The sequence below is a fragment of the Mycolicibacterium iranicum genome (assembly GCF_014190915.1).
Lineage (GTDB): Bacteria > Actinomycetota > Actinomycetes > Mycobacteriales > Mycobacteriaceae > Mycobacterium > Mycobacterium iranicum_B.
Map to the genome: position 1 here is coordinate 1 of NZ_JACHVU010000014.1, position 52,762 is coordinate 52,762.

Here is a 52,762-nt window from a genome sequence, read left to right on the forward strand (position 1 = left end):
TGGTGAGCGTTCCTAGACAGCTCGCACTCCACTCGGAGGTCTTCGTCTTGTCACCTCACCACGCCGTCACCAACGTCCGTGGTCAGTACAGCTAGGAATCGACGAGACCGCCCTGCCGCAGGTGCAGGACGCGGTTGACCCCGATCGACTCGACGAACGACGCGTCATGACTGACGACGAGAAACGCACCCCGGTACGCCAGCAGCGCGCTTTCCAGTTGCTCAACGCTGACCAGGTCGAGGTTGTTGGTCGGTTCGTCGAGAAGCAGAAGCTGCGGCGGTGGTTCGGCGAACAGCACGCACGCCAGCGTGGCGCGCAACCTCTCCCCACCGGACAGCGCCCGCACCGGGCGGTCCACCGCGTCACCGTGGAACAGGAACTGCGCGAGCAGATGCCGGCGCCGGGTCGTGGTCATGGCGGGGGTGAACGCCGCGAGGTTGTCGGCGACGCTCCGGTCGTCGTCGAGGAGGTCGAGACGCTGGGACAGGTACGCCACCCGCCCCTGGGCGACCTCGACGGTGCCCGCATCCGGCTCGAGCTCACCGAGCACGGCCCGCAGCAGCGTGGTCTTCCCGGCTCCGTTCGCACCCGTCACCGCGATGCGTTCGGGTCCGCGGACCGTCAGGTCGACACCGTCGAGCACGGGTCGACCGGAGCGCTGCAGCCGTAAACCCTTGACCTGCAGCACCGTTCGCCCCGGGGGGACGTCGGTGTCGGGTAGGTCGAGGACCACGTGGTCGTCGTCGCGGAGGGCACGCTCGGCGTCCGCCAGCCGCGACCTCGCCTGGTCGATCCGCTTGGCGTGCACATCGTCGGTGCGGCCGGCGGTCTCCTGCGCCCTGCGTTTCATCGCACCGGAGACGATCTTCGGCAGGCCGGCGTCTTTGAGGGTGCGCTGTGCGTTGCCGGATCGGCGGTCGGTCCGCTCCCGCGCCTGCTGGCGTTGCCGTTTCTCGCGTTTGAGCGTCTGCTCGGCGGCGCGCACCGCATCTTCGGCGGCCCGTCGTGACTCGTCGACGGCGTCCTGGTAATCACTGAAATTGCCGCCGTAGAAGGACATCTCGCCGCGGTGGAGTTCGGCGATGCGATCCATCCGGTCCAGCAGGACGCGGTCGTGGCTCACCAGCAGCAGGCACCCGCCGAAGTCGTCGAGGGCGTCGTAGAGCCGGTGTCTGGCGTCGGCGTCGAGGTTGTTGGTGGGTTCGTCGAGCAGCAGGATATCGGGGCGGCGCAGCAACTCTCGGGCCAGACCGAGGGTCACCACCTCGCCGCCGGACAGCGAGGTCAGCGGACGGTCGACGGCGAGATGCCCGAGACCGAGGCGGTCGAGCTGGGCCCGGGTCCGCTCTTCGACGTCCCAGTCGTCACCGATGGCCGCGAAGACCGCGTCGCTGGAATCGCCTGCAGCCAAGGCGTTCAGCGCGTCGATCACGGGCGCCACACCGAGCACCTCGGCGACGCTGCGGTCATCGAGCAGCGGCAGCGTCTGGGGTAGGTAGCCGACGAGCCCGTCGACGGTCACCGTGCCGGACGACGGTGACAGCTCGCCGGCGAGCAGGCGCAGCAGCGTGCTCTTGCCGGCCCCGTTGGGGGCGACGAGGCCGGTGCGGCCGGGCCCCACCGTGAACGACAGATCGGTGAACAGCGGGGTGTCGTCGGTTCCGGTGTCGAAGGAGAAGGTCAGCTGGGTGCAGGTGAGTGACGGCATGCAGAAGCTCTCGAAGTCGTGCGGACAGAGACCGGAGGTCGTCAGCGCGAGAGCATGCGTTCAGGTTATCGGCGTGGTCAACCGATTAAATAGTGGCGCAGCACGTCGGTGACCGCGGTGATCTGCTCGACCTCGACGTGCTCGTCGACACGATGGGCGAGGTTCGGGTCGCCGGGGCCGTAGTTGACCGCCGGAATGCCCAGCGCGGCGAAGCGGGAGACATCGGTCCATCCGTACTTCGCCCGGACCTGTCCTCCGGCGGCGTCGACGAGCGCCGCCGCCGCGGGCCGGGTCAGCCCGGGCAGTGCGCCCGCCGCAGAATCGGTGAGCTCGATGTCCACGTCGAGCCCGTCGAACACGTCCACCACATGGGCATGGGCCTGCTCGACGGTGCGGTCCGGCGCGAAGCGGAAGTTGACGGTCACGCGGGCGGCGTCGGGGATCACGTTGCCTGCGATGCCGCCCTCGACGCGCACCGCCGACAGGCCCTCGCGGTAGACGCAGCCGTCGATGTCGACGCTGCGGGCCCGGTAGGACGTAAGCCGGGCCAGGACATCGCCGAGTTTGTGAATGGCGTTGTCCCCCAACCACGATCGGGCCGAATGCGCCCGGGTGCCCGCGGCGCTGACGACCACCCGCAGTGTGCCCTGGCAGCCGGCCTCGATGAATCCGCCGGACGGCTCCCCGAGGATCGCGACGTCGGCGGTGAGCCACTCCGGCAGCTCGCGTTCGATGCGGCCCAGACCGTTCGCCGACGCCTCGATCTCCTCGCAGTCGTACATCACGAGCGTGAGGTCGTGGGCAGCCTCGGTGACCGTCGCGGCCAGATGCAGGAAGACCGCGTCGCCCGATTTCATGTCCGAGGTGCCGCAGCCGTGCAGCACGCCGTCGGCCAGCCTGCTGGGCAGGTTGTCGGCGGCGGGGACCGTGTCGGTGTGGCCGGCCAGCAGCACACGCGACGGCTTGCCGAAGTTCGTGCGCGCCAGCACCGCATCGCCGTTGCGGATGACCTCGAAACCGGTCGTCTGCTCGCGCAGCGCGGTCTCGATCTCGTCGGCGATGCGGGTCTCGTGGCGTGATTCGCTCGGAATGTCCACCAGGGCGGCGGTCAGCGCGGTCGGATCACCGTGTAGGTCCAGCACACGACCACGGTAACCCGCTGGCACCGACCGCCTCCGGCGACCTCAGTACCGGATGGCCTCGATGAGCGGGCCGGGCTCGTCCATCAGCGCCCAGAACCGGTCACGGATCGCGACGGTCACCGGCCCGGGTTCACCTGCGCCGATCGGCTCTCCGTCGAGAGAGTTGATCGGTGTCACGCCACCGGCGGTGGTGACGGCCATGAGCTCGTCGGCGTCGTAGAGTTCGTGGCTGGTGACATCGCGCAGCGTGGCCTCGATCCCCATCGCGTCGGCGAGCTCGAACACCGTCTTGCGGGTGATGCCGGGCAACGCATTTCGTGACGGCGACGCCAGCTTGCCGTCCTTGACGATGCACACGTTGAAGCCGGGCCCCTCGGCCACGCAGTTGTCGGAGTCGAGCAGGATGGCGGTGCGGGCACCCCGGTCCTTGGCCTCGAAACTCGCCGCGGTGAGGTCGCCCCACTGGTAGTTCTTGATGGTGGGGTCGACGGTGTTGCGTCCGGCGCGGCGCACGTGTCGGGGTACCACGGCGGTGGTGCCGAAGATCTGCTCGGCCGGCGGGAACGCCCACAGATACGGGATCGCGTAGATGTAGACCTGGTGGGTGAGCTTGGACAGGTCCTTCTCCCCCTTGCGTTTTCCGTAACCGCGCGTGACCGTCAAGTTGACGAACGACTCCCGCAGCTGGGACATCGAGACACAGCGCTTGGTGATCTCGGCCAGCTCCTCCTTGCTGTAACCCGGGTCGAGCCGCAGCTTGCGGGCGCCGTCGAGCAACCGGTCGAGGTGATCGCCGAGCCGGAAGATGTTGCCGTGCCAGACGTGGGCGACGGTGTAGGTCAGGTCGGAATGCCCGAAGCCGGTGTCGAAGATCGAGATCTTGGCGTCCTCGGCGGGAATGAACTCGTCCTCGATCCAGGCGACGCCGCCGGCGAACGGGCTGGAGTAGTCGATCTCGTAGTCGCTGTACTGGATCACCGAACCCGCGGGTGTGTCCTCCCGGATTGCTCCGGGCTCGACGGCGACGAGGTTCGAGGTGCCTTGCTGGATGGTGTGGTGGATGGTGTTGTGGTCGGTGACGGTCATGTGCTTACAGTCCTTTTCGTTGCGAGGTTCGAGAGAACGGGGCGGGGCGACCCGGTTCACACACCGTGGGTCCTGGCATAGTCGGCACCCGCGTCACCGCGGCGCAGCCGCGCCTTCAGCCCGGTCGCCCACCAGATGCCGGCGAGCACGACGATGCCGAGGAACACCCATTTATTGCTGGTGAACTGGGGCAGGAACAGCAGCGCCACAGCCACGCCCAGGAACACCACCAGAGCGGTCACGTACAGCGGCAACCTCCAGCGTCCCAGGTCGAAGGTCCCCGGTTCGGCGACCGGGATGGTGCCGTTGCGATATCCGACGAGCAACCCGACGGTCTGCAGGATGTAGACGAAGAAGAACAGCAGCGACGCGATGCCGATGATGTAGTTGAACGCCTTCTCGTTGACCAACGCCGACAACAGCAGAAGCGTTGAGAGGCAACCCAGCCCGATCACCGCGAACGTCGGGGCCTTGCTCTTGGGCGAGACGTGACGCCACACGTGGGAGAAGGGCAGCATGTTGTCGCGGGCCATCGAGTAGGCGAGCCGGGTGGCGACCAGGATGTTGGCCAGCAGGCACGCCAGGATGTTGGTCAGGGCAATGGCCACGATGACCTTGGTGACGACGGGACCGGCCTGCTGGGTGATGATCTCCTCGATCGGTGCCGCCGAATAGGCCTCCACCGCAGCGGGATCCTTGATGGCGAGCACGTACACCACGTACATCAGGAACTCGATGACGATCGAGGTGATGAGCGCGTAGAACATCGTCCTGGGGACCACGCGGCGGGCGTTCTTGGTCTCCTCGGCGACGTCGGCGCCGGATTCGACACCGATGAGCCCGAAGAACGGCCCGAGCGCGGCGGCCAGCCAGGCCAGCATGTAGGAGTCCTTGTCGCCGGACTCGCCGCCGGTGAACAGGGTCGAGATGGGCTGGTGGTTCTCGGGCGCGGAGAACGCGATGACGGCGATCAGTGCAGTGGCACCGACGGTGATGACGAGCTCGAGGCTGACACCGATGTTGTTGACCATGGTCGCGAAGCGGACACCGTAGATGTTGATCAGCACGCAGACGAACACCACGGCGATCGCGAGCAGGATCTGGGTGGTCTGCGTCATGCCCCAGCCCAGGAGGCCGCCGAGGTAGCCGGACAGGATGAAGCCGACCCCGGTCATGCCGCAGACCCAGCCCATCAGCGCGATGAAGCCGGTGAACCACGCCAGGTTGGGCCCGTTGATGCGGCTGATCCACTGGTAGGAGTAGCCGGCCAGTGGGAGCTTCGCAGTCAGGTCCGCGGCGATGAACGTCCACAGCGCGAACACTGCGCCGGCCAGTAGCAGCGTCCAGACGAACGGTGCGCCGGCGGTGAAATAGCCCGCGCCGAATCCGGTGAACACGGCAGTGGTGGCGCTGATGGTGGCGAAGCCGATCGCGAACGAGGCCAGCGTTCCGACGGAGCGGTCGAGTCTCTGGGTGTAGCCCAGTTCGGCGAGCTTCGCGTCCTCGGCGCCCAGCGCGGGGACGCGCTGTTCTGAATGAGTCGGTGGGGTCATTGCTTCGGTCATGGTCACTCCAGGTCAAACCAGTGAGAAGAACACGTGCTGACAGAAAACCGCCATCGGCCCGACACCGGAAGTTTCTTGTTCTGATCGACTTATAAACTGCGGTTATCAGTGGCGTTCGTGCCCTGCGTCAGCCGGGGGCGTCACCGAAGCTCCACTGCGACTGCACATGCCTGACCAGTGCGTCTGCCTGTGGTGTGAGGTCGGTCGGGTTCCATGCCAGCGCGGTGTGGCTGGGCGGCCGGTCGCTGATCGGGACGTAGACGATCCCCGGGCGGTCGTAGAAGCGGGCCACCGACGACGTCGTGAAGCTGATGCCCAGGCCGCGGGCGATGGCGGTGGTCTCGGCCTCGTAGGTCGCGGCGACGGCGGCGATGGTGGGTGGCCGGTTGCCGCGCACGTCCATCGCCAGCCAGTAGTCGCGCCACGTCCCCGCCGTCAGCGGCGCGCACACGATGGGATCGTCGAGAAGCTCGGCGATCTCGACCTCGGTGCGCTGGGCCAGCGGGTGGTCGCGGGGCAGGCAGGCGACCCACGACTCGGAGTCCAGGATCAGCATCCGGTGCTCGGGCAGGTCCACCGGGGGCCGGATGATCGCGACGTCGGTGGTTCCGTCGGCGAGCCCGGCGGTCGGGTCCGCGAAGTCGAACTCCAGCGGTTCGACGGTGACGTCCGGGTAGGCCGCCTCGAAATGGCGCACCAGGCGGAACAGCAGATCCGCGCCGGTGCCGATGAGGTAGCCGACCCGCAGCACGCCGCGTCTGGTGCCGGACAGCATGATCAGGTTGTCGACGATCGCGGTGACGCCCGAGAGCGCCTGCTGCACCTGGGGCAGCCAGGCCGCACCGAGGTCGGTCAGCGCGACCTCGCGGGTGTTGCGGTGGAACAGCACGACGCCGAACTGGTGCTCGAGCTGCTTGATCGCCGTCGACAGCGCCGGCTGGGTGATGAACAGCTTCTCCGCGGCGCGGCGGTAGTTCAGTTCCTCGCCGAGCATGGCGAAGTAGCGAAGCTGACGCAAGGTCACATCCACGGTGGTGGCGCGCCTCCTGGCCTGATCGGGACCCCGTGAAGCGATGCTAGGCCCACCGGTAGCCTGAAGCACCGTGACTTCTGGAGCATCAGGCATCGGCGTGGCGACGATCGCGGCCGACGGAACGGTTCTTGACGCGTGGTTCCCGGCCCCGGAGCTTTCCGACGAGGCCGAGGCCGAGGCGGGGACGGTGCGGATGTCGGTGGCCGAGGTGCCCGCCGAGCTCGCCGAACTGGCCACGCGCGACGAGGACCGCGGCGTCGACGTCGTCGTGATCCGTACCGCGATCGCCTCGCTGGACGACAAGGCCGTCGACGCCTACGACGCCTATCTGCGGCTGCATCTGCTGTCGCACCGCCTGGTGGCGCCGCACGGACTGAACGCCGACGGCTTCTTCGGTGTGCTGACCAACGTGGTCTGGACGAATCACGGCCCCTGCGCGGTCGAGGGTTTCGAGACCGTGCGGGCACGCCTGCGCCGGCGCGGGCAGGTCAACGTCTACGGGGTGGACAAGTTCCCGCGCATGGTCGACTACGTGCTGCCCGCGGGCGTGCGCATCGCCGACGCGGACCGGGTGCGGCTCGGCGCGCACCTGGCGGCGGGCACCACCGTGATGCACGAGGGATTCGTGAACTACAACGCGGGCACGCTGGGCAGCTCGATGGTCGAGGGCCGCATCTCGGCCGGCGTGGTCGTCGACGACGGCTCCGACATCGGCGGTGGCGCGTCGATCATGGGCACGCTGTCGGGCGGTGGCACGCAGGTGATCTCGGTCGGCAAGCGATGCCTGCTGGGCGCCAACGCGGGCCTGGGTATTTCCTTGGGCGACGACTGCGTGATCGAGGCCGGTCTGTACGTCACCGCGGGCACGAAGGTGACCACAGCGGATGGGGAGACTTTGAAGGCGCGCGAGCTCTCCGGCGCCAACAACCTGCTGTTCCGGCGTAATTCGGTGACCGGCGCGGTCGAGGTCGTCAAGCGCGACGGCACCGGCATCACGCTCAACGAGGCACTGCACGCCAACTAGCGCACCTGGGCTTGCACCTGGCCCTGGACCTGCACCTCGCCCTGCACCCTGGACTTGCACCGCGAGCGCGCGTGTCTGCACACCGACGCGCCGCAGGTCCTGGCACTTTGCGCGCGCTCGTCGTGCTCCCCGGTGCTCGTCACGCGCCACCGCGCGCTACCCCGAGGCGTTCGGCTTGAGCGGTGGGCAGTTGCCCTGGGCGTCGACGGCCAGTTCGAAATGCCAGATCTCGTTGGCGTAGATCTGGCACAGCCCGAACTGCCTACCGTTGGCGATCAGCCAGCGATCCGCTTCGGGCGGACCGATGTCAATGGCCTGCCCCATCACATGTTTGGACACCTCGGGTGTCGCGACGAACTCTGCGGCCCTCTCGACGCTGCCGTAGGTGCGCACACCGTCGTCGAACAGTCGCTGTTGAAAACCCTTGGACCGCCAGCCCGATGTCACGAGGAGCTGGACGCCTTGCGCCTCCGCCGCCCGGGTGGCGTCTTGCACGGCCTGCAGCAGAGCTGGATCCAGTTGCGACAGAATGGGATTGGCGGTATCGAACGGCGAGAGCATGGTGCCGTCGGGCAACCAGCCGCCCGTGGTGTCGACCGCGGACGCGCCGATCGACAGTGCGTCGGCGGGCGGGGCCGGTGGGATCGGCGGTGGCGGGGGCAGGGTGATGCTGGTCTGCACGAGCATCACCTCCGGCGGTTGCCCGCACGCCGCAAGCAGCGTGGCAAGCAGCGCACCGCCGACGGCGGCGAGCGCGCGCGAAAAGCCAGGGTGCGCGGCGCGTCGGCGGGCAGACACGCGCGCTCGCGGGGCGGGGGGACCCCCTCGGGTCGTCACCCTTCGGCCGCCAGGATGCAGAACTCGTTTCCTTCTGGGTCGGCGAGCACCACCCAGGTCTGCTCGCCCTGGCCGATGTCGACGCGCCGGGCGCCGAGTGCGATCACCCGCTCCACCTCGGCGTCCTGGTCGTCGGGAGTGAGGTCGAAATGGATCCGGTTCTTGACGGCCTTGCCCTCGGGGACCCCGAGGAACAGCCAGTCCGGGCCGACGCCGCCGGGCGCCCGCAGGATCACATCGCCGTCGTCGGCGTCCTCGTCGGGCCAGCCGAGCACCTGCGACCACCAATCCGCCAGCGCGCGGGGGTCGTTGGCGTCGATGCAGAGGTCGGTGAATCTCAGACCCATTGCGCAAGCTCCTTTTTCAGCACCTTGCCCATCGCGTTGCGGGGCAGTTCGTCGACAATGCGCACCTCACGTGGGCGTTTGTGCACCGAGAGTTGCTGTGCCACATAGTCGATGAGCTCGTCGGGCTGCGCGTCGCCGACGACGAACGCGACGATGCGCTGCCCCAGGTCCTCGTCGGGCGCGCCGATCACCGCGACCTCGCGCACCCCGTCGTGCCCGAGCAGCACCGTCTCGATCTCCCCCGCCCCGATCCGGAAGCCACCGCTCTTGATCAGGTCCACCGACTCCCGGCCGACGATCCGGTGCATGCCGTCGGCGTCGACCACGGCGACATCGCCGGTGCGGTACCAGCCGTCGTCGCCCAGCACCTCGGCGGTGGCATCGGCACGGTTGAGGTATCCGTCGAACAAGGTCGGGCTCTGCACATGCAACTGGCCGATCGACTCGCCGTCCTGGGGCACCGCGCCGCCGTCCTCGGCGACCAGCCGCGTCTGCACCCCGTCGAGCGGCAGCCCGACCCAGCCCGGTCGCCGCTCCCCGGAAGCCAACGTGCTGAGGGTGATCAGCGTCTCGGTGCTGCCATACCGTTCGACGGGCTGGTGCCCACTCAACGCCGACAGCCCGTCGAAGACGGGCACCGGAAGCGCCGCACTTCCCGACACCAGCAGCCGCGCCGGCGCCATCGCCCGGGCGGCTCCGCCGTCCTCGACGATCCGCGACCACACCGTCGGCACCCCGAACACCAGCGTGCCGCCCAGCTCGCTCACAGCCTGGGCATACAACTCCGGTTTCGGTTTCCCGGTGTGCACGAAGCGGTTTCCGAGACGCAGCGATCCGAGGAGCCCGAGGACGAGGCCGTGGACGTGGTACATCGGCAGGCCGTGGACCAAGGTGTCCTCGGATGTCCACTGCCATGCCCGCGCCAGCATGTCGATGTCGTCGGCGATGGCCCGGCGGCTGAGCACCACCCCTTTGGGCAGTCCGGTGGTGCCGGAGGTGTAGATGATCATCGCCGCGGCGTGCGGTGGCGGCTCGGCGTAGCGGTGCCACGAACGCGCATGCATCCGCACCGGGATGTGCGGCAACCCCTCGGCGTCGTCGGGCCGCTCGCCGAGCCAGCCCTGCGCGCCGGAGTCGGTGAGGATGTGGCGACGTTCAGCCGCGCCGACATCGGCCGGCACCGGGACGAACGGCACGCCGGCGATCAGGCAGCCGGCCACGGCGAGCACCGTGGACGCGGTGGGCCGGGCCAGGATCGCGACGCGCGACGCGCCGCCCACCCGCTCGGCGACCGAGGTCGCCGCTCCGACCAGATCACCTCGGCTCAACGACACGCCGTCGATGCGGACCGCGTCGGCGAGGTCGGCCCCCGCCGCCACGGCCGCGGGATTCAGGGACGCCAGCAGCACAGGAAGTGAGGCTACTCCGCGGCGTGGTCATACTGGTGGGCGTGGATTACATCCGGGCCGTGGGGACGCGCGAGGTGTACCGCAACCCCTGGTTGACGATCCGCGAGGACGACATCCGCAGGCCCGACGGCAGCCCCGGCGTCTACGCGGTGGTGGACAAACCGACGTATGCGCTGGTGATCCCGAAGGACGGCGACCGCTTCCATCTCGTGGAGCAGTTCCGCTATCCGATCGGGCTGCGCCGCTGGGAGTTCCCGCAGGGCACCGCTCCGGATCGGGCCGAACTTGACGCCGCCGAGCTCGCCGCACGCGAGCTGCGCGAGGAGACCGGGCTGGTCGCTGGGTCGCTGACCGAGATCGGGCTGCTCGACGTCGCGCCGGGGATGAGCAGCCAGCGCGGCCGGGTGTTCCTCGCCACGGACATCACCGAGGGCCCGCACGAGCGCGAACACGAGGAGCAGGACATGCGCAGCGCGTGGTTCACGCGCGCAGAACTCGAGACGATGATGCGCGACGGCGTGATCACCGATGCGCAGACACTCGCCGCGTGGACACTGTTGCTCCTGACGAAGGCCTGATCGCGTAGGCACCCTGAGCACCGTTCCGCGCAAACGGGTTTCGCACCTGCGACCGGGCTGCAGGCCGATACCGACTCGTGACGCAACCGTGCCCGAACAGGCCGTGTCGGTAGGGCAGTTTGACGAGTAGGGCAATTACGTTGCTACTGCCACACCGCCACAACCCAGCGAGGAAACCATGTCCGCCCGAGGGGCCCGCCACGCGCTTGCATCCGCGACCGTCGTCGCGGCCGCGTGTGTGTGTGGCGAGGCCACCGCGCTGGCGGCACCGACGGACTGGAACGGCCGCTACACCGTGGTGACGTTCGCCTCCGACAAGATCGGGACCAGTGTCGCGACGCGTCAGCCCGAACCCGATTTCAGCGCTCAGTACACGTTCACGACCACGTGCGCCGGGTCCTGCGTGGCCGTGGCGTCCGACGGCCCGGCACCGACGAATCCGACGATCCCGCAACCGACGCGCTACACCTGGGACGGCAGGCAGTGGGTGTTCAACTACAACTGGCAGTGGGAGTGCTTCCGGGGCGACGACGTGCCGCGCGAATACGCCGCGGCGCGCTCGCTGGTGTTCTACGCCCCCACCCTGGACGGCTCGATGTACGGCACATGGCGCACCGAGATCCTCGAAGGCGTCTGCAAAGGCACCGTGATCATGCCGGTCGCCGCTTATCCGGTGTGACCGCCCGGTCGCAGCGGAGGATCAGTCGAACAGACCCTCCACCAGTGCGGTCGGCGAGCCGAACCGGTGCGCGGTGACCGAGACCGCCTGCTCGCGCAGGAAGGTGAGCAGCTCGACGCGGCCCGCCTCGACCACGGGCTGAGCGTAGAGCGCGACGTCGGCCCTGCCTTCGCTCGCCTCGGCGAACGCTGTTCGACTGCCGCCCAGCAATCGCACACGCGCGGGAGCGTTGCCGCGCAGCGTCATTCGCCATGCCTGCGCATCCTCCGCGCGGCACGTGACGCCGTGTGCCCTCAGCAGCTCGGCCGTCGGCGCGGTCAGAGGCGCCGGGATCGACACGATGACGTGACTTCCGGCCAGCACCCCTGCGCCGACCACCCGCAGCAGCGGCGCGGTACGTCCGTCCTCGGCGCGCACCGTCACCGGGACCGACCGGTAGCGCAACACGTTCTTCTCCGCCTGCAGACCCGACACGTCACGGACGACGCCGAATTCTTGTTCCCACGCGTAGGCGTCGGACTCCAGGGAGCGTTCCAGGAATGCACGGTCAGCGACGTCGAGGTCGAGTGTCGTTGCGGCGTCGAGGAATCGACGCAGCGCCGGTGTGAGGGCGCCCGCTCTCGTCGCGGGCGTGGAGGTCCAGTCGCACAGCCCGACAAGGTAGTTGGGTCCGCCCGCCTTGGTGCCGGCACCCACCGCGGACTTCTTCCACCCGCCGAACGGTTGCCGTCGCACGACAGCGCCGACGGTCGACCTGTTGACATAGGCGTTGCCGGCCTCGACCCGGGCTGTCCAGCGTTCGATCTCGTCGCGGTCGAGGCTGTGCAGCCCCGCCGTGAGCCCGTAGTCGACCTGGTTCTGGATGGCGATCGCGTCGTCGAGATCAGCGGCCTCCATGAGACCGAGGACCGGGCCGAAGTATTCGGTCAGGTGATACTCGGATCCGCGCCGGACACCGGTCTTCACACCCGGTGACCAGAGCCGCCCGGTCTCGTCGATACTGCGAGGTTCGACGAGCCACTGCTCGCCGGGGGCCAGCGTGGTCAGCGCCCGCAGGAGCTTGCCGTCGGCCGCCTCGATCACCGGACCCATCTGCACGGTCGGGTCGGCGGGATAGCCGACCTTGAGCGAGGTGACGGCGTCGACGAGCTGCTCGCGAAACCGCGGCGACCGTGCGACCGACCCCACGAGGATGCCCAGCGAGGCCGCCGAACACTTCTGGCCGGCATGCCCGAAGGCCGAATACACCAGGTCCTTGACCGCGAGATCGATGTCGGCGTGCGGGGTGATGACGATCGCGTTCTTGCCGCTGGTCTCGGCCAGCAGCGGCAGGTCGGGGCGGAAGCTGCGGAACAGCGCCGCGGTGTCGAACGCACCGGTGAGGATCAGCCGTCCGACCCGCGGATCCGAGACCAACCGGGTGCCCAGATCGCTTTCGTCGACGTGCGCCAGCTGCAGGACGGTGCGTGGGACCCCGGCGTCCCACAGCGCCTGCACCATCACCGATCCGCATCGGCGGGCCTGTGTCGCGGGTTTGACGATCACCGCGCTGCCGGACGCCAGCGCGGCCAGCGTCGACCCCGCCGGGATCGCGACCGGGAAGTTCCACGGCGGCGTCACGACGGTCAGGCCGACGGGCACAGCGGTCGCGCCGTCGACGTTGTCGAGCTCCTCGGCAAGGGAGGCATAGTAATTGGCGAAGTCGATCGCCTCGGAGACCTCGGGGTCACCCTGATCGAGAGTCTTGCCGGTCTCGGCGGCCATCACTTCGAGAAGCACCGGACGTGCGGCCTCCAAACTCGCGGCTGCACGCCGCAGGATCGCGGCCCGCTCGGCACCCTCCAACATCGACCAGTTCGCGCCGGCCGCAACACCTTCGGCGATCATGGCATCCAGGTGTCCGACGCTCGTGACGGTGGTGTCGTCCACCAGCGCCACCCCGGCCGTCGACTCCGCGATGCGTTCGGTGATCGCGCGGCCCCATGCCCGGTTGCCCGGCAGCGAGGGATCGGTGTCGGCGACGTTCGAGAACGTCTGCCTCGCGGAACCGGCCGGATCGTCGACGCGTCGGTCCTGCCTGCGATTGGGCTGCGGCACAGTGTCGTCGACCTCGGCCAGCGAGGCGACGAACCGGTCCCGCTCCCGTCGGTACAGCGCATCGTCGTCGTGCAGGTCGAACACCGCGGACATGAAATTGTCCGTGCTCGCACCCTCCTCGAGCCGGCGCACCAGGTAGGCGATCGCGGCGTCGAAGTCCTCGGGGTGCACCACGGGCACATACAGCAGCAGCCCACCCACCGTCCGGCGCACCGCCTCGGCCTGGGCTTCGGCCATCCCGAGCAGCATCTCGAACTCGATGTGGTCGCGCACTCCGCGGCGGCCGGCCAGGATCCACGCGTAGGCGACGTCGAACAGGTTGTGCCCGGCCACGCCGATCCGGACGTTCTCGGTCCGATGCGGGTGCATCGCATAGTCCAGGACCCGCTTGTAGTTGGTGTCGGTGTCCTGCTTGGTCGGCCAGGTCGCCGGTGGCCAGCTGTGCAGTTCGGCCTCGACGTGCTCCATCGGCAGATTGGCCCCCTTGACCAGCCGGACCTTGATCCCGGCCCCTCCGCGCTCCCTGCGGGCACTCGCCCAGTCCTGAAGTCGGGTCATCGCCGAGAGCGCATCGGGCAGATAGGCCTGCAGCACGATTCCGGCTTCCAGACCCAGCAGCTCGGGCCGGTCCAGCAGCCTGGTGAACACCGCGATCGTCATCTCGAGGTCGCGGTACTCCTCCATGTCCAGGTTGATGAACTTCGGCGTCGGCGACTCTGCGGCCAGGGTGAACAGCGGGAGCAGGCTCTGTTCCACCTGATCGACCGCTTCGTCGAACGCCCAGGCGGAATGCGGCGGGACGGTCGCCGAGACCTTGATGGACACGTAATCGACGTCGGGACGGGCCAGGAGACGCTCGGTGCCCCGCAGCCGGCGCTCGGCCTCGCCCCGACCCAGCACCGCCTCACCCAGCAGGTTGATGTTGAGCCCGGCACCACGGTCCCGGATACGCGCGATGGAGCGGCCGAGGCGCCGGTCGGAGGCGTCGACGAGCAGGTGACCCACCATGGCGCGCAATGCTTTGCGGGCGATCGGGATGACGAGGCCGGGGACGGCGACCGACGACGCCGCACCGAGCGCGATCATCGTGCGCAGGTGCCACGGCAGGAATGCGGGGGCGGTCTGCGCGAGGCCCCGGAGGTTGGCAGCGGCGACGCGGTGATCGTCCGGGCGGATCACCCTGTCGACGAAGCCGACGGTGAACTCGAGGCCCGCCGGGTCCCGCAGGACATCTGCCAACCGGCGCGCAGCAGGAGCGACGGGCTGGCCGGCAGCGTCGTCAAGCCAGTGACGAACGAGATCTTCGACCTCCGCCAGCATTTCGTCGTCGATCACCCGCAGCGTCATCTGTCCATGGTCCTCGCAGCGGGACGGGAAGGAAAGCACCGCGCCTCAGCTCAATCGCTGCACCGCAGCCTCACCCCAATCGCTGCACCGCAGCCTCACCCCAATCGCTGCACCGCAGCGGTGACCCTCTCGTCCGTCGCCGTCAACGCCACCCGCACATGCGACGCCCCGCGTGGCCCGTAGAACTCCCCCGGCGCCACCAGGATTCCGCGCTGCGCCAGCCACGCCACCGTCTCCCGGCACGGCTCGCCACGGGTGGCCCACAGATACAGCCCGGCTTCGGAGTGGTCGACGGTGAAGCCCGCCGACAGCAGCGCGGGCAGCAGCGCCTCGCGCCGACGCGCGTACCGCTGTCGCTGGTCCTGCTCGTGGGCGTCGTCGTCGAGGGCGGCGACCATCGCGGCCTGGATCGGTGTCGGCACCATCATCCCGGCGTGTTTGCGCACCGCCAGCAGTTCGCCGACCACCGCCGGGTCTCCCGTCACGAATCCGGCCCGGTAACCCGCCAGCGACGACGTCTTCGACAGCGAGTGCACCGCCAGCAGCCCGGTGTGGTCGCCGTCGCACACGTCGGGGTGCAGCACCGAAACAGGGGCGGCGTCCCAGCCGAGACCGAGGTAGCACTCGTCGGAGGCGACCAACACGCCACGTTCGCGCGCCCACTGCACGACCTTGCGCAGGTGATCGACGCCCAGCACCTTGCCGGTGGGATTGCTCGGCGAGTTCAGGTAGATCAGCGCCGGCACCGACGGACCCAGCTGCGTCAGCGAATCGGCACGCACGATCGCAGTGCCGGCCATCAGCGCGCCGACCTCATAGGTCGGGTAGGCGAGCTCCGGGACGACGACCGTGTCGCCTGCACCCAGCCCGAGCAGGGTCGGGAGCCACGCGATGAGCTCCTTGGTCCCGATGACCGGGAGCACCGCCGCGGGCGTGAGCCCGGTGATGCCGTACCGGCGCTGCAGCGCGGCCACCACGGACTCCCGCAGCGCGGCGGTACCGTGCGTCGTCGGATAACCCGGGGCGGAACTGGCAGCGGCCAGCGCGTCCCGGATGACCGGAGCGACAGCATCGACGGGCGTGCCGACCGAGAGGTCGACGATCCCGCCCTCGTGGGCGCGCGCGGTCGCCGTCACCTCGGCGAGGGTGTCCCAGGGGAACACCGGAAGGGACGCCGACCTCATCGGCCGGCGGGAGCGTTCAGACGTCGCTCTCAGCCCTCACCCTGCGGCGGCATGTCCTTGACGGCCTGCGGGTCGTTGTCGGTCTGGCCGACCTTCGACGCGCCGCCCGGCGAACCGAGCTCGGCGAAGAAGTCCACGTTGTTCTGGGCGTATCCGCTCCACTGGTCGGGCACATCGTCTTCGTAGTAGATCGCCTCGACGGGGCACACCGGTTCGCAGGCGCCGCAGTCGACGCATTCATCCGGGTGGATGTACAACATGCGGGCGCCCTCATAGATGCAGTCGACAGGGCACTCCTCGATGCAGGCTTTGTCCTTGACATCGACGCAGGGCTCGGCAATGACGTACGTCACGAACTTCTCCTCAAGTCCTCTCGAACTACCTGTCCAGTGGGCTGTTGACCAGGCAGGGCTCGCTGATGGCGCAACCAATCCCAGCAAGTATCCCTGCCGTTAGTTGGACGCGTGTCTCAGTGTGCCCTAACTTCGCTCAAACCCGGTTAGGGGTTGCGCGTGGTTACAGATACTAAACGTCTCACTTACTCCGCGCCTAGTACCCACGCGGGAGGCGCATTCACTTTTCGTTCTCTGGCTGTTCGTAGCCGACCCGACGCACGCGCAGGTGCGGTATGTGCTCACCCGGACCGTCGCGCTGCGGGAAATCGAACACTCCGAGGAACAAGAACATCGGGTAGTCGGGGGCCTGGTCACAGACGCGCGTCGTGACCCCGTCGATGAGGAATTCGACCGACCCCGGCTGCCAGCGCACGGCGTAGGTGTGCTCGCGCTCGACGTCGAGATCGCGCACGTCGGCCGAGAAGTCCTCGCGCAGTGCGGGATCGCGAAAGCGGTGGATTCCCTGACCCACTGCGGCGCGTCCGGCGGCCACGGTGTCGCCGAAGACCTCCACCACGCAGATCTCCCCACACCGGTCCGGCTGGTCTTCGAGTCCCACCATCCACGCCGAGAACATCGAGCGTGGGCTCAGCTGCGCCGAGCAGGTGACCGACACGGTGCCGAAGTGCGGCACGAACCCGAGGACGGTCGGCTGCTCCTCCCGCACGACCAGGCCGTCCCGGAACGGCTGCGGGGCATCGATACTGCCCACCGGTCCGGACCGGTTGGCGCTCTGAACGGCGGACACACGCAGCGGGCCGTCGTGCAGGTCGGGACACCACAGGCCTTGAGACGGCGGTATGGACAGGTCGAGACCCTCGGGGCCGATCGCATACGTGGCCGCCGCGGCCGCGCGGGAACTCCACGCAGGCAGATAGGACGCCGTCCAGATCGCCGGGTCCAGCTCGGAGAAGCGCTCGTCGAACGGCCGCTGCGTCATAGCGGGACCTTAGCGGGAATGAATTCGGACTACGGTCCGTTTAGTTGGGATGTCCGGCCGGACCCTCCGGCGACCGTTCGAGAAAAGAGACGATCATGACCACCGCCACCACCGCACTGCCCACCGGAACCTGGGTCATCGACCCCGTGCACTCCTCCGTCGGTTTTTCGGTACGCCACCTCGTGGTGAGCAAGGTCCGGGGCACCTTCGACACTTTCAGCGGCGCGATCACCGTCGCTGACGACGGCACCCCGTCGGTGCGCGCCGAGATCTCCGTGGACTCGGTCAACACCCGCAACGAGCAGCGCGATGCCCACCTCAAGGCCGCCGACTTCTTCGACGTGGCGACCTACCCGGTCGCGACGTTCAGCGCCACGGGTGTGCGTCAGGACGGTGACGGCTATGTGGTGGACGGTGACTTCACGCTCAAGGGTGTCACCCGGCCGATCTCGCTGTCCCTGGAGTTCAACGGCGTCAACCCCGGAATGGGACACGGTGAGGTCGCCGGCTTCGAGGCGTCGGTGGTGCTGAACCGCAAGGACTTCGGCATCGACATCGACATGCCGCTGGAGACCGGCGGCGCGGTCGTCGGTGACAAGGTCACGATCACGCTGGAGATCGAGGCCCTCAAGCAGGCTTGAGGCCCCGTCGTGACGCCGCCGCTGCGCGAGGGCGGCGGCCTCACGACGTGATGCGGTGGCGGATCTCGCCGACCCGGTCGAGGATCAGCGTCAGCTCGTCGCCGGGCTGCAACCAGTGGCCCGTCTCCATGCCACTTCCGCCCGGAAGCGTTCCGGTCGCGAAAAGCTCACCGGGATACAGCTTCTCGTCGCGCGATGCATGCGCGAGCATGTCGCCGACAGACCATTGCGCACCCGCACTCGACACCGTGCTGACGCGTCGGCCGTTGATCGCCACACTGCCGTTCAGGCTCTCGATGTGGGGCAGAATCTCGTCGGCGGTCACGGTTACCTCGGACATCGACGACGCGAAGTGCTTGGCCTTCTGCGGGCCGAGGCCGGTGGCCATCTCGGCACGCTGCACATCGCGGGCGCTGAAGTCGTTGACCACGACGAAGGCGCCGATCGCCGCCAGCGCCTCGGTGGCCGTGGCGTTGAACAGCGGTGCCTTCAGGACGAATCCGAGCTCCAGCTCGAAGTCCAGCGCGGCCGTGTACGAAGGGAACGCCACCGGCGTGCCGGTGGGTAAGAAGCTGAGGTGGTTGGACATGTAGTAGATCGGTTGCCGGTAGAACAGCGGCTTGGGTCTGAAGAGCGGGAACGGTTTCCGTGTCAGCTTTTCGATCGCCTCGGCGGCACGCGACTGCCCGGGATGAAATCGCCGCACCAGCCCGCGTGCGGCGTCGGTGGCGTGGCGCTCGTAGAGCATGAAGTCACGGAAGGACGCCGGCTGGAACGGCAGCACACGTCCTGCGAGTTCGTGATGGCGTTGCGCCACAGCGAGTTCCCACTCCCCGCTGTAGACGGCGCCGCCCAGCGGTGACGCATCCCGCTCCGGCGCCCACGACGCGTCGGCGTTCTGAGACTGCAGTTCGAGCCGGCCCTCGGTGTACACGCGTCGCAGCTTCATGCATCCGTCCTACCAGCCAGGCGTACCGACGGGCGCGCCCGATGCGCGCGAGCGCGCGCGAAATGCCGCCCGGCGCGGCGCGTCGGCGTGCAGACACGCGCGCTCGCGGTGCAGGTCAACGGGGCAGGGTCAGCGGTGCAGGTCAGGCCGCGAGTGGCGAGTAGTCCGTGGACCGCTGACGCGCTGGGCGGCCGATGCCCTCGGCGATCGCGACCAGCTCGGCGGCCGTCTTCGCCGAGCCGTTCTCCGAACCCGCCATCCGCGAGATCGTCTCCTCCATCAGCGTGCCGCCGAGATCGTTGGCGCCGCCGTTGAGCATCACCTGCGTGCGTTCGGCGCCGAGCTTGACCCAGCTGGTCTGGATGTTGGAGATCCTGCCGTGCAACATGATTCGTGCCAAAGCGTGCACGGCGCGGTTGTCGCGGTGCGTCGGCCCTGGCCGCGCGCCACCGGCAAGGTACAGCGGGCTGGACTGGTGCACGAACGGCAACGGCACGAACTCGGTGAATCCGCCTGTGCGGTCCTGGATGTCGCGCAGGACGTTCAGGTGCCCGACCCAGTGGCGCGGGGTGTCGACGTGGCCGTACATCATCGTCGAGCTCGACCGCAGCCCCACCTCGTGTGCTGTCGAGACCACCTCGATCCACATCGAAGTCGGCAGCTTGCCCTTGGTCAGGACCCAGCGCACCTCGTCGTCGAGGATCTCGGCGGCCGTGCCGGGGATGGTGTCGAGCCCGGCCTCCCGCAGCGCGGTCAGCCATTCGCGGACCGAGGTGCCGCTGCGGGTGACGCCGTTGGCGATCTCCATCGGCGAGAACGCGTGCACGTGCATCGACGGGACCCGCGCCTTGACCGCGCGCACGAGGTCGGCGTACCCCGTCACCGGCAGCTCGGGGTCGATGCCGCCCTGCATGCACACTTCGGTGGCGCCGGCGACGTGGGCCTCCCACGCCCGGTCGGCGACCTCGCTCGTCGACAGCGAGTATGCGTCGGCATCACCCTTGCGTTGCGCGAACGCGCAGAACCGGCAGCCGGTGTAGCAGATGTTGGTGAAGTTGATGTTGCGGTTGACGACGAACGTCACGTCGTCGCCGACGACGTCGCGACGCAGCGAATCCGCCAGGGCGGTCACGGCTTCCAGAGCCGGCCCGTCGGCGGTGGCAAGCGCGAGGTACTCGTCGTCCGAACATCCCGCAGGGTCGCGTTCGGCGGCACGCAACGCGGCGAGCACGTCGGTGTCGATGCGTTCAGGAGCGCGGGCAGCGAGCTCGTGCACCTTCTCGCGGATCGACTCCCAGTCGCCGAACGCGCTGCCGAGGTCACTGCGGGTTTCCGTGAGGCGACCCTCGGAGTCGATCGCCGAGTGCAGATCGGTGCGGCCCAGCGACTCGGTGGCCTCGTCGGGCTCCTGCCAGGGACGGCCCTGCGGGTTCACGTCGCGCGCCAAGCCGGTGTCGGGATCGGCCAGCGCCGCCACGTGCCCCATCACCCTGGGATCGATCCAGGCACTTCCGGCCTGGACGTACTGCGGCTGGGCCGTGAGGCGCTGCACCAGGTCGTAGCCGGCCTCGGCGGTCACCTCGGCCAGCTCGTCGAGCGCCGGCCACGGCCGCTCCGGGTTCACGTGGTCGGGCGTCAGCGGGGACACCCCGCCCCAGTCGTCGACACCGGCGCCGATCAGCGCCAGGCATTCGGCCCGCGACACCAGGTTCGGCGGGGCCTGGATCCGCACCTTGGGCCCCATCACCAGCCGGGTGACGGCGATCGTGGCCAGGAAGTCCTCCAGGCCCGCGTCCGGGGTCGCGGCCATCGCGGTGTGGTCCTTGGCCCGGAAGTTCTGCACGATCACTTCCTGGACGTGCCCGAACTCCTTGTGCGACCGGCGGATCGCGTGGACCGTCTCGGCCCGCTCGGTCAGCGTCTCGCCGATGCCGACCAGCAGACCGGTCGTGAACGGAATCGACAACCGACCCGCGTCGTCGAGGGTGCGCAGGCGCACCGCGGGGTCCTTGTCGGGGCTGCCGTAGTGGGCGAGCCCCTTGGTCTCGAAGAGCCGCCGCGACGTGGTCTCCAGCATCATGCCCATCGACGGCGCCACCGGCTTGAGCCGGGACAGCTCCGACCACGACATCACGCCGGGGTTCAGGTGCGGCAGCAGGCCCGTCTCCTCCAGCACCCGGATGGCCATGGCGCGCACGTAGTCCAGGGTGGAGTCGTAGCCGCGCTCGTCGAGCCACTGCCGGGCCTCGTCCCACCGGGCCTCGGGGCGGTCACCGAGGGTGAACAGCGCCTCCTTGCAACCCATTTCGGCGCCCGCTCGGGCGACCTCGAGGATCTCGTCGGGCTCCATGAACATGCCCCGGCCCTGCGCGCGCAGCCGGCCCGGCACCGTCACGAAAGTGCAGTAGTGGCAGGTGTCGCGGCACAGGTGGGTGACCGGGATGAAGACCTTGCGCGAGTAGCTGACGGGCAACCGGCCCGCGGGGCCGCGCCGGCCGGCGGCGTCGAGCCCGGCATCGCGCACCCGCGCCGCGGACGCACACAGATCGGCCAGGTCGTCTCCGCGCGCAGTCATCGCGATCGCGGCCTCGTCGACGTTGAGAGCCACTCCGTCACGAGCTCGCCGCAGCACGCGCCGCAGGGCGGCCGGGCTGGGCGCGTCGGATTTGGGGGGGATCACCGGGCTGGGCAGATCAGCGCCGCGCTGGGTGTTCAGAGCCACTTCCCTGTAACCCCGGCGTCGTCGCGGATCATCCGCGCGTCTCACTATCTGAAACAGCTTCGCCTGGCATAGGGGCCACAGTAGTCACCCGGCACGCCGGCCGGAGTCCGCCCCGGTCCTGGCGTCTCGCCGGACGGGCGCCTCGGCGGGGTGACGCATCAGCAGCCAGGCCGGCGGCAGCCCACCGAGGGCCACGAGCAGCACCGGACCGAATTCCATGACCCCGGTGCCGCCGAACACCAGGTCGTCGCCCGGACCGACGGTCATCAGGAGGGCGACCGTGGCCAGCCAGGTCCACATCGGCAGCGCCGCGAGACGGGGTGCCGACGTCCACTGCAGCGCCGCCCACACCATGGCCGCGTTGAGGACACCGCTGAGCAGCGCACTGATCGGGAACGGAACGGATCCGATCCGCAGCGGGAGGAAGAAGACGGCCATCAGGGCCGAGAGCACGCCGTCGACGGCGAGCAGGGTCAGCAGGAGGACGCGGAACCGGTCCCCCGCGGGGGCAGCCGGCGCCGTCAGGTCGGGATGCTGTCGAGCAGCGAGACGAGCGAGCCGACGACCCACTGGTAGCTGTCGAGCCGGTCCTGCCAATGCTGCAGGTTGGGATCCAGATCCGGGTCCATGTGCTGCCCTTCCGCCGCGGTTGGCCGAAGCTTACCCGGTCGGCTCGGCGTCAACCCAGGTTCAGGCCCGACAGCAGATCGGTTTCCCAGCCCCGCGCGTCGCGTTCGCCGGCGGTTCCCTCGGCGAGCACGTAGTACTCGGTGGAGTCGACGGGCAGGGCGACGTTGTTCGACAGCGCGAAGCTGCGGCCGTCGGCGGCCACGGTGATCTGTGTTTCGTGGGCCCGCATCGCGGCCACCCGGGCCGCGTTGTGGGCCGAGAGCTCCAGTGCCGCGTCGATCGCGTCGTCGGTGTAGCCGACCAGCGGCAGATCGTCGGCGGGCAGTGTCACCCACCCCTCGGGGACCTCGCCGAGGTCGGCAAGGCCGGCCACCAGCGCCGACTGCGACGTCACCGTCCAGTACAACTTCGGCACCTCCCACGTCGCGGCCGCCACCGCCGCGGTCGTCAGCCGGTGGGTGTGGATGTGGTCGGGGTGGCCGTAGCCGCCGTCCGGGTCGTAGGTGACGACGACGTGCGGGCGCAGCTCGTCGATGGCGTCGGCCAGCACCCGGGTCTGCTCGGCGAAGCCCCCGTCGACGAAGCGCTGCCGGTGCCGCGCCGGGGTGCCGTCCATTCCGGAGTCCCGCCAGCGTCCCGCCCCGCCGAGATAGCGGGGACGGTCCACGCCGAGCGCGGCGAGTGCGGCCGTGAGCTCGCCGATGCGGTAGCCGCCGAGCTGGTCGGCCTGGTCGACGGCCAGCTGCGCCCAGCGCTCACCGATGACCTCACCCTCTTCGCCGAGGGTGCACGTGATGACCTGGACCTGCGCGCCGAGGGCGGCGTAGTGCGCGATGGTCGCGCCGGTGGTGAGGGTCTCGTCGTCGGGATGGGCGTGGACGAACAGCAGTCGCGCGGTCTCCATCCGACCAGCTTGCCTTCCGTGCCGACGGCTCCCCGGAGCGCCCCTGCCGGCTGTCGCTACTGGGGCAGCCTGACCCAGGTGCCGGCGTCCCCGACGATCCCGACCGGGACGGCGCCGGTGAGACTCACGTGGTCGACGCTGGGCCCGGCCGCCACGATCGTGGTGTCCTGCAGGATCGGCAGCACGGTCGACATCTCCCACAGGCGCGGCTCGACCTCGTCGATGACGTCGGCGATGTCGGCCGTGCCGTGCAGCGCGGCATCGATTCTGGGCTGGATGCCGCGATCGCAGATTCCGGTGATGTTGCTGGGCGCCTGGACGAGCTGGCCGGATTCCGGCACCGGAGGCGGTGCCGTGGCCGTCGTCGGCGGAACCGGTGTGGGGGTGCGGGGCTGCTGAGGGGTGCTCGGTTGCGGCGGCGTGCTCGGCTGCTGGGTGGCGCCGCCCGGGGTGGTCTCGACCGCGGTGGCTTCGAGCGCGGGGCATCCGTAGCGCGACGCCAGGGACGTGGCCAGGTCCCCGCCGGCGGGATGCCAGCCGATCACCGCGTCGACGGCGTTGTCGACCATCGCCTCGCCGTAGAGCGTGACGGGGTCCAGGGCCGACACGGTCGCGGCGATGCCGACGTTGCGCAGCTGGTCGGCGGCGGTGTTCGCCACGGCCACCGACGTCGGGTCGTTGGCGGCCACCCCGAGCACCAGCGCGAGCGGTTCGCCGTCTTTGACGAGCCGGCCCCGGCCGTTGTCCGGTGGTGCGGCAGCGGGCGGCTCCGGCATCTCGACCGGCTCGACCTGATAGCCCGCCGACCCGAGCAGCGCCATGGCCTCCTCGCGGGTCATCGCGGGGGGCGCCGTGGGCACATAGCCGGGGTCCGACGGCGACCGCACCTGGGCCTGCGCCAGCGTGACGGTGTTGTCGTCACCGGCCCCGACCGCAGCCAGCAGGTCGACGTCGAGGAGTCCGAGGACCGCCTTGCGGACCGAGATGTCGGCCAGCGCGGGCTGCCGGGCCCGCAGGGTCAGCTGCATGACGCGGGGGGTGACGATGCGCGCGGTCCGGACGTCCGGGATCGCGGAGAGTTGGGCGAACACCGCCGACCCGCCGTGTACCTGCGCCACCTGGGTGTCGCCGTTGCGGATCGAATCGGCCAGCGCCGCCGGCGTGCCGGCGCGGCGGAACAGCACCAGGTCCGGAACCGCCGGCGTGCCCCAGTAGCGGTCGTTGCGTGCCAGCAGGATCTCATCGCGCTGCGGATCGATGGTGTCGACCCGGAACTGGCCGCCGGTCACGGGCAGCGCCTGGGCCAGCCCCGCCGAGAACCCGCCCGGGACGTCCTTGACGATGTGCGCGGGCAGGATGTCGTTGAACAGTTCCCGCCACGCCGGATACGGCCGCGCGAACGTCACGACCGCGGTCTTGCCGCCTTCGACGGACTGCACGCCGGTGATGAGGTCGTAGCCCGCCGGGTCGACGGCCCCCGGCTGGCTGACCATCTGCCGCCACAGGTACCAGAAGTCGTCGGCCGCGATCGGGGCGTTGTCGGTCCACTGCGCCTCAGGCCGGATCTTGTAGGTCACGGTGAACGGCTCCTGGCTGGTCACCTCGGCCGATTCCAGCAGCGATGTGTCCATCTCCCACCGCGAGCCCGTCGGCGTGCGCGAGTCCGGGATCGGCCGGAAGGTGCTGGGCAGCACCAGCGAGCTGATCGCCGCGTTCACCGGCGACTGATCGGACAGCAGATGCGAGTTGAAGCCGGGCCCGATCGAATCGATCGCCACGATGATCTGCGTCGCCTTCATCGGCGGCGGCGGCGTGGACTCGGTGGTGTCGGTGCTCTGCGGCGCCGGGGGCGGGCTGACGGTGCACCCGGTCACCAGCGCCAGACACAGTGCGAACGCGAGCGCGACCGACCGGGAGCCGGCGCTGACGCGGCGCAGAGTCGTCGGCACGCTGTACAGGGTAACGACGGTCAGCCGCGAGCCTTCGCGCGCGCTTTGGCCCGCGCCCGCAGCGACGCGGTCAGCTCGACCTTGCGGACCCGCACGATCTCCGGGGTGACCTCCACGCACTCGTCCTCGGCGCAGAACTCCATCGCCTTCTCCAGGTCGAGTTCCAGCGGACGGGCCAGCGTCTCGATCACATCGGCCGTCGAGCTGCGCATGTTGGTCAGCTTCTTCTCGCGGGTGATGTTGATGTCGAGATCCTCGGCGCGCGGATTGATCCCGACGACCTGGCCCTCGTAGGTCTCCTGACCCGGCTCGACGAAGAACTGGCCGCGGTCGGCCAGCTGGATCATCGCGAACGGCGTGATCTGACCGCTGCGGTCGGACACGAGCGATCCGGTGTGGCGGGCGCGGATCTCGCCCGCCCACGGCCGGTAGCCGTCGAACACGGCGTTGGCGATGCCGGTGCCGCGGGTCAGCGTCAGGAAGTCCGTGCGGAACCCGATCAGGCCGCGGCTGGGCACGATGAAGTCCATCCGGACCCACCCGGCGGCGTGGTTGGTCATCTGCTCCATGCGGCCCTTGCGGGCGGCCATCAGCTGGGTGATGGCGCCGAGGTGTTCTTCGGGGCTGTCGATGGTCAGCGCCTCGAAGGGCTCGTGCAGCTTGCCGTCAATGGTCTGGGTGACGACCTGCGGCTTGCCGACGGTCAGCTCGAAGCCCTCGCGGCGCATCTGCTCGACGAGGATGGCCAGCGCGAGCTCACCGCGGCCCTGCACCTCCCACGCGTCGGGGCGGCCGATGTCGACGACCTTGATGGACACGTTGCCGACGAGCTCGGAATCCAGACGGCTCTTCACCATTCGCGCCGTGAGCTTGTGCCCGGACACCTTGCCCGCGAGCGGCGAGGTGTTGGTGCCGACCGTCACCGAGATCGCGGGCTCGTCGACGGTGATGCGGGGCAGCGCGTGCGCATGGTCGGGGTCGGCGAGCGTGTCGCCGATCATGATGTCCGGGATTCCGGCGACGGCGACGATGTCACCGGCGACGGCCTCCTCGGTGGCGGTGCGTTCGACGCCCACGGTGACAAGCAGCTCGGTGATCTTGGCGGTCGTGATGACGGGGTGGCCGTCGACCTCGCGCATCCATGCGACCTGCTGGCCCTTGCGGATGCGGCCCTTGTAGATGCGGATCAGCGCGAGGCGGCCCAGGAAGGCCGAGGCGTCGAGGTTGGTGACGAGCGCCTGCAGCGGCGCCTCCGGATCGCCCTGGGGCGGCGGGATGTGCTCGAGCAACACGTCGAACAGGGGGTCGAGGTTCTCCCCGTCGGGGTTCTCACCGTTGGCGGGCTGGGTGGTGCTGGCGATGCCGGCACGCCCGGACGCATACAGCGTCGGCAGGTCGAGCGCCTTCTCGGCGGCCGCCTGCGCCTCCTCGTCCAGGTCCGAGGCGACGTCGAGGAGCAGGTCGTGGCTTTCCTCGACGACCTCGGCGATGCGGGCGTCGGGGCGGTCGGTCTTGTTGACGACGAGCAGGACCGGCAGGTGCGCGGCCAGCGCCTTGCGCAGCACGAACCGGGTCTGCGGCAGCGGGCCCTCGGACGCGTCGACCAGGAGCACCACGCCGTCGACCATTGACAGGCCACGCTCGACCTCGCCGCCGAAGTCGGCGTGTCCCGGGGTGTCGATGACGTTGATGATCGTCATGCCGCCGTCGGGGTGGTGTCGGTGCACCGCGGTGTTCTTCGCCAGGATCGTGATGCCCTTTTCCTTCTCCAGGTCACCCGAATCCATGAGGCGCTCGATGGCGTCGTCGCCGCGGTGGCTCAGCGCACCCGACTGACGCAGCATTGCATCGACCAGGGTCGTCTTGCCGTGGTCGACGTGAGCCACAATGGCGACGTTGCGAAAGTCCGGACGCGAATTCACGCCGGTAAGTGTCGCAGTGCAGTGCACCGATTGCGAAAACGAGAGATTCCCGTCACTTGAAAGCCAACAAGCTCGCCGGCGTGAAGCCGAAGAAGAAGTGCTGCCGCAGCAAGCCCCGCTGCAAACGTTGTCCGCTCGTCCTGCACAAGGTGCACAAGGCCGAATTGCTGGGCATTCGCGGCAAAGAGCTGGAGAAAGTGTTCAAGCGGGCACGAAAGGCCTGATCGGAGCCCGTCGTGCGGCGTATTCTCGAAGCCATCCGTGTGGCATTTCTCGGAGGTCGACCATGACGGTCTACTCGGTGCTCACCATCGCCCTCATCACTGTTCTGGCCACGCTCACCACGGCGGCCATCCTGGTGGGGCTGGCCAATTGGATCGGCGCGTTCTACGTCGTGCGATGCAGTGAATGTCGCCATCTGACGTTCAGCTCCGCCGACCGCAGCCAGGCGTCGTGTCCGCAGTGCAGGCATCCGGTGCTGACGCACCCGATCCACGCGCTCGTCCACCCGTCCGCCCGCACCGACGTGCGGGTGGTCGGGGACCGCCTGCGGTTCTAGCCGAGCGCCAGCGCCAGGAACGCGGTGGCTGCGAAGGCCACCGCGAAGAGCGCGGCTGCGAGCGCGCCGTCGGCCATGTCGACGAGCCGCCGCGAGTGCCTGCGCGTCAGCACCGACGCGAGGACGAGGGCTCCCGCCACCAGGGTCGGGACCAGCGGGGCGAAGAGCCAGTAGTACAGCGCGTAGGCATTCGAGATCGTCAGCACGCCCAGTGCGAATCCGAGCACCGTCCATGGAGACCCGGCGCGGCGGCCGAAGCGCCGGCGCGCGGGCCGTTCCGGTACCCAGGACTCCTCTGTCTCGAAGGACATGCTCACAGCGCCCAGAGGGCGAAGCCCGCGATGCCACACAGCCCGCTCGTGGCGCTGACCGTCAACGCGATGCCCAGACTCCGCACCACGATGCTGCGGGCGACCGCCGCCGTCCACGCACCCAGGACGAGTTGGGCACCGGCAGCGACGATCACCGGCACCCATCCTGCGGACGCCACAGCGCCTGCGGCACCGTCCGTGTGTGCCAACCAGGACGCCCCGATCATCGCCCAGGACACGCCACCGAAGAGCGCACCGAGGTGGACGGCGAGCCGCCAGTTGACGTCGGCCCGGCGGATCGGCCCGCCCCTGCCGTTCGTCGTCACATCACACCTCCCCTGGCCCGGTGACTGCGACCACCATCGTCACACGCCACACACGCGGTGCCGCACGGCAATTCGCCCGAGGAGGTCACGGGTACGACAGCAGCACCATCACCCGCCCGTCGTCGGAAACCGCGGGAAAGTCGTCGAGGTCGAACCCGTAGTACTCGATCTGGTCGTCGGTGATGTCGTCGATCACCTTCCCCTGGGTGTGCACCCTGTCGTCGCGAACGTCGTTCATCGCGCCGACGAAATCGGGCACAGACAGCGATTCGGCGAGCAGCAGTACTTCACCACCGGCCGAAAGATCAACCAGCACACCGGCTCCGGCGTAGTTGTTCCCTCCCCGCCCGGTGCCGTGGGGCGCCCAGTAGACAGGGTCGGTCGCGAGTCTCCCCTCGACCCGCCGGTATTCGCCGACGTGGGCGCTGTCGGCCACGGCGACCACCGGTAGCGCATCGACGGCCCGCTGCTGTTGCCAGAACATCGCCGCCAGCGGAATGCCCGCGATGCCGTAGACCATGACCATCAGCATCACCACGGGCTTCCACGCGATCTCCCAGGTCAGTCTGCGCGTGGACAACCCGGCCTGCGCGGTCTGCGCATCCAGTCGGCGGCGTCCGAATCGGAAGACGTACCACGCCAGCAGACGGGCCAGCGCCATGAGGGCGAGCACGACGAGACCGATGATGCCGGCGACCCGGAAGTAAAACGTGCTGTCGCCGTGGTTTTCGGTGGCCAGCACCATCACCGCGGGGATCGGCGCGGTCAGCAGCAACAGCAGCGCATAGGACGGATGGCTCGTCAGGTAGACGTACTGCGTCGTCCATGCGCGATTGCCCGCCGCGACGGTGTAGTCGCCGACGTCGACGCTGACCATCGGCGTCCAGGACCCCTGCACCACGCGCGGACGCACGAGGCTGCGCACGAAGAAGAACCCGGCGATTAGCGAGACGACGAGTGCACCCCAGAAGACGCCGGGAATGGGACCGCCCGTGCCCGGGACGCCCATGGCGCCGCGGATGTCGACGAGTTTGGCGAGGAAGAAAGTCAGAGGCAGGGCGAAGAACAGCTCTATTAACCACATCTGGAGCAGTTGCGGGATGCGCGACCCGACCCTGTCGAATGCCAGCACACCTCGCCACAGGAACTGCAGTACGCGCATGGACCGGGACGATAATGCGCGCCGGACCGCCGGAGTTGCGTAAAGCCATGGCGAAAATCAACGCCCGCGGACGCCGTGGCGTTACGTAACTTCCCCGGCGCGCAGCGTGCTCGCCAGAGCCGGTATCCACCCTCGGTCGGCGGGCACCCAGGGCAGGTCGTCGAGTTCCTCGGCGCGCACCCACCGCAGCCCGCGATGGTCGTGGGGGTGCAGCACGCCGCCGACGCGGGCGACGGCGTAGGCGCGCAGCACCATGGTCGGGCTCAGGGCGACATCATCGCCCAGGCGTTCGCCGACCGCCACCTCCACCCCGAGTTCCTCGTGCAGTTCGCGGGCGAGCGCGGCCCGCTCGGTCTCCCCCGGCGCCACCTTGCCGCCGGGCAGCTCCCAGAGCCCGGCAAGCTCCGCGGGGCGGTCACGCTGGGCCACGAGCAGCGCGCCGTGCTCGATCAGCGCGCCGGCCACCACGATCAGGTTTGGCATGGGCGCAGACGGTATACCTTCTGGATCATGGCTGTGTTGACGGATGACGAAGTGGACGCCGCGCTGCCCGACCTCGACGGCTGGGAGCGCGCCGACGGCACGCTGCGCCGGTCGGTGGAGTTCCCGGGCTTTCTCGACGGGATCGACGCCGTGCGGCGCGTCGGCGAGCACGCCGAGAGCAAAGACCATCACCCCGACATCGACATTCGTTGGCGGACAGTGACTTTCGCTCTCGTGACGCACTCCGAGGGCGGTATCACGCAGAAGGATCTGGAGATGGCTCGCGATATCGACGGGATCCTCGCATAGCGATCCACGCCAGCGTCACCACTGTCGCGACGATGTAGACCAGACCCGCCCACGCGAGATACCAGGGCCGGGGGATCACCCAGATCGTCGGCTGGGCGAAACTCAGCAGCCACGGCACGCCGATGAGGATGAGCGCCAGCCAGCCCCAGCCCAGTACCCGCGCGCCGACCTGCGCGCGCAGCGGTCCGCGCAGAAGCCAGATCATCAGCGGTATCAGCCACACCCAGTGGTGCGTCCACGAGATCGGCGAGAGCAGCAACCCGAACAGTTGCACCACGACGATCCCGCCCAGCCGATCGCTGGCGCCACCGATGGCACGCCACGCGAGCACCGCCAGCACGCCCGTCACCACGACACCCGCCACCACGGCCGGCCCGTAACCCGCGTCGTGGCCCAGGATCCGCGAGACACCGCCACGCCAGGACTGGTTGAACGACGTGCCGACGGGACCGACCCGGTCGGCGTCCCCGAGTAGTTCGGTGAAGTAGTAGCGCGTTTGACCGCTGACGAGGAGCGCCGACAGACCGACGGTCAGGAAGAAGACGACGGCGGAGAACGCCACCGCGGCCCACCGTCGCGCGCCGAGGAAGTACAACCCGGCCACCGCCGGGGTCAGCTTCACCCCGGCGGCCAGCCCGACGAGCAGACCCGACAGCCACCACCGCGACGTGTGGACCGCGTAGAGGATCGCCAGCACCAGCAGGACGTTGACCTGGCCGTAGTCGAAGGTGCTGCGCAGAGGTTCGGTCCAGATGCCCACGGCCGTCCACACCATCGCGACACGCCGGTCCCCGGGGTCCGAGCCCACCGGCAGAAGGCGCTGACTCAGCCGCACCACGCCGTAGAGCGCGGCGATGATGCCGACCTGCCACGCGAACGCCACCACGCCGAAGGGCAGCACATGCAGCGGGTAGAAGACCACGGCGGCGAACGGCGGGTAGGTGAACGGCAGCGGGAAGTCGGGGGTCTGCTCGCTGTAGACGAAGTCGTACAGCGTTCCCGGGCCGTCCAATTCGGCTGCGCCGCCCACGTAGACATGCAGGTCGACGAAGTTGGCGCCGTTGGGAACGAGGTACGTCCACGCCAGGCGCGCAGCGATGCTGACGAGCAACAGCACGGGTGCGACGGCCCGGAGGCGCGCGGCGGCGGAGGCGGTGGTGTCTATCGGTCCGACTCTAGCGACCGGTCACCATCGGCCTTCACTCCCGTAACGGTTCCATAAATGCCACACATGTCACTTGAGTAACTCTAGTAACAGGCTAGCTTCGGGTGCAGGCATGCCATGGATGTCATTTAGGGCCGACCAACGATTGGGAGATCTCATGCACCGCACCCGGAAAATGTTCGCCACCACCTTGATCGCAGCGGCGGGGGCGGTGTCGGCGGCCGTCGCGTTCAGCGCCACCGCCACCGCGCAACCCGCGCCGGCCCCCGCTCCGGCGCCCGCGCCCGGGGTCCCCGGCCTGCCGTTCCTGCAGCAGCTCGCCGCCAACCCCGCCGCGGCCACCCAGCTGATGCAGGGCTTCGCCAACCTGATGGGTACCGCGCCGGCGACCACGGCCACCACGACACCCGCCACCCCGGTCTCGGGCCCGGGCGCCACGGCCTCGATCAGCCTGCCGCAGCCGGTCAACGCGCTGCCCGCCACGACGCCGGCACTGCCCGGCATGACGCCCGCGATGCCCGTCGGCAACACCACTACCGTTCCCGCGACGGCGCCCGCCGCCACGCCCGCCTCACCGCTGACCGGCCTGACCGACTCGCTCGGCGTCCCCGGCGGCCTGGCCTCGCTGCTGCCTGCCGGCACGCCGCTGGCCAGCCTGCTCCCGGCCGGCGGTGCGGCACCTGCTGCGGCCGCGCCGGCCGCCGCCCCGGTGGCCGCGCCGACGCCGCCGCTGTTCACCCCGCTGGCCGCCCTGCCGTGACGCGCTGAGCTGTCGGCACCTCCTCACAACAACCAAATCCGCTGCACCACTGATGTATTGGGGAATCATGACAAAGACCGGGCTCATGGCAACGAGGAAGACGATGTTCACCACCGCAATGGCGGTGTGCTCCTCTGTCGCACTGCTCTCGGTCAGCGTGACCGGCACTGCGCACGCGCAACCGGAGGCGCCGCTGCCGATCGACGGACTGCAGGCCCCCGGGCTCCCGGCGGTGCAGAGCCTGGGGCCTGTGATCCAGCAGGCGGCGTCTGATCCCACCAATGCCGCATCGATGCTGATGGCCGCCGCCGCGGTGTTCGCCGGAGACATGGCTGCCCCCCAGCCCTCCCGCGACGTCGCGTCGGCGGTCAACACCTTCGTCGCCCAGCCGGTCGCGCACGTGCCCGCGACCGGCGCGGTGCCGGGGGCCGAGGCGCACCTACCCGCCGGCGTCAATCCCGCCCACGCCGTGGGCCCGGCACCCGACGCCGTCGCTCAAGCTCTTCCCGAAGTGGCCCACGCCCCCGCCGCGGCCGCCGTCCCCGGCCCCGCTCCGGCACCGGGCCCTGTTCCTCCGCCCGCGCCGGGGCCGGAGGCCGCAGTCCCCGCCGCGCCGGTCGCCGCTCCCGCTGTTCCGGCCGGACCCGGGGGCGCTCCGGCCGCACCCGGGGCAGTGCCTGCTGCCGCGCCGGGAGGCGCGCCTGATTTCGGGCCGAACGCCCCGGTCACGCAGGACTTCCTGTACCCGTCGATCAGCAACGGCTGCCTGTCCGACGGCGGCAACGTGCTCGCCACGGCCATCTCGGTGGCGGGTCCGGCGACCATCCCGCTGCCCGGACCCGGTCCCGGCCAGACCGCATATGTGTTCACCGCGATCGGCACCCCGGGCCCCGCGGCCGAGCAGAAGCTCCCGCTGAATGCCACCTGGGTGAACCTGACCACCGGCAAGTCGGGCAGCGTGACCCTCAAGCCGCGGCCCGACCTCAACCCCAACGGCCCGACCACGCTGACAGCCATCGCCGACACCGGATCGGGCAGCATCATGTCGACCGTCTTCGGCCAGGTCACCACGACCGAGAAGCAGTGCCAGTTCATGCCGACGATCGGCTCGACCGTCGTCCCCTGACCCGGCACCCCTCTCGCCACGCCCCCTTTACGCCGAACTGGGATTCCCGGTTGTGAATCAACGGAGATTCACAACCGGGAATCCCAGTTCGGCGCGTATGTAGGGGTCAGTAGGCCATGAAGAGGATGGCGTCGCGGTCGTAGTCGCGGCCCGGGTGCACCTCGGACAGGTGGGCCTGGGCCTTCTCGACGAGGTCGTCCTCGTCCTTACCGGTGATGGCTTCGCCGCACGGGCAGTTCAGGTGAGTCTTCATGTCTTCACTTTGGCACAGCGCCGGGCGCGCCATCCGACAAGATCGTCAACATGGACATCTACGACGTCATGCGCACCACCGGCGCCGTCCGCAGGTTCACCGGCGATCCACTGCCCGACGACGTGCTGCACCGCATCCTGGACAACGCGCGCTTCGCACCGAGCGGAGGAAACCGCCAGGGCGTGCACGTGATCGCCGTGCGCGACCACAGCACCCGCGAAGCCCTCGCCGGCCTGTCCGAGACGGGAGCGCGCCGCTACATCGCGCAGAAAGCCAACGGCGAAGGGCCGTGGAACCCGTTGCATCCCATGCAGGTAAGCCCGGACGAGCTGGCGTCGACCGCGGTGCCCGCCGACATGACCGCGCCGCTGCTGACGTGCGCCGTCGTCCTCGTGGTGTGCGTCGATCTCGGCGTCGTGGCCGCGCTCGATCAGGACCTCGACCGGATCGGGGTCGTGTCCGGGGCATCGGTCTACCCGTTCGTGTGGAACGTGTTGCTCGCCGCGCGTAACGAGGGCTACGGCGGTGTGTTGACGACGATGGCCGTCGCCGAGGAGCCCGGAATCAAGACCCTGCTCGGCATTCCCGACGACTACGCCGTGGCCGCGGTGGTGCCGCTCGGGCGACCTCAAAAGCACGCAAGGAAGCTCACCCGCAAACCGGTGTCGGAGTTCGTCACCCGCGAGAGATTCGACGGCGAGTCTCTATGACGGCACGTCGACGCCGTGAGACCTTGGAAAGGTGTCGGTCACGCTGGGTTATGCCACAGCCGCCGGCGGCTGCGACAACCTCGACGAGCAACTCGCCGAGCTGACCGCCGCCGGGGTGGATCCCCGCCGGGTCTTCACCGACAGGGCCACGGGTTCGACGGACAAGATGCGCAGCGGCCTGCTCGCCCTCTTGAGCTACGCCCGAGCCGGTGACGTCGTGGTGGTGGTCGCCCTCGACAAGCTGGGCCGCTCAGTGTCGGAGGTGACCCGCACCGTTGCCGACCTCACCACCCGCGGGATCACCCTGCGCTGCCTAGGCAACGGCCTCGACACCGCCACGGCCACCGGCCGCGTCGTCGCGCAGGTGCTCACCGACCTCGCCGCCCTCGACGCGCCCAGCGAGGTCAGGCCCTAGGGGCTATGGCTCAGGCCCTAGCGGCCTTCGCCCCATCCATGGCTCAGGCCTTGACGGCCTTCGCCCCATCCATGGCTCAGGCCTTGGCGGCCTTCGCTGCGGCCTTGGCTTCCTTCTTGTACGCCCGCACCTTCTGCAGCGTCCCCGGGTCCTTCACGTCCGCCACGGACATGTGCGTCCCGGCCTTGCCGTAGTCCCCCGCGGCGGCCCGCCAACCCTTCGGGTCGACGCCGTACTGCTTGCCCAGCAGCGCCAGGAAGATCTTGGCCTTCTGCTCACCGAAGCCCGGCAGCGCCTTCAGCCGGCGCAGCACCTCGGGGCCGTCCGCACCGTCCGACCACAGCGCCGCCGCATCGCCTCCGTACTCGTCGACGATCACCTGGGCCAGGGCCTGCACCCGCTTGGACATGGAGCCCGGGAAGCGGTGCACTGCAGGCGTTTGCGAGCACAGCTCGATGAAGGCGTCAGGGTCGTAGTCCGCGATCACCCGGGCGTCGAACTCGCCGATGCGGTCGGCGATCTTCTTCGGCCCGCCGAACGCGACCTCCATCGGGATCTGCTGATCGAGCAGCATCCCGACCAGCAGCGCGAACGGGTTGGCCTCCAGCAGCGCATCGGCCTCGGGTTCCTGGACTAACTGCAGTTTCGCCACGCGGCCAGTCTAAAAGGTGCCAGCCGGGCCGCGGAGTACGCGGCACCGGGGTCTCGCTGGCACACGACTACAGGAAATCCACGATTGCCTGCCGAAGCAGTGTGCGACAGTGAAAGCACAGTCGGGATCGCATCCGGGGGGATGACATGACACGTCTACTTGCAGCTCTTGTCGCAGCAGGGGCCTTTGCGCTCACCTTCGCGGCCGCGGCGCATGCGATACCGGACCAGGGCACGCCGGAGTTCGACGCCTATCTTCAAGGCTTGCAACGCAACGGCTACAACCTGAACCCAGACACCGCGTGGCGCGTTTCCCACCAGGCATGTATCGGCGGCATCCCGGGATACATCGGCTTGGAACTGGCCGCACAAGGGGTCATCGGCCCAGGCGCCCAGGAACGGGTGATGGATGTGGCCAGGACGTACGCCTGCCCGATCCAGTAGGGAAACGCCACGGGCCGAGCCGGCTCAGAACCCGACGGCACCGGCCCCGCGCCCGCGCGTCGGTGTGTCACCGCCGTAGATCGGGTCGGCGACCCGACCGTTTAAGGTGGGGCCCACCGCACGCGAGGAGCGTGAACAGATGTCCGTCGAGCTCGCGATCGCACTGACGGCCGCACTGATCCTGCTCGCCGTCGCCGCCGTCGTCGTGGCGGTCCGCACCCGGCGCGTCGTCGCCACCCCCACCGAACGCGCCGTCCATGCGGCGCTGCACACCGCATCCCAGGCCGCCCGCGCGCTGCGCCAGGGCCTCGACGCCGAATCGGCGCGCACGGCGGCGCCGTTCCTGCGCGGACTCACCGGCACCGACGGGCTGGCGCTCTACGACGCCGACGGCGACGTCCTGGCCCAGGACCCCGAGGACGCGCAGACCTGGTCGGACGACGTGCTGGAGGCGTGCGGCTGGGCGGCCCGCCACTCACTGTCCGGCGAGCGCCGGACGCTGACACACGCCCGAACCTGCGCGGTCGTCGCACAACCCATGCTCACCGAGGCCGGCGACATGCTGGGGGTCCTCGTGGTGGTGACGACCCGCTCCCCCGGACCCGGGATGCTCGGCGCTGTCGGCGAAGTCGCGCGCTACGCAGCCGGCCAGATCGAGCTCGCCGAACTCGACGCGTCCCGCGCCCGTCTGGACCGCGCCGAGGTGCTTGCGTTGCGCGCCCAGATCAGCCCGCACTTCATCTACAACGCGCTCAACACCATCGCGTCGTTCGTCCGCACCGACCCTGATCGAGCCCGGGAGCTCATCCTGGAGTTCGCCGACTTCACCCGGTACTCGTTCCGCGCCGCAGGCCAATTCACCACTCTGGCCGACGAACTGCGCAACATCGACCGCTACCTCACCCTTGAGCGGGCCCGCTTCGGCACCGCACTCACGGTCACGCTGCGCGTGGCACCCGAGGTGCTCAACGTCGTCGTGCCGTTCCTGGCGCTGCAGCCTCTGGTCGAGAACGCCGTCCGGCACGGCTTCGCCGGGCGCGGCAGCGGTGCCATCGAGCTGATCGCCCGCGACGAGGGCTCGGACTGCGTGATCACCGTCGAGGACGACGGCGTCGGGATGGACCCGGACGCGTTGCGCTCGGGCCCCAGCGACGCACTGGCCGACGGCGTCCCGGACAACGAACGCGCCGGTGCCCACGTCGGGTTGACCAATGTCGACCATCGCCTGCGGGCGGCGTTCGGCAACGACTACGGTCTGGTGGTCGAAACCGCGATCGGGGCAGGCACCAAGGTGGTCATGCGAGTGCCCAAATTCCGGTCGGGCGTGCGGGCCAGCGGAGGTAGAGCAGGTTTGGGTCGAAATGAGTGAGCTGTGACCAGGGCGTTGACGGTGCTTGCCGTCGACGATGAGGCCCCTGCTCTCGACGAGCTGGCCTTCCTGCTCGGCAGGCACCCGTGCATCGGCGAGGTGTTCCGCGCCGGCGACGCCACCTCGGCACTGCGCGAACTGAACCTGCGGACCATCGATGCGGTGTTCCTCGACATCAACATGCCCGGACTGTCCGGTATCGAGCTGGCCGGCGTGCTGGCCAACTACGCCCACCGGCCCGCGATTGTGTTCGTCACCGCCCACGACGACAAGGCCGTGGCCGCGTTCGACGTCGGCGCGGTGGACTATCTGCTCAAGCCGATCCGCGAGGGCCGCCTCGACGAGGCCGTCCGCCGCGCCGCGGCCCAGACCGTCGCCCAGACGACCTCCCAGACGACGACCACCACGGCCCCCGTCGACGACAGCGACGCCACGGAGCACGAATCCGACGTCATACCTGCCGAATTGGGCGGTGTCACCCACCTCGTGCCCCGCGACAGCATCGGCTGGATCGAGGCCGAGGGTGATTACGCCCGGCTGCATTCGGCGTCCGGATCGCATCTGGTACGCATCCCGCTCAGTACCCTCGAAACCCGTTGGCGCGACCACGGTTTCCAGCGTGTGCACCGGTCCTACCTGGTTGCGCTGGGTCTCGTCACCGGGCTGCGCACCAGCGACGGCGCGGTGCTGGTGCGGTTGCGGGCGAACGGAGCCTCCCCGGCCGTCGAACTCCCGGTGAGCCGGCGTCAGGCCCGCGAGCTCCGCGATCGCCTGGTGCGCAACCCCATGCGCAGCCTGCGGCCGACCGGTGGCCCCGATGACCGATAGCGAACGCCCGCAACGGCAGCGGGTGGTGCTCGCGCACCGGCGCGGCGCGCGAATGGTGCGCACGCGTGTCGAGGTGCAGGAGCAGACCCAGGTCGGCGACGCGCTCGTCCGCGGCCTCGTGCGCGCGCAACTGGGGCTCGCGCTACGGCTGGCCGCTGTCGTCGTCGGTCTGATCGGCGCCATCCCGCTGCTCAACGCCGTGTTCCCCGACCTCGGCGACGTCACCGTCTTCGGAATCCGGTTGAACTGGCTCGTCCTCGCGGGGCTGGTGTACCCGCTGCTCTACGGCATCGGCTGGTTCTACGTACGGCTCGCCGAACAGGGCGAGCGCGAATTCGTGCGCGTGGTCGACGCCGAACCATGACCGGCACCGCCCTGACGGCAGCCGCACTCCTCGCCGCGGCCGTCGCCACCGTCGCGATCGGCGCCTACGGTGTCCGCTTCTCACGCACCACGTCCGACTTCCTGGTCGCGTCGCGCACCGTCGGCTCGCAGTGGAATGCCGCGGCGATCTCCGGCGAATACCTCTCGGCTGCCTCCTTTCTCGGGGTCGCCGGCTTGATCGCGAAGTACGGGGCCGACGCACTGTGGTACCCGGTCGGCTTCACCGCCGGCTACCTGGGGCTGCTGCTGTTCGTCGCCGCGCCGTTGCGCCGCTCCGGGGCTTACACCGTCCCCGACTTCGCCGAGTTCCGGCTCGGGTCGGTGCGGCTGCGCAAGGTCGCGATGCTCGTCGTCGTGGTGGTGTGCATCTTCTACCTGGTGCCGCAGTATCAGGGCGCCGGCCTGGCGCTGAAAACCCTTCTCGGCATTCCGGTCTGGCTCGGTCCGCTGGCCGTCGGCGCAATCGTCATCACCAACGTCGTCGCCGGCGGGATGCGCTCGATCACGTTCGTGCAGGCCTTCCAGTACTGGCTGAAGCTGACCGCGGTCGCCATCCCGGCACTCGCGCTGGCCGGGCTGTTCTTCGCCGACCGCGGCGGCGAACTCGGCGGGCCCCTGCCCCCGACGGTGCAACAGAACACCACCGTGCAGATCGAGACCGACGTCGTGGTGCAGGTCGCCGAACCGGCCGGCATCACCGTCACCGGCACACTCGACGGCCGCCAGGTCGACGCCGCGACGATCGCCACCTCCGGCGAGCACACCCTCGGGGCCGACAGCACCTTGACTCTCGCCGCGGGCGCCGCCACTCCGGTCGTCGCCGGAACCCCCAGTGCAGGAAGCGATTGGATCGCCTCCGGCGGAGGCTTGGGCGGAGGCCACCCGCTGTATCAGGTGCTATCGATCATGGTCGCGACGTTCCTGGGCACGATGGGCCTGCCGCACGTGCTGGTCCGGTTCTACACCAACCCCGACGGTCGGGCGGCGCGTCGCACGGCGCTCGCGGTGATCGCCCTGCTGTCGCTGTTCTACCTGTTCCCGACACTGCTCGGGGTGTTCTCCCGGCTCTATGTCCCACAGTTGCTGATCACCGGAACCGCCGATGCCGCAGTGCTTCTGGCGCCCGGTTCGGCCATCGCCGGCCCCGTCGGACAGTTGTTGGCCGCGCTCGTCGCCGCGGGGGCGATCGCCGCGTTCCTGGCGACGTCGTCGGGGCTACTCGTGAGCTTCGCCGGTGCGCTCGCCACGGATGTGCTGCCCGGCCGGGTCCGCGACTTCCGGCTGGCGGCGGTGGTCGGCGGTCTCATCCCGATCCCGTTGGCGCTGGTGGCATTCGGCGGCTTGGAACTGTCCCGCAGCGTCGGGCTCGCGTTCGCCGTCGCAGCGTCGACGCTGTGCCCGCTGCTGGTGCTCGGTATCTGGTGGCGCGGTCTGACCGCGCGCGGTGCGATCTGCGGTCTGGTCGCCGGCGGGGTGCTGTCCGGCGGGGCCGTCACGGTCGCCGTGGCGGGCGGCATCGCCGAGGACGCGCTGGGCGGCTGGCCCGCCGTGCTGATCGGCTATCCCGCGGCGGTGAGCGTGCCCCTGGCCTTCGCGACGATGATCGTCGTCAGCCTGCTCACCCGGTCGACGGTGCCGTCGGACGTCGCGCAGACCTTCGCGCGGATGCACCTGCCCGAGAATCTCGGAATGGTCGTCGAACGCATGCCGCGGGCCTAACCTGTCAGGTCAGTACACCTAGGCGCCGTTCGTCGCCGGCGACAGACCGCTCACCGCACGCTCACCCGGCCTCGCCGCCCCACCCCCGCCAACGCTGTCACTGTGACCTGCATCTCAACTACGGTCACCGCAAAGCCCGGTCCACAGCAGTCAGGAGCGTGAGAGCAAGGTGTCCGACACAGATCTTCCGATTCGACCGGAAGCCATCAGCGGCGAACGATATCTGGAGGTGCAGGCGAGTCCGGAGTTCCAGGAACTCCGAAGCAGATTGCGCCGCTTCGTGTTCCCGATGACCGCCGTCTTCCTGGTCTGGTATGCCACCTACGTCATCCTCGGCGCCTTCGCCAACGACTTCATGGCCACCAAGGTGTGGGGTGACATCAACGTCGGCCTGATCATCGGCCTCGGGCAGTTCCTGTCGACGTTCCTGATCACTGCCCTCTACGTCCGGTTCGCCAACCGCGAGCTGGATCCGCGCGCCGAGGCGCTGCGCGCCGAACTGGAAAGCGAGATCCGATGACCACCACCGTGCTGGCCGCCGAGACCGTCGGCAACCCGCTGGCCAACATCGGCATCTTCAGCCTGTTCGTCGTCGTGACCATGATCGTGGTGATCCGGGCGAGCAAGAAGAACGCCACCGCCGACGAGTTCTTCACCGGCGGCCGCGGATTCTCCGGCCCCCAGAACGGGATCGCGATCGCGGGCGACTACCTGTCGGCTGCGAGCTTCCTCGGTATCGCGGGGGCCATCGCCGTCTACGGATACGACGGGTTCCTGTATTCCATCGGCTTCCTCGTCGCGTGGCTCGTCGCGCTGCTGTTGGTGGCCGAATTGCTGCGCAACACCGGCAAATTCACGATGGCCGACGTGTTGAGCTTCCGGCTCAAGCAGCGGCCGGTACGCCTGGCGGCCGCGACGAGCACCCTGACGGTCTCGCTGTTCTACCTGCTGGCCCAGATGGCCGGTGCCGGTGGCCTCGTCGCGCTGCTGCTGGACGTGACCAGCAAGAGCGGCCAGGCGATCGTCATCGCCGTCGTCGGCGTGCTGATGATCGTCTACGTCCTCGTCGGCGGCATGAAGGGCACCACCTGGGTGCAGATCATCAAGGCCGTCCTGCTCATCGTCGGCGCCGGGTTGATGACCGTGATGGTGCTGGCCAAGTTCGGCCTGAACTTCTCCGAGATCCTGGGTTCGGCGCAGTCGGCCATCAGCGGCAGCACCTCCGAGGCCGTCGCGGCCCGCGACGTCCTGTCCCCCGGCGCGCAGTACGGCGGATCGTTGACCTCGCAGATCAACTTCATCTCGCTGGCGTTGGCGCTGGTGCTCGGCACCGCGGGCCTGCCGCACGTGCTGATGCGCTTCTACACCGTGCCCACGGCCAAGGAAGCCCGCCGCAGTGTGGTGTGGGCGATCGCCCTGATCGGCGCGTTCTACCTGTTCACCCTGGTGCTGGGCTACGGCGCGGCCGCGCTGGTCGGGCCGGACCGCATCCTCGGCGCCGCCGGCGGCGTGAACTCGGCAGCCCCGCTGCTGGCCTTCGAGCTCGGCGGAGTGATCCTGCTGGGCGTCATCTCGGCGGTCGCCTTCGCGACGATCCTCGCGGTGGTGGCCGGCCTGACGATCACGGCGTCGGCGTCGTTCGCCCACGACATCTACGCCTCGGTGCTGAAGTCGCACAAGGTGACCGAGGCCGAGCAGGTGAAGGTCTCGCGGATCACCGCGGTCGTGCTGGGTGTGTTCGCCATCGGGCTCGGCATCCTCGCCAACGGTCAGAACGTCGCGTTCCTCGTCGCGCTCGCCTTCGCGGTCGCCGCGTCGGCCAACCTGCCGACGATCGTGTACTCGCTCTATTGGAAGAGGTTCAACACCCGCGGCGCGCTGTGGAGCATGTACGGCGGACTGCTCTCGTGCATCGTGCTGATCGTGTTCTCCCCGGCGGTGTCGGGAAGCAAGACCGCGATGATTCCCGGGGCGGACTTCGACTTCTTCCCGCTGGCCAACCCCGGCATCGTGTCCATCCCGCTGGCGTTCATCCTCGGCATCGTCGGGACGCTGACGTCCCGGGACCGGGGCAACCCGAAGGTCAACGCGGAGATGGAGGTGCGCTCGCTGACCGGCATCGGCGCCGAGAAGGCGATCGCCCACTAGTCCCCGCCGTCCCGCGAGCGCGCGGATCTGCACACCGCCACCCGGCGTGTCCTGTGCAGACCCGCGCGCTCGCGGTGTGAGGTGAGGCGCGGTGTGAGGTGAGTGGTTCTACTCAGAGGACGGGCCGCCGGGGCACCCGAGAATTGATCCATGAGCACAGCCACGCTGTTCCCCCGCCCGGCCGAGGTGGAGGCCAACACCCCACCCGGGCGTGACCGGCCCATCGACGTCATCCGGATCACCGCCCTGATCGGCGTCGTCGTCGGCCACACCGTGATGGCCACCAGCACGATCCGCGACGACGTCTTCCTCTGGAGCAACCTGCTCACCGAATCGCCGATCTTCCAGGCGCTGACGTGGGTGTTCCAGATCATGCCGCTGTTCTTCTTCGCCGGGGTCGCGGCGTCCGTGCAGTCGTGGCAGCCGGGCGGCAGCTGGGGCAACTGGCTGATGCGGCGTTGCACCCGGCTCTACCGTCCGGTCTTCTACTACCTCGCGTTCTGGGCGGCGACGCTGACGGTGCTGAAGCTCCTCCTGCCCGTGCACGTCTACGAACCCGTCGCCGGCATCTCCACGCAACTGCTCTGGTTCCTCGGCGCCTATGTGCTGGTGCTCGCCGCAGTGCCGCTGCTGGCCCACCTCACCACCACCCGCCGGTTCGTCGCGGCGGTCGCCGGCGCCTATGCGTTCGTCGCGGTGGTCGACGCAGTCAGGATCACCACCGAGATGCCGGTGATCTTCGGCTATCTGAACCTGTCGATGTGGTTGATCCCCGGCATGTTCGGGGTCGCCTACCGTCGCGGACTGCTCACGGCGCGCCCGGCTCTCCTCCTCGGTGCCGCGATGTTCGCCGTCAATGTCGCGCTGGTCGCGTACGGCCCGTACGAACTCAGCCTCGTCGGCATCGAGACCCAGCAGCTGAAGAACATGTCACCGCCGTCGCTGCTGCTGACCGGGCACGCAATCATGATGTGCGCGTTGGCCATTGCCGCGGCCCCCGCGATCGCCCGGTGGGCGCGGCGACCCCGGGTGTGGTGGCTGACGGTCATCGGCAACACCGGGGCGATGACGCTGTACCTGTGGCACATCCCGCTGCTGCTCGGCATGCACCTGGTGTTCGCCCACCTCGGCTACCCGCGTTTCGACCCCGCCGCCCCGGACTTCGTCGCCCTGTCCGTGCTGCAGATGCTGCTGATGGCGCTCATGGTCGGCGCCGCGTTCCTCGTGCTGCGTCCCCTGGAGAACGATCCGCTCCCGTTCTGGGACGGCGGATCGGTGGCCGGGCCCGGCCTGCGCAGCACCGCCGTCGGCCTCCTGCTGTGCGTGGCCGGTGCGGCCACGCTGGCCTCCGTCGGCTGGGGTCTCAAGGACCTCGGTCTGTACCTGACCGCGGCGCTGGTGGCGGCTCTGGTCGGCGCCCGGGCGCTGGCCCGCTGACGCCGGTGTCGACCTATCCGCTTTTGCGGCGGAACTCCCGGCGGCTCTCCAGTGGACCGTGCGCACCCCGTGACTTCTTCGCGCCGCCGTCCTTGTGCGCGGAACCGCTCACGGCCTTGGCGTTCTTGCGCTCCAGCGCCTCTCGGAACCTGCGCTTGCTGTCGTCCTCGCCGGACTCTGCGGACTCATTCGACGCCATGAGCGCAGCCTAGTCCGCCCGGCACGAATTTCGCGTGCGCTCAGCGCCTGCCCGGAGGCATGCCGTACAGATGCGCGATCGGCAACGTCATCAGCACCCGGCGATCGTCGACCATCGCCCGGCGGTAGTCGTCCCAGTCGGGGTGCTCACCGGAGATCTTGCGGTACAACTCCACCAGACCTTCGACGGTGTCGTCGGCCGGATTCGCCGCAGGCGGGGTCAGCACGGCGTCCCCCTCGGCGACGGCGTAGGACCACCCGTCGTCGGAGCTGACGTGGATCGCCGCGCGAGGGTCCCGGCGCAGGTTGCGGGTCTTGGCACGCGGCTCGGTGACCGACACCGAGATGGTCAGGGCGCGCGCGTCGAAGTGATAGGAGACGTTCGACAGCTGCGGTCGTCCGTCGCGTTTGAGGGTGGCCAGCACACCCAGCGAGTTCCCTGCGATCAGCGCCAGCAGCTTGTCGTCGAAGACATCGCGCGTCATGCCACGAGCCTACGACTTCCGGGCGTCGGTCAGGATCGTCGTCGTCTGGAAGGATTGCCGAGTGGGCCGATTCACCGCGATCGACGGCAACATCCTTGAGGGCGTCTCCGCCACGACCCTGTGGACGCTGCGCAACCGCGCCGTCGAGGCCACGCGTTCGGACGGAGTGATCCGCGACCCGTGGGCCGTCACCGTCTTCGACGGCATCGAGTACGACTACGGCAAGTTCGGCCGGCCCGGTCAGGCCCATGCGCTGCGGGCCCGCGCCTTCGACTCCGCCACCCGCGACCACCTGGCCCGGCATCGCGGAGCATCGGTCGTCGCACTCGCCGAAGGTCTGCAGACGTCGTTCTGGCGGCTGGATCGCGACGGCGCCCTCGCCGAAACCCGGTGGTACTCGGTGGACCTGCCGCCGGTGACGGAGCTGCGCGCCCAGTTGCTGCCCGACGACGGCCGCATCGTGACGCTCGCGCAGTCGGCCCTGGACCTGAGCTGGATGGACCGGGTGCACGCCGACGCCGGCAGCGCCGGGAGCAGAGCGGTGTTCATCACCGCCGAGGGCCTGCTGATGTATCTACCGCCCGACGAGGCGCTCGGGCTGATCCGCGACTGCGCGCGCCGATTTCCCGGCGGGGCCATGATGTTCGACGCGATCCCGCACTGGTTCAGCGCCCGCACCCTGCGGGGCATGAAGCTCTCCGATCGCTATGTGGCCCCGCCGATGCCGTTCGCGATGACCGCCGACGAAGGTGCGGCCCTGGCCGGCCGCATCCCCGGTGTGGCGTCCGCGCGCGAGGTGCCACTGCCGCCGGGGCGCGGCCTGTTCGCCCGGGCAGCGTCACCCCGCCTGGACCGCGGCCTGGTGCGCCGCACCCGGCCCAGCATCATCCTGCTCGAATTCGCCGACGACGAGGAGACGACCGATGACCCCAGCCGGTAAACACACCGCCGATCTGACCGGGGTGCCCGAGACCGCTCTGATGACCCTGCTCGTGCGCGCCACGGATGCCAGAAGGCCCGACTCGCTGATCGACGATCCGATGGCCATCCAGCTGGTGGACTCGATCGACTTCGACTTCGCCAAGTTCGGTTTCGTCCGGCGCCAGGATATGGCGTTGCGCGCCAAGGCATTCGACAAGCAGATCCGCCGCTACCTGCTCGACCATCCGCGAGCGACGGTCGTCGCGCTGGCCGAGGGCCTGCAGACCACGTTCTTCCGGCTGGACGCCGACAGCCCGCAGAACCGCGGCGTGGGCCACGAATTCAGTTGGGTCAGCGTGGACCTACCGCCGATGATCGAGCTGCGGCGCAAGCTGCTGCCCGAGTCCGAGCGCGTGCGCATGATCGCTCAGTCGGCCCTGGACTTCAGCTGGATGGATCAGATCGACGCCGGCGAGGGCGTGTTCGTCACCGCCGAGGGGCTGCTGATGTACCTGCAGCCCGAGGAGGCGATGGCCATCATCACCGAGTGCGCCGCGCGGTTCCCCGGCGGGCGGATGATGTTCGATCTGCCGCCGTCGGGATTCGCGGCGCTGACCCGCCGGGGTATGCCGGCCTCCCGCCGGTACCGCGTGCCGCCGATGCCGTTCACGCTGTCGGTCGCCGAGGCCGCCGACCTGGTCAACACCGTGCCCGGCGTGCGTGCCGTGCACGACGTGCCCGCCGAACGGGCCCGCGGCCGGCTGATCAACGCGCTGCTGTGGACCTCGCAGCGCGTCCCGCTGCTCGACCCGATCCGCCCGACGATGACCCTGCTCGAGTTCGGCTGATCAGCCGAAGGCCTTCTCCACGTACTGCAGCGCCTCCGTCTTGTCCACCCCGAGGGCGCGCGCCGCGGCCACGTAGTTGTGGGCCGCCGTGGCCATCGCGGCGTCGGCCGGGTCGGCCCGCGCCACGAAGGTGCCGAAGCGCCCCCTGGTCTCCAGAATTCCGGCAGCTTCCAGCTCCCGGTACGCGCGTGCCACGGTATTGACTGCCAGGTTGATCTGACCAGCCAGTTCGCGGACCGTCGGGAGCCGGGTGCCCGGGGCGAGCTCGCCGTCCCGGACACCTGCGATGATCTGCGTTCTGAGCTGGTCGAACAGCGGCCTGGCAGCGTGCGGATCAACGCGTACCCAATCCCCCAACTCGGCCACGTGCCCAGTATCACCTACAGCCGCTAATTTAGTGGTGTGCAGGTGACGGTATTCAGCGGTGCGGGGATCTCCGCCGAGAGCGGTGTCCCGACGTTCCGCGACGTCGAGACGGGTCTGTGGGCCAAGGTCGATCCGTACGAGATCTCCAGCGCCGACGGTTGGCGGGACCACCCGGACCGGGTGTGGGCGTGGTACCTGTGGCGCCACCACATGATGAGCGGGGTCGAACCGAACAACGCCCACCGCGCCGTGGCGGCATGGGAGGACTACGCCGACGTCCACGTCGTCACCCAGAATGTCGACAACCTGCACGAGCGGGCGGGAAGCACGAAGGTCTACCACGTGCACGGCAGCCTGTTCGACTTCCACTGTGATCACTGCCGTTCCGCGTTCCGCGGCGCGGTGCCCGACATGCCCGAACCGGTCGAGTCCGTCGACCCACCGAGCTGCGAGGGCTGCGGTGGCCTGATCCGGCCCAACGTGGTGTGGTTCGGGGAGGCCCTGCCCGACGACGCCTGGCAGGCGTCCGTCGAGGCCGTCGTCAATGCCGACCTGGTCGTGGTGGTCGGCACGTCGTCGGTCGTCTACCCCGCTGCGGGCCTGCCCGAGCTGGCGGTGTCGCGGGGAACGCCGGTCATCGAGGTCAACCCGGAGCCGACGCCGCTGTCGGCGAGCGCGACCGTGACGTTGCGCGAGCCGGCGGCCGCGGCGTTACCGGGGCTGCTGCAGCGCCTTCCGGCGCTCCTGAACTGAGCGCGTCAGGAAGGGCGCACGGCCACACCGATCGCGAACTCCGCGACCGGCAGCGGCACCCAGGCCGGGAACGTCCACTCCCTGCGGGCGCCGGTCAGCCGAAAGCCCGCGGCGGTGAGGGTGTCCTCGGTGTGGCGGTGGGTGTGGCAGTTGCCCAGCAGCCGGGGCCACACCGTGGCGTCGGCGAACCGTTGCAGGCCCGCGCGGGCGCCGCTTCCGGCGACATGCTCCAGGTAGCGCAGCTGCCCGCCGGGTTTGAGTCGTGACCTCAACTGCGCGACAACGACTTCGGGGTCGTCGACCGAGCACAACACCAGCGAGCACACGACCGCGTCGAACGGCTCGGCATCGGCGAACTGCTCGACGGTGTCGGTGCTGACGGTCACGGGCACGGCGGCGCGCGCACCGGCCTGCCGGGCCAGCGCCGCCAGGCGGCGTTCGGGTTCGACGGCCACCACCTCGGTGACGGTGTCGGGATAGAACTCGAAGTTGGTTCCGGTCCCTGCCCCGACCTCCAGCACTCGACCGGTCAGGCCGGCCAGGTTCTCCCGGCGCAGCCGCGTCAACGACTCCGGCTCCCTGGACGACATCGCCGTCCAGAGCCGGGCGAAAAACGGGTTATCGACGTTGTCGGTCATCGACGGCCTCCTTCAGCCAGTTCACGATCGTCTGCGGGGTGTCCTCGGGGGTGACGGCGCCGGAGGCGATGTGGCCCAAGCACATCGCCCGCAGCACGCGGTCGGCGAACTCCTCGACATCGCCCCAGGGCAGGTAGGGACGCGAGATCAGTTGTGCGGCCACGCCGTGGGCGGCGGTCCAGAGCTCGAGGGCCAGTGTGGTCGGATCTCCGGCCGGGTAGCTGCCCTCGGAGATCAGCGCTTCCACCGAGGCGCGCATGTGCACGAATGCCGAGCTGTTGAGGGTGAGGTCGACGCCGCTGCCCGGATCGCCGTGGACCATCGTCGCGATGCGGTACAGCTCAGGGGTTTTCAGTGCGAAGCGGACGTACGCCAGCCCTTGGGCGCGCAACATGTCGATGGGCGACTCGCACGCCGCCGCGACCGCCTGCATCTCCTCGTCGAGCTTCTCGAAGTAGCGACCACACACCGCATCCAGCAGTGCCGTCTTGTCGGCGAAGTGCAGATAGATCGACGGCGGGGTCACCCCGACCCGCTGGGCCACCGATCTGATCGACACCGCCTTCTCGTCGCCGCTGTGCAGCAGCAGATCCGTCGCCGCGTCCAGGATCTCGTCGTGCAGCTGCTCGCCCGCCCCACGGGGTGCGCGGCGACGACGAGTGACGCTGTCAGACACCTTCTTTGACCGTCTCGCTGATCCCGACCCGCTCGTGCAGTCTGCTCAGCGGCTTCGGCGCCCACCAGTTCCAGCGGCCCAGCAGGCGCATGAACGCGGGCACCAGCAGCATTCTCACCAGGGTGGCGTCGGCCAATACGGCGAGGGTGAGCCCGACACCGAACATGCGCATGAACGACACCTGCGCGGCGATCAAGGCGCCGAACGAGATCGACATCAGCAGCGCCGCCGCGGTGACCACCCGGCCGGTGCGGGCCAGACCCAGAGCCACGCTCTCGTCATTGTCCCCGGTCGCCAGCCAGTATTCGCGAATGCGCGACACCAGGAACACCTCGTAGTCCATCGACAGCCCGAAGGCGATGCAGAACAGCAGGACCGGCATGTTCGCCACCAGCGTCCCAGTCGGTGTCGTGCCCAGCGCGCCGAGGTGGCCGTCCTGGAAGATCCAGACCAACGCGCCGAACGCGGCGGTCAGCGACAAGACGTTGAGCACCAGAGCTTTCAATGGCAGCACCACGCTGCCGGTCAGCAGGAACAACAGGACGAAGGTGATCACCGCGATCACACCGAGTACCAGCGGCAACCGCGAGGTGATGGCGTCGGCGCTGTCGCGGTTGATCTGAGCGAGCCCGGTGATCAGAACCTGCCTGCCTTCGGGTGTCGTGACCGCATGCAGCCGGTCGAGCTGCGTCTCGGACGCGTCGGTGAACAGAGGCGCCGTGCTCTCGATGGTGAAGAACACGCTGTCGTCCACCGATCCCGTTGCTGCAGAGGGGGGTCCGACCTTCGCGCCGTCGACGAACGCGCCGCCCGGCGCGGACACCGAGGCGACGTCGTCGACACCGGACAGCGCAGCTGCGTACATGTCGAGCTGCTCGGGGGCGATGTTCTGCACATCGGGCAGCACGACGACAACGTTGGTGGACGAATCGACGGCGAAGTCCTGCCGCAACTCGTCGCCGACCTGACGGGCCGAGGACGAGTCCGGGAGCACCCGGTCGTCAGGGAAGCCCCACTTGGCTCCGACGAACGGGGCACCGAGGATCAGCAGCAGGGCGACCACACCAGCTGCGATCGGAACGGGGCGCCGCATCACGAATTTCGTCGAGCGGTACCAGAACATCTGCTCGACAGGCTTGGCCTGCGGCTCCGGCCTGCCGAAGATCCGGCGGCCCAGCTTGCGCACGTCCAGCGAGTCGAGCCGGTCACCCGCGAGCATCATCGCCGCCGGGGCGACCACGATCGCCGCCAGCGCCGCGAAGCCGACCACCGCAATGCCCGCATAGGCGAACGATTGCAGGAAGTACATCGGGAAGATCACCATCGCCACCATCGACAACGCCACGGTCAGCGCCGAGAACAGCACCGTGCGTCCGGCGGTGACCATGGTCCTGACCAGTGCGGTGTCCCGCTCGTGGCCCTCGGCGAGCTCGTCGCGGTACCGGCTGATGATGAGCAGCGTGTAGTCGATGGCCAAGGCCAGGCCCATGGCGATCGACAGGTTCAGCGCGAAGATCGACACGTCGGTGACCAGGGTGACGGCGCGCAGCACCGCCATGGAGCCCAGGATCGCGAACGCTCCGACGGCCAGCGGCAGGGCTGCGGCGAGCAGGCCACCGAAGACCCAGACCAGCACGACGAAACTCAGCGGAATCGCGATGGACTCCATCATGAGCAGGTCTTTCTCGGTCTGCGCATTGATCTGGACGTAGGTCATGGCGACGCCGCCGGCGCGCACGGTGACACCGTCGCGATCGTGGACGAGTTCGTCGGTCAGGGTCTTGGCGTGCTTCTGCGCGCCGCTCTCGCCGCCGGTGATGCCCGCGACGATCAGCCCGGTCCTGCCGTCCTCGCTGACCAGCGCGGGCGCCGCCGACGCCGGTGCCGACCACGCCGAGGTCACGGTGCCGACGTGGGGCGACTCCGCCAGTCGGGCGGTGAGGTCGTCGCCGACGGCGCGGGCGGCCGGACTGTCGAACCCGTCGGGCGAGGTGACGCTGAGGATCAGCTCCATGTCGCCCTGGCCGAACTTGTCGACGAGGAGCTGAGTGGCGCGCGCGGACTCCGAGGTCGGGTCCTGGAATCCGCCGGCGGAGAGATGCCCGACGACCGGCACCCCGAACACCCCGCAGCCCACCATGACGAGCAGCGCGACGGCAAGTACGCGGCGCGGGGCCGCGATGGCGAGCAGTGCGATCCGGTGCAGCACCTGACGGCCCCTTCGTGAGATATCGCCGCTAAGTTATCAGCGATAACTCAGCGGCGCCACCGAGGCAACCTCCCACGCGCCACACCGATGACTTTCGCCGCCGGCACAAGTCGAACCGATCATGGTTGACATGACGTCCCCGACACCTCTGCGCGAACGCACCGCTGACTCCAGCGTGAGCATCGGTCTACTCCTCCTCCGGCTCGGCATCGGCGCGGCCACGCTGCACGCCGGTCTGCTGAAGGCGTCCGACTTCGGCATGACCGTGGCGTTCATGGGCGACGCCGGGTGGCGACTGCCCGGCTTCGCAGCATTCATGGTCACCGCCACCGAGACGGTGGCCGGCCTCGCCCTGCTTCTCGGCGTTCTCACACCGCTGGCCGGCTGTGCCGCGCTCGGCGCGATGCTCTGCGCGTGGGCGGTCAACGTCTCCGGCGGACCGTTCTGGTCCGATCCGTTCAACGTGCCGTTCCTCTTGGGGCTCGGCGCGGCGGCGCTGCTGTTCGCCGGGGCGGGGCGGTTCTCCGTGGACGCCCGCCTGCACGACCGGATCGCCTGGTCACCGCGGGTGAAGACGGCGCTCGTGGTGCTGGCCTTCGTGACCGCGATCGTCACGTGGGTGGCCCTGTACGGCGTCAATCCGATCCACTTCGACACCCCGCCGACCACGCCGGCGACGTGAGGGCTACTCGCCGGTAGGCACGCGAACCTACCCGGCGGTAAGAATTGCCACAGTTCTCCCAATCGAGGCTCAAAGAACTCTTAGAGCCCGTGGTTACTGTTCAGTACATGTGGATCGACGACACCAGTGCTGATGTCATCAAGGTTGATTTCGACGCTCTCTACCACGGCGATGTCCTGGTCGAGGGTCTGACGTCGGAACAGCTCGACGACGACCAGGTTCTCCCAACCGCAGTGTGAAAGAACGCGCGCCCCGAGGGGCGCGCGTTCCTCCGTGACTGCTTTGCCCGGCGACCGGGCTAGACCGGCTGTGCCGCGGGCGCGAGCATCCCCGCGAGCCGGCCGCTGATGATCTCCTCTGCCTCACCGACGATCCGGGCCACCAGGTCCCCGACGGTCGGAATGTCGTTGATCAGGCCCATGGCCGTTCCGACAGTCCAGATCCCCGCGTCAATGTCACCGTCATCGAACACCTTCCTGCCGCGCACGCCGGCCACCAGGTCCTTGACGTCCTCGAACTGACCGCCGTCCTTGAGGATCTGCACGACCTCCCGAGACACCTCGTTCGACGCCACCCTGGCGGTGTTGTGCAGGCTGCGGAAGATCAGCTCCGTCCCCCGCTCGTCACCGGCCACGATCGCTTCCTTGACGTTCTGGTGGATGCAGGACTCGACGGTGCACATGAACCGCGACCCCATGTTGATGCCGTCGGCGCCCAGCGCCAGCGCTGCCACCAGCCCGCGGCTGTCGGCGAACCCGCCCGAAGCGATCATCGGGATCTCGATCTTGTCGGCCGCCGCCGGGATCAACACCAGGCCCGGCACGTCGTCCTCGCCGGGGTGACCGGCGCACTCGAAGCCGTCGATACTGATGCCGTCCACCCCGAGCGACTGCGCCTTCACGGCGTGCCGCACCGAGGTGCACTTGTGCAGCACCTTGATCCCGTTGTCGTGGAACATCGGCAGATGCGGCGCCGGGTTCGAACCTGCGGTCTCGACGATCTTGATGCCCGCGTCGACGATCACCTGCCGGTACTCGTCATACGGCGGCGGATTGATCGCCGGCAGGATCGTCAGGTTCACACCGAACGGCTTGTCGGTCAGGTCACGCGTCTTGGCGATCTCGTTGGCCAAATCCGCCGGCGTCGGCTGGGTCAGCGCGGTGATGAAACCCAGCGCGCCGGCATTCGCCACGGCCGCAACCAATTCGGCGCGACCGACCCACTGCATTCCGCCCTGGGCGATCGGATGCTCGACACCGAACGCCTCGGTGAACTTCGTCGTAATCGTCATCAGATCACCGCTGTCCTTTTCTCTTCGCGCAGGCGCTCATCTGTGCTT

General features: G+C 69.1%; 56 protein-coding genes and 1 pseudogene. 24 read left to right on the forward strand and 33 right to left on the reverse strand.

The features are described from left to right. Positions 1 to 91: 91 nt before the first annotated feature. The 6 genes and pseudogenes from FHR72_RS26885 to FHR72_RS22720 form a co-directional block, all read right to left on the reverse strand. Positions 92 to 1,093, reverse strand: a complete 1,002-nt coding sequence (locus FHR72_RS26885) for an ATP-binding cassette domain-containing protein (RefSeq protein ID WP_472670925.1) — start codon at positions 1,091 to 1,093, stop codon at positions 92 to 94. Positions 1,094 to 1,108: 15 nt separating this feature from the next. After that, positions 1,109 to 1,630: pseudogene (locus FHR72_RS26890) on the reverse strand (ATP-binding cassette domain-containing protein); the annotation flags it as partial. Between the two features lie 155 nt (positions 1,631 to 1,785). Then, positions 1,786 to 2,850 (reverse strand): succinyl-diaminopimelate desuccinylase, encoded by a 1,065-nt coding sequence (gene dapE / locus FHR72_RS22705; RefSeq protein WP_183472516.1) that lies wholly within the window; start codon positions 2,848 to 2,850, stop codon positions 1,786 to 1,788. 42 nt (positions 2,851 to 2,892) lie between these two features. Then, a complete protein-coding gene (locus FHR72_RS22710) occupies positions 2,893 to 3,936 on the reverse strand; it encodes an aminotransferase class IV (protein ID WP_183472519.1) in 1,044 nt (347 codons plus the stop codon). A gap of 56 nt (positions 3,937 to 3,992) precedes the next feature. Continuing rightward, positions 3,993 to 5,501 carry an APC family permease gene (locus FHR72_RS22715; protein ID WP_183472522.1) on the reverse strand — a complete coding sequence of 503 codons (1,509 nt, stop codon included), beginning with the start codon at positions 5,499 to 5,501 and terminating at the stop codon, positions 3,993 to 3,995. A 127-nt stretch (positions 5,502 to 5,628) separates the two neighbouring features. Next, positions 5,629 to 6,525 (reverse strand): LysR family transcriptional regulator, encoded by an 897-nt coding sequence (locus FHR72_RS22720; protein WP_183472525.1) that lies wholly within the window; start codon positions 6,523 to 6,525, stop codon positions 5,629 to 5,631. Positions 6,526 to 6,604: 79 nt separating this feature from the next. Here FHR72_RS22720 and dapD point away from each other — a divergent pair, with 79 nt between their 5' ends. Continuing rightward, positions 6,605 to 7,558 (forward strand): 2,3,4,5-tetrahydropyridine-2,6-dicarboxylate N-succinyltransferase, encoded by a 954-nt coding sequence (gene dapD, locus FHR72_RS22725; protein ID WP_183472528.1) that lies wholly within the window; start codon positions 6,605 to 6,607, stop codon positions 7,556 to 7,558. A gap of 156 nt (positions 7,559 to 7,714) precedes the next feature. Here the strand turns inward: dapD and FHR72_RS22730 are convergent, their stop codons facing one another. From FHR72_RS22730 to FHR72_RS22740, 3 genes are all read right to left on the reverse strand, one after another. Beyond that, positions 7,715 to 8,245, reverse strand: coding sequence for a M15 family metallopeptidase (locus tag FHR72_RS22730; protein WP_183472910.1), 531 nt, complete (start codon positions 8,243 to 8,245; stop codon positions 7,715 to 7,717). A 146-nt stretch (positions 8,246 to 8,391) separates the two neighbouring features. Beyond that, the gene (locus FHR72_RS22735; protein WP_183472531.1) at positions 8,392 to 8,742 is read right to left on the reverse strand and encodes a VOC family protein; all 351 of its coding nucleotides are present in this window, start codon (positions 8,740 to 8,742) and stop codon (positions 8,392 to 8,394) included. Next, positions 8,733 to 10,151 (reverse strand): acyl-CoA synthetase, encoded by a 1,419-nt coding sequence (locus tag FHR72_RS22740; RefSeq protein ID WP_183472534.1) that lies wholly within the window; start codon positions 10,149 to 10,151, stop codon positions 8,733 to 8,735. Before FHR72_RS22740 ends, FHR72_RS22735 begins: the two co-directional genes overlap by 10 nt. A 41-nt stretch (positions 10,152 to 10,192) precedes the next feature. Between FHR72_RS22740 and FHR72_RS22745 the strand changes: the two genes are divergently transcribed. Both FHR72_RS22745 and FHR72_RS22750 read left to right on the forward strand, forming a co-directional pair. Then, positions 10,193 to 10,729, forward strand: coding sequence for an NUDIX domain-containing protein (locus FHR72_RS22745; protein ID WP_183472537.1), 537 nt, complete (start codon positions 10,193 to 10,195; stop codon positions 10,727 to 10,729). A 178-nt stretch (positions 10,730 to 10,907) separates the two neighbouring features. Further along, positions 10,908 to 11,408: an Rv2253 family sensor-like surface protein gene (locus tag FHR72_RS22750; RefSeq protein ID WP_183472540.1), complete on the forward strand. Its 501-nt coding sequence runs from the start codon at positions 10,908 to 10,910 to the stop codon at positions 11,406 to 11,408. Positions 11,409 to 11,429: 21 nt separating this feature from the next. Here FHR72_RS22750 and FHR72_RS22755 read toward each other — a convergent pair whose 3' ends face one another. The 4 genes from FHR72_RS22755 to FHR72_RS22770 all read right to left on the reverse strand — a co-directional run bounded on the left by FHR72_RS22755 (position 11,430) and on the right by FHR72_RS22770 (position 17,371). Then, entirely contained in the window at positions 11,430 to 14,852 is a 3,423-nt protein-coding gene (locus FHR72_RS22755; protein ID WP_183472543.1) for a bifunctional proline dehydrogenase/L-glutamate gamma-semialdehyde dehydrogenase, read from the reverse strand. Between the two features lie 95 nt (positions 14,853 to 14,947). Next, positions 14,948 to 16,036 (reverse strand): succinyldiaminopimelate transaminase, encoded by a 1,089-nt coding sequence (dapC, locus tag FHR72_RS22760; RefSeq protein WP_183472546.1) that lies wholly within the window; start codon positions 16,034 to 16,036, stop codon positions 14,948 to 14,950. A 29-nt stretch (positions 16,037 to 16,065) separates the two neighbouring features. Continuing rightward, positions 16,066 to 16,389 (reverse strand): ferredoxin, encoded by a 324-nt coding sequence (gene fdxA / locus FHR72_RS22765; RefSeq protein ID WP_183472549.1) that lies wholly within the window; start codon positions 16,387 to 16,389, stop codon positions 16,066 to 16,068. 220 nt (positions 16,390 to 16,609) lie between these two features. Next, on the reverse strand, positions 16,610 to 17,371 hold the full coding sequence (locus FHR72_RS22770) for a glycoside hydrolase family 16 protein (RefSeq protein ID WP_183472551.1): 762 nt from the start codon (positions 17,369 to 17,371) through the stop codon (positions 16,610 to 16,612). Between the two features lie 95 nt (positions 17,372 to 17,466). Between FHR72_RS22770 and FHR72_RS22775 the strand changes: the two genes are divergently transcribed. Continuing rightward, complete coding sequence (locus FHR72_RS22775; RefSeq protein WP_183472554.1) at positions 17,467 to 18,012, forward strand: YceI family protein; 546 nt, start codon at positions 17,467 to 17,469, stop codon at positions 18,010 to 18,012. 40 nt (positions 18,013 to 18,052) lie between these two features. Here the strand turns inward: FHR72_RS22775 and FHR72_RS22780 are convergent, their stop codons facing one another. The 6 genes from FHR72_RS22780 to typA form a co-directional block, all read right to left on the reverse strand. Continuing rightward, the gene (locus FHR72_RS22780; RefSeq protein WP_183472557.1) at positions 18,053 to 18,961 is read right to left on the reverse strand and encodes a fumarylacetoacetate hydrolase family protein; all 909 of its coding nucleotides are present in this window, start codon (positions 18,959 to 18,961) and stop codon (positions 18,053 to 18,055) included. Between the two features lie 142 nt (positions 18,962 to 19,103). Next, on the reverse strand, positions 19,104 to 21,683 hold the full coding sequence (locus FHR72_RS22785) for a bifunctional FO biosynthesis protein CofGH (protein WP_183472560.1): 2,580 nt from the start codon (positions 21,681 to 21,683) through the stop codon (positions 19,104 to 19,106). An 84-nt stretch (positions 21,684 to 21,767) separates the two neighbouring features. Beyond that, on the reverse strand, positions 21,768 to 22,253 hold the full coding sequence (locus FHR72_RS22790) for a hypothetical protein (RefSeq protein ID WP_183472563.1): 486 nt from the start codon (positions 22,251 to 22,253) through the stop codon (positions 21,768 to 21,770). A 109-nt stretch (positions 22,254 to 22,362) separates the two neighbouring features. Further along, a complete protein-coding gene (gene mshB, locus FHR72_RS22795; RefSeq protein WP_183472566.1) occupies positions 22,363 to 23,217 on the reverse strand; it encodes an N-acetyl-1-D-myo-inositol-2-amino-2-deoxy-alpha-D-glucopyranoside deacetylase in 855 nt (284 codons plus the stop codon). Positions 23,218 to 23,273: 56 nt separating this feature from the next. Continuing rightward, the gene (locus FHR72_RS22800) at positions 23,274 to 25,166 is read right to left on the reverse strand and encodes an ABC transporter family substrate-binding protein (protein ID WP_396888499.1); all 1,893 of its coding nucleotides are present in this window, start codon (positions 25,164 to 25,166) and stop codon (positions 23,274 to 23,276) included. Positions 25,167 to 25,186: 20 nt separating this feature from the next. Then, positions 25,187 to 27,088, reverse strand: a complete 1,902-nt coding sequence (gene typA, locus FHR72_RS22805) for a translational GTPase TypA (RefSeq protein ID WP_183472569.1) — start codon at positions 27,086 to 27,088, stop codon at positions 25,187 to 25,189. Positions 27,089 to 27,144: 56 nt separating this feature from the next. On the opposite strand from typA, the gene FHR72_RS22810 reads away from it, so the two are divergent. After that, positions 27,145 to 27,312: a hypothetical protein gene (locus tag FHR72_RS22810; RefSeq protein WP_183472572.1), complete on the forward strand. Its 168-nt coding sequence runs from the start codon at positions 27,145 to 27,147 to the stop codon at positions 27,310 to 27,312. Between the two features lie 62 nt (positions 27,313 to 27,374). Beyond that, the gene (locus tag FHR72_RS22815) at positions 27,375 to 27,647 is read left to right on the forward strand and encodes a hypothetical protein (protein WP_183472575.1); all 273 of its coding nucleotides are present in this window, start codon (positions 27,375 to 27,377) and stop codon (positions 27,645 to 27,647) included. Here the strand turns inward: FHR72_RS22815 and FHR72_RS22820 are convergent. The 4 genes from FHR72_RS22820 to FHR72_RS22835 all read right to left on the reverse strand — a co-directional run bounded on the left by FHR72_RS22820 (position 27,644) and on the right by FHR72_RS22835 (position 29,929). After that, complete coding sequence (locus FHR72_RS22820; protein WP_183472578.1) at positions 27,644 to 27,958, reverse strand: hypothetical protein; 315 nt, start codon at positions 27,956 to 27,958, stop codon at positions 27,644 to 27,646. The genes FHR72_RS22815 and FHR72_RS22820 overlap by 4 nt on opposite strands. A 2-nt stretch (positions 27,959 to 27,960) precedes the next feature. Further along, positions 27,961 to 28,284: a hypothetical protein gene (locus FHR72_RS22825; protein ID WP_183472581.1), complete on the reverse strand. Its 324-nt coding sequence runs from the start codon at positions 28,282 to 28,284 to the stop codon at positions 27,961 to 27,963. An 85-nt stretch (positions 28,285 to 28,369) separates the two neighbouring features. Continuing rightward, positions 28,370 to 29,446, reverse strand: coding sequence for a hypothetical protein (locus FHR72_RS22830; protein WP_183472586.1), 1,077 nt, complete (start codon positions 29,444 to 29,446; stop codon positions 28,370 to 28,372). Positions 29,447 to 29,527: 81 nt separating this feature from the next. Beyond that, entirely contained in the window at positions 29,528 to 29,929 is a 402-nt protein-coding gene (locus FHR72_RS22835; RefSeq protein WP_183472589.1) for a (deoxy)nucleoside triphosphate pyrophosphohydrolase, read from the reverse strand. 27 nt (positions 29,930 to 29,956) lie between these two features. Between FHR72_RS22835 and FHR72_RS22840 the strand changes: the two genes are divergently transcribed. Then, positions 29,957 to 30,238, forward strand: a complete 282-nt coding sequence (locus FHR72_RS22840; protein ID WP_183472592.1) for a 4a-hydroxytetrahydrobiopterin dehydratase — start codon at positions 29,957 to 29,959, stop codon at positions 30,236 to 30,238. Here FHR72_RS22840 and FHR72_RS22845 read toward each other — a convergent pair. Next, complete coding sequence (locus tag FHR72_RS22845) at positions 30,186 to 31,403, reverse strand: mannosyltransferase (protein ID WP_183472916.1); 1,218 nt, start codon at positions 31,401 to 31,403, stop codon at positions 30,186 to 30,188. The two genes, FHR72_RS22840 and FHR72_RS22845, sit on opposite strands and share 53 nt — an antisense overlap. A 157-nt stretch (positions 31,404 to 31,560) precedes the next feature. Between FHR72_RS22845 and FHR72_RS22850 the strand changes: the two genes are divergently transcribed. Both FHR72_RS22850 and FHR72_RS22855 read left to right on the forward strand, forming a co-directional pair. Next, positions 31,561 to 32,163: a hypothetical protein gene (locus FHR72_RS22850; protein ID WP_183472594.1), complete on the forward strand. Its 603-nt coding sequence runs from the start codon at positions 31,561 to 31,563 to the stop codon at positions 32,161 to 32,163. 85 nt (positions 32,164 to 32,248) lie between these two features. Then, positions 32,249 to 33,289: an Rv1157c family protein gene (locus tag FHR72_RS22855; RefSeq protein ID WP_183472597.1), complete on the forward strand. Its 1,041-nt coding sequence runs from the start codon at positions 32,249 to 32,251 to the stop codon at positions 33,287 to 33,289. Positions 33,290 to 33,395: 106 nt separating this feature from the next. On the opposite strand, the gene FHR72_RS22860 is transcribed toward FHR72_RS22855, so the two are convergent. Then, the gene (locus FHR72_RS22860; protein WP_081660094.1) at positions 33,396 to 33,542 is read right to left on the reverse strand and encodes a DUF1059 domain-containing protein; all 147 of its coding nucleotides are present in this window, start codon (positions 33,540 to 33,542) and stop codon (positions 33,396 to 33,398) included. A gap of 50 nt (positions 33,543 to 33,592) precedes the next feature. Between FHR72_RS22860 and FHR72_RS22865 the strand changes: the two genes are divergently transcribed. Together FHR72_RS22865 and FHR72_RS22870 are read left to right on the forward strand one after the other, a co-directional pair. After that, a complete protein-coding gene (locus FHR72_RS22865; RefSeq protein WP_183472600.1) occupies positions 33,593 to 34,252 on the forward strand; it encodes a nitroreductase family protein in 660 nt (219 codons plus the stop codon). Between the two features lie 31 nt (positions 34,253 to 34,283). After that, complete coding sequence (locus FHR72_RS22870) at positions 34,284 to 34,667, forward strand: recombinase family protein (RefSeq protein ID WP_183472604.1); 384 nt, start codon at positions 34,284 to 34,286, stop codon at positions 34,665 to 34,667. A 76-nt stretch (positions 34,668 to 34,743) separates the two neighbouring features. Here FHR72_RS22870 and FHR72_RS22875 read toward each other — a convergent pair whose 3' ends face one another. Beyond that, positions 34,744 to 35,319, reverse strand: a complete 576-nt coding sequence (locus FHR72_RS22875; RefSeq protein ID WP_183472607.1) for an HhH-GPD-type base excision DNA repair protein — start codon at positions 35,317 to 35,319, stop codon at positions 34,744 to 34,746. A gap of 146 nt (positions 35,320 to 35,465) precedes the next feature. On the opposite strand from FHR72_RS22875, the gene FHR72_RS22880 reads away from it, so the two are divergent. From FHR72_RS22880 to FHR72_RS22915, 8 genes are all read left to right on the forward strand, one after another. Then, positions 35,466 to 35,762 carry a DUF732 domain-containing protein gene (locus FHR72_RS22880; RefSeq protein ID WP_183472610.1) on the forward strand — a complete coding sequence of 99 codons (297 nt, stop codon included), beginning with the start codon at positions 35,466 to 35,468 and terminating at the stop codon, positions 35,760 to 35,762. Between the two features lie 139 nt (positions 35,763 to 35,901). Continuing rightward, positions 35,902 to 37,131: a sensor histidine kinase gene (locus FHR72_RS22885; RefSeq protein ID WP_183472613.1), complete on the forward strand. Its 1,230-nt coding sequence runs from the start codon at positions 35,902 to 35,904 to the stop codon at positions 37,129 to 37,131. A 3-nt stretch (positions 37,132 to 37,134) separates the two neighbouring features. Beyond that, positions 37,135 to 37,959, forward strand: coding sequence for a LytR/AlgR family response regulator transcription factor (locus tag FHR72_RS22890; protein WP_183472616.1), 825 nt, complete (start codon positions 37,135 to 37,137; stop codon positions 37,957 to 37,959). Next, positions 37,949 to 38,323 carry a DUF485 domain-containing protein gene (locus FHR72_RS22895; protein ID WP_183472620.1) on the forward strand — a complete coding sequence of 125 codons (375 nt, stop codon included), beginning with the start codon at positions 37,949 to 37,951 and terminating at the stop codon, positions 38,321 to 38,323. Before FHR72_RS22890 ends, FHR72_RS22895 begins: the two co-directional genes overlap by 11 nt. Next, complete coding sequence (locus FHR72_RS22900; RefSeq protein ID WP_183472623.1) at positions 38,320 to 40,062, forward strand: sodium/solute symporter; 1,743 nt, start codon at positions 38,320 to 38,322, stop codon at positions 40,060 to 40,062. Before FHR72_RS22895 ends, FHR72_RS22900 begins: the two co-directional genes overlap by 4 nt. 169 nt (positions 40,063 to 40,231) lie before the next feature. Continuing rightward, a complete protein-coding gene (locus FHR72_RS22905; RefSeq protein ID WP_183472626.1) occupies positions 40,232 to 40,582 on the forward strand; it encodes a DUF485 domain-containing protein in 351 nt (116 codons plus the stop codon). Next, positions 40,579 to 42,210 carry a monocarboxylic acid transporter gene (locus FHR72_RS22910; RefSeq protein WP_183472629.1) on the forward strand — a complete coding sequence of 544 codons (1,632 nt, stop codon included), beginning with the start codon at positions 40,579 to 40,581 and terminating at the stop codon, positions 42,208 to 42,210. The genes FHR72_RS22905 and FHR72_RS22910 overlap by 4 nt, the downstream gene beginning before the upstream one ends. 150 nt (positions 42,211 to 42,360) lie before the next feature. Beyond that, a complete protein-coding gene (locus tag FHR72_RS22915) occupies positions 42,361 to 43,647 on the forward strand; it encodes an acyltransferase family protein (RefSeq protein ID WP_183472632.1) in 1,287 nt (428 codons plus the stop codon). Positions 43,648 to 43,660: 13 nt separating this feature from the next. On the opposite strand, the gene FHR72_RS22920 is transcribed toward FHR72_RS22915, so the two are convergent. Further along, positions 43,661 to 43,846, reverse strand: coding sequence for a DUF5302 domain-containing protein (locus FHR72_RS22920; RefSeq protein ID WP_183472635.1), 186 nt, complete (start codon positions 43,844 to 43,846; stop codon positions 43,661 to 43,663). A 40-nt stretch (positions 43,847 to 43,886) separates the two neighbouring features. Next, positions 43,887 to 44,330, reverse strand: a complete 444-nt coding sequence (locus FHR72_RS22925) for a PPOX class F420-dependent oxidoreductase (protein ID WP_183472638.1) — start codon at positions 44,328 to 44,330, stop codon at positions 43,887 to 43,889. A gap of 61 nt (positions 44,331 to 44,391) precedes the next feature. Between FHR72_RS22925 and FHR72_RS22930 the strand changes: the two genes are divergently transcribed. Together FHR72_RS22930 and FHR72_RS22935 are read left to right on the forward strand one after the other, a co-directional pair. Further along, positions 44,392 to 45,270, forward strand: coding sequence for a class I SAM-dependent methyltransferase (locus FHR72_RS22930; protein WP_311736235.1), 879 nt, complete (start codon positions 44,392 to 44,394; stop codon positions 45,268 to 45,270). Continuing rightward, on the forward strand, positions 45,254 to 46,099 hold the full coding sequence (locus tag FHR72_RS22935) for a class I SAM-dependent methyltransferase (protein WP_183472643.1): 846 nt from the start codon (positions 45,254 to 45,256) through the stop codon (positions 46,097 to 46,099). The genes FHR72_RS22930 and FHR72_RS22935 overlap by 17 nt, the downstream gene beginning before the upstream one ends. Here FHR72_RS22935 and FHR72_RS22940 read toward each other — a convergent pair whose 3' ends face one another. Further along, a complete protein-coding gene (locus tag FHR72_RS22940) occupies positions 46,100 to 46,465 on the reverse strand; it encodes an Rv1152 family transcriptional regulator (RefSeq protein WP_183472646.1) in 366 nt (121 codons plus the stop codon). It lies immediately after the preceding gene. 36 nt (positions 46,466 to 46,501) lie between these two features. Between FHR72_RS22940 and FHR72_RS22945 the strand changes: the two genes are divergently transcribed. After that, positions 46,502 to 47,218: an NAD-dependent deacylase gene (locus FHR72_RS22945; protein ID WP_183472649.1), complete on the forward strand. Its 717-nt coding sequence runs from the start codon at positions 46,502 to 46,504 to the stop codon at positions 47,216 to 47,218. Positions 47,219 to 47,223: 5 nt separating this feature from the next. Here the strand turns inward: FHR72_RS22945 and FHR72_RS22950 are convergent, their stop codons facing one another. From FHR72_RS22950 to FHR72_RS22960, 3 genes are read right to left on the reverse strand one after another with little or no spacing between them, the layout of a single operon-like run. Continuing rightward, on the reverse strand, positions 47,224 to 47,856 hold the full coding sequence (locus FHR72_RS22950) for a class I SAM-dependent methyltransferase (protein WP_183472652.1): 633 nt from the start codon (positions 47,854 to 47,856) through the stop codon (positions 47,224 to 47,226). Next, positions 47,837 to 48,532, reverse strand: coding sequence for a TetR/AcrR family transcriptional regulator (locus FHR72_RS22955; RefSeq protein WP_183472655.1), 696 nt, complete (start codon positions 48,530 to 48,532; stop codon positions 47,837 to 47,839). Before FHR72_RS22955 ends, FHR72_RS22950 begins: the two co-directional genes overlap by 20 nt. After that, on the reverse strand, positions 48,525 to 50,741 hold the full coding sequence (locus FHR72_RS22960) for an MMPL family transporter (protein WP_183472658.1): 2,217 nt from the start codon (positions 50,739 to 50,741) through the stop codon (positions 48,525 to 48,527). The genes FHR72_RS22955 and FHR72_RS22960 overlap by 8 nt, the downstream gene beginning before the upstream one ends. 130 nt (positions 50,742 to 50,871) lie before the next feature. Here FHR72_RS22960 and FHR72_RS22965 point away from each other — a divergent pair, with 130 nt between their 5' ends. Continuing rightward, entirely contained in the window at positions 50,872 to 51,423 is a 552-nt protein-coding gene (locus FHR72_RS22965; RefSeq protein ID WP_396888500.1) for a DoxX family membrane protein, read from the forward strand. Positions 51,424 to 51,530: 107 nt separating this feature from the next. Next, the gene (locus tag FHR72_RS26675; RefSeq protein ID WP_260156187.1) at positions 51,531 to 51,662 is read left to right on the forward strand and encodes a hypothetical protein; all 132 of its coding nucleotides are present in this window, start codon (positions 51,531 to 51,533) and stop codon (positions 51,660 to 51,662) included. Between the two features lie 59 nt (positions 51,663 to 51,721). Here the strand turns inward: FHR72_RS26675 and FHR72_RS22970 are convergent, their stop codons facing one another. Beyond that, positions 51,722 to 52,714 carry an NAD(P)H-dependent flavin oxidoreductase gene (locus FHR72_RS22970; protein WP_183472664.1) on the reverse strand — a complete coding sequence of 331 codons (993 nt, stop codon included), beginning with the start codon at positions 52,712 to 52,714 and terminating at the stop codon, positions 51,722 to 51,724. Positions 52,715 to 52,762: the final 48 nt, after the last annotated feature.

Excerpts from the sequence above, each read along its gene's own strand:
- FHR72_RS22730 (WP_183472910.1), bottom strand. The coding sequence starts at position 8,245 with ATGCTCGTGCAGACCAGCATCACCCTGCCCCCGCCACCGCCGATCCCA.
- FHR72_RS22780 (WP_183472557.1), bottom strand. The coding sequence starts at position 18,961 with ATGAAGCTGCGACGCGTGTACACCGAGGGCCGGCTCGAACTGCAGTCT.
- FHR72_RS22865 (WP_183472600.1), top strand. The coding sequence starts at position 33,593 with ATGGACATCTACGACGTCATGCGCACCACCGGCGCCGTCCGCAGGTTC.
- FHR72_RS22735 (WP_183472531.1), bottom strand. The coding sequence starts at position 8,742 with ATGGGTCTGAGATTCACCGACCTCTGCATCGACGCCAACGACCCCCGC.
- FHR72_RS22885 (WP_183472613.1), top strand. The coding sequence starts at position 35,902 with ATGTCCGTCGAGCTCGCGATCGCACTGACGGCCGCACTGATCCTGCTC.
- FHR72_RS22950 (WP_183472652.1), bottom strand. The coding sequence starts at position 47,856 with ATGACCGACAACGTCGATAACCCGTTTTTCGCCCGGCTCTGGACGGCG.
- FHR72_RS22860 (WP_081660094.1), bottom strand. The coding sequence starts at position 33,542 with ATGAAGACTCACCTGAACTGCCCGTGCGGCGAAGCCATCACCGGTAAG.
- FHR72_RS26885 (WP_472670925.1), bottom strand. The coding sequence starts at position 1,093 with ATGGATCGCATCGCCGAACTCCACCGCGGCGAGATGTCCTTCTACGGC.
- FHR72_RS22970 (WP_183472664.1), bottom strand. The coding sequence starts at position 52,714 with ATGACGATTACGACGAAGTTCACCGAGGCGTTCGGTGTCGAGCATCCG.
- FHR72_RS22880 (WP_183472610.1), top strand. The coding sequence starts at position 35,466 with ATGACACGTCTACTTGCAGCTCTTGTCGCAGCAGGGGCCTTTGCGCTC.
- FHR72_RS22935 (WP_183472643.1), top strand. The coding sequence starts at position 45,254 with ATGACCCCAGCCGGTAAACACACCGCCGATCTGACCGGGGTGCCCGAG.
- FHR72_RS22750 (WP_183472540.1), top strand. The coding sequence starts at position 10,908 with ATGTCCGCCCGAGGGGCCCGCCACGCGCTTGCATCCGCGACCGTCGTC.
- dapC (WP_183472546.1), bottom strand. The coding sequence starts at position 16,036 with ATGAGGTCGGCGTCCCTTCCGGTGTTCCCCTGGGACACCCTCGCCGAG.
- mshB (WP_183472566.1), bottom strand. The coding sequence starts at position 23,217 with ATGGAGACCGCGCGACTGCTGTTCGTCCACGCCCATCCCGACGACGAG.
- FHR72_RS22915 (WP_183472632.1), top strand. The coding sequence starts at position 42,361 with ATGAGCACAGCCACGCTGTTCCCCCGCCCGGCCGAGGTGGAGGCCAAC.
- FHR72_RS22840 (WP_183472592.1), top strand. The coding sequence starts at position 29,957 with ATGGCTGTGTTGACGGATGACGAAGTGGACGCCGCGCTGCCCGACCTC.
- FHR72_RS22850 (WP_183472594.1), top strand. The coding sequence starts at position 31,561 with ATGCACCGCACCCGGAAAATGTTCGCCACCACCTTGATCGCAGCGGCG.
- FHR72_RS22770 (WP_183472551.1), bottom strand. The coding sequence starts at position 17,371 with ATGACGCAGCGGCCGTTCGACGAGCGCTTCTCCGAGCTGGACCCGGCG.
- FHR72_RS22910 (WP_183472629.1), top strand. The coding sequence starts at position 40,579 with ATGACCACCACCGTGCTGGCCGCCGAGACCGTCGGCAACCCGCTGGCC.
- FHR72_RS22830 (WP_183472586.1), bottom strand. The coding sequence starts at position 29,446 with ATGCGCGTACTGCAGTTCCTGTGGCGAGGTGTGCTGGCATTCGACAGG.
- FHR72_RS22775 (WP_183472554.1), top strand. The coding sequence starts at position 17,467 with ATGACCACCGCCACCACCGCACTGCCCACCGGAACCTGGGTCATCGAC.
- FHR72_RS22715 (WP_183472522.1), bottom strand. The coding sequence starts at position 5,501 with ATGACCGAAGCAATGACCCCACCGACTCATTCAGAACAGCGCGTCCCC.
- FHR72_RS22820 (WP_183472578.1), bottom strand. The coding sequence starts at position 27,958 with ATGTCCTTCGAGACAGAGGAGTCCTGGGTACCGGAACGGCCCGCGCGC.
- FHR72_RS22920 (WP_183472635.1), bottom strand. The coding sequence starts at position 43,846 with ATGGCGTCGAATGAGTCCGCAGAGTCCGGCGAGGACGACAGCAAGCGC.
- FHR72_RS22835 (WP_183472589.1), bottom strand. The coding sequence starts at position 29,929 with ATGCCAAACCTGATCGTGGTGGCCGGCGCGCTGATCGAGCACGGCGCG.
- FHR72_RS22710 (WP_183472519.1), bottom strand. The coding sequence starts at position 3,936 with ATGACCGTCACCGACCACAACACCATCCACCACACCATCCAGCAAGGC.
- FHR72_RS22755 (WP_183472543.1), bottom strand. The coding sequence starts at position 14,852 with ATGACGCTGCGGGTGATCGACGACGAAATGCTGGCGGAGGTCGAAGAT.
- FHR72_RS22895 (WP_183472620.1), top strand. The coding sequence starts at position 37,949 with ATGACCGATAGCGAACGCCCGCAACGGCAGCGGGTGGTGCTCGCGCAC.
- FHR72_RS22900 (WP_183472623.1), top strand. The coding sequence starts at position 38,320 with ATGACCGGCACCGCCCTGACGGCAGCCGCACTCCTCGCCGCGGCCGTC.
- FHR72_RS26675 (WP_260156187.1), top strand. The coding sequence starts at position 51,531 with ATGTGGATCGACGACACCAGTGCTGATGTCATCAAGGTTGATTTCGAC.
- FHR72_RS22815 (WP_183472575.1), top strand. The coding sequence starts at position 27,375 with ATGACGGTCTACTCGGTGCTCACCATCGCCCTCATCACTGTTCTGGCC.
- FHR72_RS22925 (WP_183472638.1), bottom strand. The coding sequence starts at position 44,330 with ATGACGCGCGATGTCTTCGACGACAAGCTGCTGGCGCTGATCGCAGGG.
- FHR72_RS22965 (WP_396888500.1), top strand. The coding sequence starts at position 50,872 with ATGACGTCCCCGACACCTCTGCGCGAACGCACCGCTGACTCCAGCGTG.
- FHR72_RS22855 (WP_183472597.1), top strand. The coding sequence starts at position 32,249 with ATGGCAACGAGGAAGACGATGTTCACCACCGCAATGGCGGTGTGCTCC.